Consider the following 56,220-nt stretch of genomic DNA (forward strand, 5'->3'; position numbering starts at 1 on the left):
CCCCGATCGGCCGCTTCCCGCCGAACCCGCTCGGTCTCTACGACATGCACGGGAACCTCTGGGAGTGGGTGCGCGACTGCTGGGACGACAAGGCCTACGCCGGCCGTGGGTCCCATCCCCTGGCAGCGCCCGTAAAGGACAGCGGTACTTGTGCGTGGCGGGTGCTGCGCGGCGGCTCTTTCGGCGACGTGCCTCAGCACCTGCGCTCTGCGGTCCGGGACTGGAGCGTGCCCCAGCGCCGGGACCAGGGCAACGGGTTCCGTTGTGTACGTGGTTCCGGCCGCCAGCCGGCCCCTTGATCGTTGGACTGTTGAACAATTGACTGACAACGCGACAGCATCCCCGGCGTGCAAACAGGGCTTACCGTGAAAGTCGCGCAGCGACGCTGTGGGAGCGGCTTCAGCCGCGACGAGGCGTCGCGGGTTACCCGAGCGCCGCGGGTCACCGCCTCTGCGTCTCTGCGCCTCTGCGTGAGACCTCTTAAAGAATCTCACGCAGAGGCGCAGAGACGCAGAGAAGAAGCGCGTCAGTCGGGTTACCGTGAAAGCCGCTCCCGCCGGGGGCTTTCATGTTTCGGGGTAACGGCCATCAAGGCTCGTCCGTCGCCCCGGAACATAACAGTCCCTTGTGGGAGCGGCCTCCGGCCGCGCTGCGGCGCCGCGGCGAACCCCGATGCCGCGTTCCTTGCGCGACCCGTCGCGGCTGAAGCCGCTCCCACAGCGTCGCTGCGCGACTTTCGGACTCGTAGCCTGGATGGAGCGCAGCGGAATCCAGGTTCCCGCGGCAACCCGCTGATTGCTTGTGTATCTGCGAGGCCGGCCCCGGATTGCGCTGCGCTCCATCCGGGCTACGGGGGCTTGCAGCGACTACTTGCCCGTTCTCGCCCGGTGGAAACGAGAGGCCCGGCGTTTGACTCAAGCCAAGAGGAGGATTTGTTTCACGCAAAGACGCAAAGACGCAAAGTTTTTCAATGCGATATCTCTGTCGTATGGTCCACCTGCCGGGTGACGGGATCAGCGCCTGCGACGTTGTATTCTCCTTTGCGTTCTTGGCCTCTTTGCGTGATCAATTGCCGACTCGTGGCTCAATGGCAGTGGACTGGCGGCTGGGAAGGCAATAAGACAAGGGAGCAACGGATCAAGGGAGCGGCTGGCGGCCGGAACCACGCACACAACGGAACCCGATGAGCTTGTGCCGGACCTCGGGCGCGATCCCGACCCGGTCCGCGGAGCGCGGGGATCGGGGCACTTTGTCGAAATGGCCGCCGCGCAGCCCCCGCGACTGCCCCCCCGCGGGCCCCCGGGGATCCTCCGTTGCCGACGGGTCATAGGGGCTCGCGTACCAGTCCCAACACCACTCCCAGCAGTTGCCAGACATGTCGTGGAGACCCCAGGGGTTGGCAAGCTTCTGAGCGACCCGATGCACGGAGCCGGTCAACCAGTCCGTCCCGAACCAGGCGTAGTGCCCGGCGTCCTTCCCATCCGCGCCCCAGAACCAGGGGGTACCGGTACCGGCCCGGCAGGCATATTCCCATTCGGCCTCGGTGGGCAGGCGATAGCCGTCTGCCGCCCAGTCACAGTCCCAGCCCGCGGCGGTCTGCCGGTAGCAGGGCTTGAGCCCACTGCGCTCGGACAGAGCGTTGCAGCAGCGCAGGGCGTCGTCCCAGGAGACGTAGTTGGCTGGCAGTGCATCGTCGTCCTTGTCGCGCCGCCACCAGGACGGCGCGTCCTTGACCAGCGACCGGTAAAGCCCACGGGTGATCGGGGTCCGGGCCATGGCGAAGGGGCTGACGCGCACCTCCCGCGACGGACACTCGTCGTCGTAAGCCTGCGGATCGCGCGCCTCGTCCGACCCCATCCGGAAGCTGCCGCCAGGCAGTTGCACCATCTCGATCAGCGGGTCATGCACCGGACAGGGCGCCGACACCACGGGCGGCAGCACCGGCGGGCGTGGCGGCGGGGGCGCCAGGTCCGCCCCCGCGCGTTCGCCCGGCCACACCAGCCTCACCCGGTGCCGGTCGGCGACGGGGAGCAGCAGCAGGAGCAGCGCCGTGGCCGCCGGGCTGCGCAGGGCGAACCAGCCGAGCGCGGCGGCGGGGACCAGCCCGAGCGTGACCAGCAGGGGCCAGGGCAGGCGGTCCAGGCGTGCGAGCACGGCCCCGGGCCAAGGCACCGGCCGCGCGCCGCGGCGCGGGAAGGCGCGCCCCGCCAGGCGGCGGGCGGCGGCGCGGATGGACTGGCGGCGGGCGATGGTCGGCATGGCCCCATTCTAGGCGAGATCGCGCCGACGGCGGGCGCTCGGTCCCGGCGCGACCGGGCGCGATGCCTGAGCAGAGGCACTGGGAGCGCCGCACCCCAGTGCGGCGCGGCCTATCCGCAGAACGCAAGGCCGCGGTCGCTCGCGAGGCCGCGCCGCACTGGGGTGCGGCGCTCCCAGCCGCTGCCGGGGCTATAAAGTCAAAAAGAGAGGTTCTCTCACAAAGACACAAAGATCACAAAGATTTTCAGAGCGATCTGTCGGCCGCGGAGGTCACCCGCGCGGCGCTCGGCGCAACGCCATCAATGATCTGTCTTTCTTCGTGTCTTTGTGTCTTTGTGAGAGCAATTCCCGGACTTGGGTTGAACACCGCGCCCGCGAGGCCGGCAGGGCGTTACGCTGCGGTCACACCGCCGCGAGGGCCCGGGACGCGACCAAAACCAAGCCCCGCGAGGCCCTGCCCGATCGACCGCGACAACGCCTTGGTGGAGCGCCTGTTCACGGGCGACCCGCCCCCATGAGGCTGCTGCTCGACACCCACGTCGCCCTCTGGGCCTTGGTCGACGACCCACGCCTGTCGCAGCGGGCGCGGGCCCTGATCGATGATCCTAAAATCCACAGATGAACACAGATGAACACAGATTTTCTTCGCATTGTCATGCGCTTATCGCAATCGTCACAATCATCGGCAAGGTGAGTGCCCAGCCAAGCGTAAGTCAATGAATCATCTGTGTTAATCTGTGTTCATCTGTGGATGACTGCTCTTTCTGGGACGATCCCGCCAACCAGGTCATGGTCAGCGCGGCGACCGTCTGGGAGACCGCCATCAAACACGCCCTGGGCCGTAACGACATGCCGATTTCCGGCGCGGTGACTGCCGTCTGAGCGTCCGTCTCGCGTGGACGATTTGGCCGCGGGCACACCATGAAAATCCGGAGATAGACTCCAGATTTTCACGGTAAGCTGCTGCCCCATGAGCCCCCGTGATGCCCGTGTCGCCGGCTGCGGCGACCCTGCCGGCGCTGGTCCTGGGCACGACCGCCGGGGCGACCGGCGTGGCGTCGGCGCTCCTGATCCCCGGGACCCTGGCGCACCCGCCGATCGATTGGCAGCGGCGTCTGCCGCTGGGATTGCTGGTCGGCGCCGCCGTCGGCTCGGGCGGCTACTCTAAGAGCCATGTCATCGCCGGTATGGGCATCAGCCTCCTGCCCCTGCCGCTTGCTCGATACCGTAGCGCTGACCGAGGTCCAATGGCGCCTGATCGGGCGACTGGCCGATCACTATGGCGTGCCCATCACTGAGCGCAGCCGCACACTCGCCATCGCGGCCCTCGCCGGGGCCCTGCCGATGCTCGCCACCGGGCTTGGACTGAGCTTGCTGAAGGTCGTGCCCGTCTTCGGCTCGCTGCCGACCCCTTGACCCGGATTCGTGCCGTACTGGACGATCCGGAGAAAATATGTTCTTGAAACCATATTTATCCGATATCATACTGATAAGATGAATTGGGGCGTTTTGCTCGATCCGGCGTTTGAACCGGAATTCCTGGGTCTGCCGCAGTCCGTGCAGGACGAGTTGCTGGCCAACGCGAAGCTCCTGGAAATCTTCGGACCGCATCTCGGCCGCCCCCGCGTGGATACCTTGAAGGGATCGCGGCACGCGAACATGAAGGAGTTGCGTTTTGATGCAGACGACGGCGTCTGGCGCGTGGCTTTCGCCTTCGATCCCGAGCGTCAAGCGATCCTGCTGGTTGCCGGCGATAAGAGCGGTGTCGGCGAACGACGCTTCTACCGAGGGCTCATCGCGAAGGCCGACGAACGGTTCAGCGCGCATCTGGCCAGCCTGCAAGGGCAATAGCAAGAGCAAACCATGAAGAACCTACAAGACCTGATGAATGCGCTCCCGCCGGAGCGTCGCGCGAAGGTCGAAGAACGTGCCACGGCGCTGATTGCGGAAGAAATGACACTGCGGGACCTGCGCAAAGCGCGCGACCTGACTCAAGAGCGTGTGGCGGAATTGTTAGGCATGGGACAGGACAGCATCTCGCGTCTTGAAAACCGGGCCGATATGCTCCTATCGACTCTGCGCAGCTATGTGGACGCGATGGGCGGCTCCCTGGAGCTGCTGGTGCGTTTTCCGGACCGCCCAACCGTATCGCTATCCGAATTGTTCGGCACGGGTAGAACGGCAGCGGGCGGGGAGTCCCCGGCGCCCGCGAAGCGTAAGCGCCGACCGGTGCGGCCGCAGTAGGCGGCTCAGGGATCGCACGGGCGGGAACCGACTGAGCATGCTCCCTTATTCCCAACGGCGGGGCGCGAAGCCCGTGTCGGGAGAGTTCCGAGAACGACCTGTCCTGCGTGCCTCAAGGGCGGGGCTTCCCAAACACCCACCGGTTTCCTTGCCGGATCATCGTCACCGTCGTCGTCTCGGTGCTGGAGCTGTCGGCGGTCTTCTCGGTCACGCGACGGACGAACCGCACCTGGTCAGGCTTGACCTGCGCGGTGTATTCCTTGGGATCGCCGCCGTCGGCGACAAAACCCATAAACATCTCGAAAAAGCCGGGTTTCTCCCTTTCCAAGGCCTCCATTTCCTTGAGATCGGCCGGTGCGATCAACGCCTTGAATTGGGTCAACTGCCGTTTCTTGGCGACCTCGACCAGTTGCACGAAGGTGGCGCGCGCCTCCTGCTCCGCGCTCGTAACCGGCGGGGCGGGCGACGCACAGGCGACGGCGATCAGGCTGAGGAGAGACACGATGAGGAGGCGAAGATGGTTCATGGGTTACCTTGGAGGTGTGGAGATAAATCACAGAAGGTCCTGTTCACGAAGCTCCGCAACTGTTGCACCCGATGCCGGGGGGCCAGCCTCCACCCAGGCCCGCAGCGCCTCCCAATCGAAGGCCGCGGCGGCCGGTGGCTCCGGAACCAACCGCGCCAAGGGCCGCCCGCGACGGGTGATGACGACCTCTTCGCCCACCTCGACGTCGGCGAGCAAAGACGAGAGACGGGACTCGGCAGCGGCGACGGTTGCGGTCTTCATTGCAATATTATCGTTTTATAACAGCGGCTTGAACGTTTTTAGACAGGGCAGGCCATCATGTTAAGAGATCGGCAAAATACCGTCGATCCACCATGACGGCGGCGCCGAAGATGGCGGAACCGCCTGCGGCGTTCCGCCCTACCGCCGCGCCTCCAACGCCTCCCACCGGACATAGGCCGCGGCCAGATCAGCCTCGATCGCGGTCAGCCGCTCGCGCACCGCGGCCAGGGCGGCGCCGTCGCCCTGGTAGATGGCCGGGTCGGCGAGGCGGGCACTCAGTGCCGCCTGCTCGGTCTCCAGCGACTCGATCCGGGCGGGCAGTTCGGTCAGTTCCTTGTTCTCCTTGAAGGTCAGCTTGACCACCGCGCGCTTGGGCTCGGCCGCGGCCGCGGCCGGTCCGGGGGCGGGCGCCAGGGTCTTGGGTGCCGCCGCGGGCGCCTGGGCGCGCTGGCGCAACCAGTCCTCGTAGCCGCCGACATAGTCCTGGACCACGCCGTTGCCCTCGAATACCAGTGAACTGGTGACGACGTTGTCCAGCAGGGCGCGGTCGTGGCTGACCAGGAGTACGGTCCCGGCGAAGGAGACCAGCAGGTCTTCCAGCAGTTCCAGGGTCTCGGTGTCCAGGTCGTTGGTCGGCTCGTCGAGCACCAGCAGGTTGGCCGGGCGGGTGAAGAGCTTGGCGAGCAGGAGCCGGTTGCGCTCGCCCCCTGAGAGGGCCTTGACGGGCTGGCGGGCGCGCTCGGGGCTGAACAGGAAGTCGCGCAGATAGGACAGGACGTGGCGGCTCTGGCCGTCCACCATCACCTGGTCGCTGCCGCCGGCGACGTTATCCTGGACGCTGCGCTCCGGGTCGAGCTGGGCGCGCATCTGGTCGAAATAGGCGACCTGGAGGTTGGTGCCGCGGCGGATGGTCCCGGACTGGGGCTCCAGGTCCCCGAGCAGGAGCCGCAGCAGGGTGCTCTTGCCGACCCCATTGGGTCCGATGATGCCGACCTTGTCCCCACGCAGGATCAGGGTGCTGAGATCGCGGATCACGGGCGCACCGCCCCAGCCATAGGTGACGCCATCGGCCTCGGCCACCAGCTTGCCGGAGCGCTCGGCCTCGCTCAGGCGCAGGCGTGCGGTTCCCTGTTGCTCGCGCCGCTCCATGCGCTCGCTGCGCATGGCCTCCAGGGCGCGCACCCGACCCTCGTTCCGGGTACGCCGCGCCTTGACGCCCTGCCTGATCCAGACCTCCTCGTCCGCCAGCCGACGGTCGAAGAGGGCATTGGCCTGGGACTCGGCATGGCGCCGCTCCTCCTTGCGGCGCAGATAGTTGGCATAGTCGCCCGGCCAGTCGGTGAGGCGCCCGCGGTCCAGTTCCAGGATGCGGGTGGCGACGCGTTGCAGGAAGCGCCGGTCATGGGTGACGAACAGGAGCCCCCCCTGAAAATCCTTGAGAAAGCCCTCCAGCCAGTCGATGGAGTCGATGTCCAGGTGGTTGGTCGGCTCGTCGAGCAGCAGCAGGTCCGGCCCCCGCACCAGGGCCTGGGCCAACAGCACCCGCCGCTTGAGCCCGCCCGACAGGGCATTGAAGGGAGTCTCGGCGTCCAGCCCCAGGCGCGAGATGACGCGCTCGGTGCGCTGCTCGATCTCCCAGCCGCCGCGGTCGTCCAACTGCTGCTGGATGTGCGCCAACTGCGTCAGTTCGTCGGCCGTCGTCGTCACCGTCATGTGGTGCGAGAGGTGGAAGTAGTCCCGCACCAGGGTCCCCAGGTCGCCCAGCCCCTCGGCCACCACGTCGAAGACACTGGCGTCGCCATGCACCGGGACCTCCTGGGCCAGGCGCGCCACGGTCATACCCTGGCCGAAACGCACCTCACCCCCGTCCGGGTGGACCTCCCCGGTGATGATCTTGAGCAGGGTGGACTTGCCGGTCCCGTTACGCCCGATCAAGCAGACCCGCTCGCCGCGATCGATGGCGCAGGAGATGTCCTCCAGCAGGGGCGGCAGGCCGTAGGACAGGGCAACGGATTCAAGGCTCAGGATGGTCATGGGGGTTCCAGGCAAAAAACGGGGCAGCGGCAGATGTGGGGGACGCAGCCAAGCAGGGTATCGAGCAGGCTGGAAAATGCAAGGCGTTAGGACAGCCCTGAAGCACTGATGGCGGGACTGCATCACCGGTCCGTTGGGATACAGGCCGTCGAGTAACAGGGTGAACTTCTGGGCGCCGTCGATGGCAATGGGATAGGCCTGGTTGAGCAGATAGCGTCGAAAGGTCTTGGTGCGGATCAGGCACCGCGACCAAAGTCGATATGGACCTGTTCGAGGTGGGCCACGTCGCTGTCGCGCAGCAGCCGAAACAGCGTGTCGGCGTGCGGTTAGGTTGGCCGCGAACTGCGGGCGGGTCGCTTACGTCGCGTCCGTTCCTGCTGTTTTTTGTGACACCGTTGCTCCTCGATGGCAGCAGGTGACGGGCGGCGGAAGGGTTTGCTCATGGCCCCAGGCGTCAGTGCCGCCCGCGCGGGGCCTGATCGGTTTCCGCTAGGGCCTCTGCGGCAGCTGCCAGACTTCCGTCGGTGCTTCACTTTGCCGCCGATATGTAGGGTGCAAGCTTGCAAGTACGCCGCCGACTGGAGCCAGTGATGCAAGGCCTGGTGTCAGCCGCAGGTAGTCGTTCGGCACACGCGCGACGAGTCTTCCGTGTTGATGGATGTAGGTGATCACTTCTTCGCCCCAAGGTTGGGAGGCCGGGCGCCGCAGGGTGCGGTAGGCCTCCGCATCCAGAATGACATACCCGACCCCGGTGTTGGCAAAGTAGTCCCCGACCGCCGGGCTGCGGCCCATTCGGTGCAGCATGCGCAGATCGTCGAGGGCAACCAGGCGGTTGGCACCAACCACCAGGATTTGGTTCTCGATCGTTGCGAAGACGACTGCGCCGGCTGGTATGCCGGCCTGCAAACTTGCCCGATAGTCCTGGAAATTGCCACGATAGGCGACGGTGATGAATACCACGAGGCGCAGCCCAAACAAGAGCAAGGTTGCCAGGGCGGCGCCCCACCAGAGCTTTGTTGAGAGGGTTCGCTGGTTCGGGCAGCCGGTACCGACGGCGGTGAGTCCGATTGCCAGTGCGCCAGCTGCCCAAGGACTGATGTACACGAGATAGTGCTCGTTGGGATGGCCGATCACAGCGAGCAGGAGTAGCGTCAGTGCAGCGCCGATGAGCAGTGTGGCCACCCCGAACCTGGTGCGCCGCATGCTCAGCCCGACGATAAACCAGGGCAGACAGATAGCGGTCAGCAGGGTCCCTTCGTAGATCGGACCGGCGACCCAGCTTCCGCGCAAGGTCAGTTGCAGCCAGTTGCTCAGATAAGCACCGAAGCCACCCGTGGACGCGGCCTGCGGTCCGACCGCATTGCGGTAATCACCGGTCAATGCCCAGCGTAATGCATCGAGGTCGATCAGGCTCAGATATAGGATCGCCATCGCCAGCGCACCGGCCGTTGCCGACAGGGCCGCGGGCAACAACTGCGCACGCGGGAGCCGTTGTGCCCAGGCGCCTACCAGAACCGCGACCACTGGTACCAAGGCACCTGGGAGATGAAAGAACACGGCGAGGCTGCCGGTCGCAGCGACCAGAAAGAACCGCACCTGCGCGGATATACCCGGCCGCCAGGCGACCGCCAGGTACACGGCTACGGAGAAGACGAAGATGATCGGCATTTCAAAGCGGCCGATATGTGCGGCGTAAAACACCAGGACCTGGGCCGGATACAGATACAGGAAGGCTACTGCGGCCCACTCATCCGACAGTGCGAGGATGACTCGGTACCAAAAGAATAGGGAGCCCAGGAAGGCGGCAAGGGACAGCAAGCGCACCGAGGTCAGGTTGTACCCCAGCAGCCTGAAGATATTGACCTGGAGCACGTCCGCCGCCGGGGAAATAGAACCGACCTGGGCGTACGAGAGGGGAAACGAGGGGCACGAGAACTGGCCGGTCTCTAGCAGGCTCAGGCTACGTTCCGCGAGCCAGGGTTCATCGCAATGAACCCCCGGCACAGTGGTAAGGGTGAGACCGTACACAAGGGCCACGGCGACAAGGACAGCCGCCGCGACAGCGGATATAAGTCGGCGCTGGCGGCGCGGCGATTGGCAGGCAACGTTCATTAACGGAGAGGAAATTCAACCATCCTAGACCGGATATGGCCCCATCTTAGCCGCCCGGAAGGTGCCGGGCAAGACGGTTGATGGCCCAGGCAGGCGATCTGAGGGTGGCCTGGCGGAACCCGCAAGAGTGGCCGTCGGGCCGGCAGGGGTGAAGCGCCTTACCAAGCGACCCGCTGGTCGAACTCGAACTCTGGCAGGTTGACCGGGCGGGTGCAGAGCTTGGCGAGCAAGAGCCGGTTGCGCTCGCCCCCGGACAGGGCCTTGACGGGCTGGCGAGCGCGCTCCGGGCTGAACAGGAAGTCGCGCAGACGACAGGACGTGGCGGCTCTGGCCGTCCACCAGCACCTGGTCGCTGCCGCCGACGACGTTGTCCTGGACGCTGCGCTCCGGGTCGAGCTGGGCGCGCATCTGGTCGAAATCGGCGAACCGAAGATTGCTGCCGCGGCGGATGGTCCCGGACTGGGGCTCCAGGTCCCCGAGCAGGAACCGCACAGGGTGCTCTTGCCGACCCCATTGGGTCCGATGGCGCAGAGGGCATTGAAGGGCGTCTCGGCGTCCAGCCCCAAGCGGGAGATGACACGCTCGGTGCGCTGCTCGATCTCCCAACCACCGCGGTCGTCCAACTGCCGCTGGATGTGCGCCAACTGCGCCAGTTCGTCGGCCGTCGTCGTCACCGTCATGTGGTGCGAGAGGTAGAAGTAGTCCCGTACCAGGGTCCCCAGGTCGCCCAGCCCCTCGGCCACCACGTCGAAGACACTGGTGTCGCCATGCAGCGGGACCTCTTGGGCCAGGCGCGCCACGGTCATACCCTGGCCGAAACGCACCTCACCCCCGTCCGGGTGGACCTCCCCGGTGATGATCTTAAGCAGGGTGGACTTGCCGGTCCCGTTACGCCCGACCAAGCAGACCCGCTCACCGCGGTCGATGGCGCAGGAGATGTCCTCCAGCAGAGGCGGCGAGCATTGGGTGGAGCCGGCATCGGAGAGATGAATCGCGGCACGATCGTTCCCATCACCGCCGTGTCTCGTCCTCCAAGGCCCGCCCCACCGCCTCGATCACCTGTTCCTGCTCGCCCTCCAACCCCAGCCATAGGGGCAAGCGCACCAGCCGCTCAGCCAACTCGCTGGTTACCGCCAAGGTTCCAGCCGCGCGCCCCACCTGCCGCCCCAGGGGTGCGCTATGCAGCGGAACATAGTGAAAGACGCAGGAAATCTCCGCCTGCTTCATCGTCGCAATAAAGGCCGTACGATCATCGAGATCGCGCAACAGCAGGTAGTAAAGATGTCCATTGTGCCCGCAGCCGTCCGGAACGCTTGGCCGGCGCACCCGCCCGGCGCGCTCCAGCGGTTCAAAAGCCGCATGATAGCGCTCCCACAGCGCAAGCCGCCGGGCGGTGATGACACCCGCCTCCTCCATCTGCGCCCAGAGAAAGGCCGCGATGATTTCCCCCGGCAGATAGGACGAGCCGATGTCGACCCACGTGTACTTGTCCACCTGACCGCGAAAAAACTGACTGCGATTCGTGCCCTTCTCGCGGATGATCTCGGCGCGGTCGGCGAGCGCTGGGTCACTGATCAAGAGCGCCCCGCCCTCGCCGGAGATAATGTTCTTGGTCTCATGAAAGCTCAGGGTTCCAAGATGCCCGATACTGCCGAGCGGCCGGCCCCGATAGGATGACATGATCCCCTGCGCCGCGTCCTCGATCACCAGTAGCCCATAACGCTCGGCGAGCGCCATGATGACGTCCATCTCACAGGCCACGCCCGCATAGTGGACCGGCACGATGGCTCGGGTGCGCGGGGTGATGGCCGCCTCGATCCTGGTTTCGTCCAGGTTGAGCGTATCGGGACGAATGTCCACAAACACCGGTACGCCGCCACGCAGGACGAAGGCATTGGCAGTGGAAACGAAGGTGAAGGACGGCATGATCACCTCGTCGCCCGGCTGGATGTCGGCGAGGATGGCGGACATCTCCAGCGCCGCCGTACAGGAGTGCGTCAACAGTGCCTTACGGCACCCGGTTCGATTCTCCAGCCACCCCTGACACTGCTTGGTGAAGCTGCCATCGCCGGCCATCTGGCCCTTGGCATGGGCCTGCGCGATATACCAAAGCTCTTTGCCGCCAAGGTAAGGTTTGTTATATGGAATTTGCACAGATGCAGTTCTTTCACGTTTTGACGTCTATGAGGGGCTTGAACACCCAGAATTTCTGTGCCAGGAAGAGCATCACGGCAAGCGTCAGAATCATCGCCCCCTGAACGAGTTGATGAGGCAGCCCCATGTGATCGACCAAGAGCAGCAAGCCGAAAAGGTTGAGAAAATAACCGAAGCCATAAGCTGCAATGTATCGGACAAACGCGATACTAAGATGGCCCTGGTGCCGGAAGGTCCAGCGCTTATTGAAGACGAAAGTTTGAGCGACTCCGATCGCGTATAGCAGCGTCATCGCAACTTTCGGGCCTATCCCAACCCCGGTCATGCCGAGATAAAGCAAATAACCGACGGCATTCGACAACACACCAACGATACCATACCGAAAAAATTGCCCAATCGTCTGGTACATATCACTTCCATCCCCTGAGCCCCAAATACGCCAAGGGCGATCGAGAACAACGTTGTAGAGCACATTCAGCAATCACGACCGGATGCTTTAGAGGGGGGAGTAACGTCGGGTAAAAGACAAAACGCATTCCATGCCCGCATCGAGTGAAAAAACAAGACAGGTCCTATCAAGCACTGTGGTTCGAGATTGAGATGCAGCATCTGAAAAACGTCGGAAAGAAAAAAGAACCGCACTGAGCAAGATGTCTGCCCCCATTGCTCCGATTACCATTCGACGAAGCAACCTCCCCATGAATAGCCGACGCCAAAGCCTACCAACATGACTCGCATCCCCCTGCGGAGTTGTCCCGATCGCTCTGCTTCCTTTAGCGCAATGGGAATGGTGCAGGACACGGTGTTCCCGAAGCGCTGATAAGCAAGGACGAATTTCTCTTGCGGGATTTGGCACTTCTTACGCAAGTGTTCGAGCATGAAGCGGTTAGCTTGGTGAAAAACAAAAAGATCCACCGTGTCGATACTCTCGCCAGCCTTGTCCAACAGCGCTTTCACCGCCTTGGGTACACTACTCAGTGTAAATCCAAAAATCTCAGACCCATTCATATAAAGATTATCCAGAGCACGCAGATTACCCTGATCATCTTCCGAGACCACAGTCGTCTGGGCCGAGGATCGCTGTCGGGCCCCCCCGGCAGGAACCATTAGATTCCTGGCCCCCGCACCGTCAGTACCATAGATGAACGGGCCAATCATTTCGGTGTCGTCCGGCACTGTCGTTATCAGCGTGGCCGTCGCGGCATCGCCGAAGAGGGTACGCACACTACGATCCCCGGGGTGTATAAACTTGCTATAGGTCTCAGCCGTGATCAGAAGCACCGTCGCCGCCTGGGCGGTTTCGATCAGCCCTTTGGCCAAGCCGAGTCCATAAACATAACCGGAGCAGCCGAGATTGAAATCCAGGGCACCGACTGCTGTTCGCAGACCAAGGCGATTCTGGATGATGCAAGCCGATGTCGGCAAAAAATAGTCGGGACTTTGAGTACAGAACAACAGATAGTCGATATCGGCCGCAGAAGCAATACCCGTAGCAAAAAGCTCTTCGGCCGCTTGGATTCCCAAGTCCGACGCACATTCTCCTTCAGCGGCAATATAGCGCTGATCGATACCAGTCTTTTCGGCAATCTTGTCAACTGTCCAGTCGGCATAATCCCGCACTAGATCTGCATTAGTGAGCTTGATCTGCGGCAGCACATAGCTGACCCCACCAATTTTTGCTTTCACGGCATAATATTCCCTAAACTCCAGCCACTAATTAATCGAGTAACCCCCGTCCACGACCAAATTCGATCCGGTAATCCATCGGCCGGTCTCAGCGAGTAGAAAGACCACTGCGTGCGCGACATCCATTGTAGTGCCTAATCCCAATAGGTGACTAGCCCGAACAGCCTGCATCTGCTCTGGCGTTCTCTTTCTATCCATCTGAATTTTCATCTCCGTCTCGACAAGACCAGGGGTTACGCAGTTCACTCGAATTCCATCTCGAACCAGCTCAACCGCAAGACTCCGCGTCAAACCATACAGCGCGGCTTTGCTAGTAGCGTAAGCAATCATCCCGGGCATCGCCTTAATTGCCGCCACTGAAGAAATGAATACGATCGACGACGCTGGAGACCCCACATTCCGCTGTCTAAATCCCTTGGACAACGCATACGCAGCATCCAGGTTGATGCTCATCAAGCGGCGATAATCGGCGAACTTCATAGTCTTGATTGGCAGGGTGATTTCAATGCCAGCGCAATGAACCATGCCCGATAGCACCTTTCCCGATAGAGTCACTTGTTTCATCCATGCGGGAGTCGCGTCTGAATCACTTAGATCAAATCGATGCACTTCGTGTCCACTGCCATCCAGGCTCTCTAGGGTCTGGCGTAGCCGCTGTTCATCGCGGGCCACTAGTACGACTTCCCCCCCTAACCGACTGATCATTTCTGCGCACGCACGACCAATACCAGAGGATGCCCCGGTGACCATGATGCGTTTCCCTTCGAGACTCAGTGGATTGTACATCACTTCCTCACTTCTCGTTATGGCCTCAGTGGTTCCGGAACGAGCACCAATGCCGGCACGGTCATAGGGCCGCAACGCAGGCTCGCACCACCCCACGAAAAACCGACCCCGAATCCGGCCAGTACCAGGCTGAGTTCCTCGCGACGCAAACGTTCGCCCAAATGCGTGACCATCGCCAGCGGGATCGACGCCGAGCTGGTGTTGCCGTAGTTCTCCAGACCCAGCAGGCACTTCTCAGGCGCTAACTTCATTCGCTTGATCAGGTGATCAAGCATGAACTTGTTGGCCTGATGAAAGACAAACTGGTCCACGCCTTCGGCGGCTAGTCCGGCTCTCTCGAGCACTTTCTTGACTAACGCAGGCACAACCCGGAGAGTGAAGGAAAAAATTTCCGCGCCGTTCATGTAAAGGTCGGTCGCGGCGCGCCTATTGCCTCCCTCGAACTCACGGCGGATGAACATCTCTGGGGAACTCCTCATACGGAATCCGCCTGCGGGAATGTTCAGGTGCGGCTCACCGCTCCCGTCGGTACCAAGCACAAAATGGCTCGGCGCGGTAGCGTCATGTCGCTCGACAATGGTTGCCGTACCGCCATCAGCGAAGAGCAGCGCCACCGAGCGGTCCTCGGGAGAGCAGATCCTCAAGCTCGTATCACCCGCCAAAACCAGAGCGCGCCGGATCGCACCACAGGAAATCATACCTGAAGCCAACCACAGTCCGTATAGATAACCGGAACATCCCAGACTGACATCGAAGGCGGCGCACTGCTGGGAAAGACCGAGGCGCTGCTGTAAGCAACAGCTCGTGGCTGGCAGTCGGTAATCGGGCGTTTGTGAGATGAAGATGACCGCATCGATCGACTCGCGGGCACATCCGCTTTCAGCAAGCAATCGTTCTGCCGCCGCCTGGCAAAGGTCTGCGGTGGTGAGCGTCATACCGACATGCCGCTGCCTGACTCCGGTACTCGCGCTGATCTTCTCGACTTCAGTAGCGTCGAAGACCATGGCATCGTCGGCAAGGGTACGCACCAGCTCCGGGACCGCAGCCGCCACTCCGCGGATACGGACGCCCTGGAATGTCGCTTCACTCATGCGACTCTCCCATGCTCAATTGAGCTTATCTGCCACCAGCGCCAGCACCTCACCAATAGTCTTGGCTTGAGCCAGGCGCTGCGGACTGACCGCGACATCAAGATGCTCATCGGCCAAGGCGATAAAGGACACGACGGCCAACGAGTCCCAGGGAAGATCGGCCAACGATTCATCCCCTTTCAGTTGCCCGGCGTCCAATTCGAGCATCTCTTCCATCGCGGTAAGAAATTCTTGCCTATTCATTGTCTGGCTCTCTATGGTTGATAGCCCATGACCTTCGCAAGTCTGGGTAAAACATGGTGGTAGTGGTCCGCCCGCTCGAGATAATAACGGCGGTTAGACTGATCCACAATGATCTGCGTCGGCTTATAGCCAAGCAAGGTATTGTAGCGAATGGCCCTACGGTTGCCATCAAGGATGTGGGCTCTGATTCGCTGCAGGCCCAACACTTCAAAACCGAAGTCCGCGAGACAGAGCGAGGCCCGAAAAGGAGTCAACGAATTGCAGAATTCCTCCGCCCCCATGAAAATGCCGCCCTCGGCTTCTTGTTTCTGCCTGTCGATATCCTTGAGGTTGATGACCCCGACATCTTTCCCGGCGTCGCAAATCAGAAAATACAAGTCACCTCGCTTGCACAGTCCTTGAAACCAGCGCTGCTGCATTTGCGGGGTGATCTCATCCCGATAGGCCATATACTTCACCACGTCGGGACCGTTCCGCCATAAGCGAACCTTTTCCAGATCATCCGGCCCGATCTGACGCAGGATTATGCCGTAACGCTGGAGACTGATCATTTATCTGCCTATGGAACCTTGCATCAGATTGAGATGCTCACGAACCACATATAGCGGCCGCTGCTTGGCTTCATCATAAATGCGGCCAATATAGAGACCAAGGAATCCGATGTTGATAAACATAAGGCCAGCCAAAAAATAGATTGAGACGATCACACTAGTCCACCCCATTACCGGGACCGAATAAATCAAGTAGCGCAGCATGGCGTAGCAGCCGAATAACAGAGAACAGAACGCCATGACGAAGCCAAATTTTATCGACAGACGCAGAGGACGATTCGACTGCGCAACGATGGAGTTGATCGCCAGATGTAGTAGCTTATTAAACGTGTAACTTGATTTACCGCTGAAACGGGGAGCGTGCTCGACATCGATAGCGGCGGATGGAAAACCCAACCACCGTATAAAAAGAGGAAACGCGCGCACCGACTCGCGCATGCGCCGAAAATTATCGATCACGTCGCGGCTGTAGATCCCGAAATTAGCGGTGGCCGGATCGCTCTGCTGCTCGGTGAGATAGTCGAACACAGCGTAGAAAGCCCGCGAAGACATGCGCTTGAAAAAAGAATCCTGGCGCAGCGCTCGACGCGCATAGACTACGTCATACCCTTCTTGCGCCTTGTCATAGAGCCGCGGGATTTCCTCGGGTTGGTCCTGCAGGTCGCAGTCCATGACTACCACCCAGTCCCCCCTACAGTAATCGAGGCCGGCAGTAATCCCATAGTGCTGGCCGAAGTTGCGACTAAATTGCAGGCCTTTGACGCGAGGGTCAAGCTGCGCCAGGTCGCGCATGATCGCCCATGAACGATCACCACCGCAATCTTCGACGAAAATCACTTCAAAATCCGCCGACATGGTCTCGAGTGAAGCCCTTATTCGTCGATAAAGCTCTCGCAGGCAATCTTCCGCCTTGTAAACGGGAATAACAACTGAAATTAATGTCATCGCGACTTTCGTCTCCACCCGTTTCGCGAGATGCTAGACATGGCAGTATGGTTTACGAAAAACCGCGAGGATCGATGTGCCCCAAGGGAAGCGGACCTGGTGGCCGAGCGGTGTTTCGGCTGCGAAGATAGCGGTAAGTACCACGTTGATTGGCCGCGCCGGGACGCGATGGGCACGAAGCGCAATCTCGCGCTTCTCTGTCTCGGTCATCTTGGCGACCCCCGGCCGACGCCGGGCAAGCCAGTACAGCGGACTGAGCAGAAACATGAAGTAGCGGGCATCGCAGAGTTGGAGGCCAGCCGACTTGGCTAGACGCGCGAAATCCTGGCGGGTATACCGACGAAGATGTTGGGCAATCTCATCATTGTAGCTCCAGAACTGGGGCAGAGCCGGGGTCGTGACGAACAGCAGGCCACCCGGCTTGAGGGCCTGACGCGCCTCGCGCAATGCGCGCAGGTCGTCCGGCAGGTGCTCGATCACGTCCAAGAGAAAGACGACATCCCAGTGCTCGGACCAGCCAAGGTTCGTGAGATCGACTTGGAAGCGCCGCGTGCCCGCGGGCAGAACATTGGCCGCCATCCCGAGCGCGACCCGGGAGGAATCGGCCAACGCCAGGGATTGAAACAGGCCCTGTCGGTGGTCTGACAGATAGCGCACCCATCCCCCCACCCCCCCGCCAAGGTCGACGGCAGCCCACGGGGCCTCGCCAGCGGCGTGGTACCGATCAAGCGCACCCAGCAAGAAACGATGGCGACCACGATACCAGAAATGCCGCTCCTGCATCGCCCACAGGGTGTCGAAGCCACGCTCCGGGTACTCCTCATCCCGGTGTTCGACCGAAGTTGGCGGCTGATGGATACCATCCGGGCCGAGAATGTAGTCGGCGTTCGCCATCCTAAGGGTGCCTCCAACTCAAGCCGGACTTACGGGTGATCAGACAGGCAGTGGTCGCCTTCACACTGCTTCAACCCTCGGTGGGGAACGCGCGCAAGCCGGTCACGTGACAGGAATTCTACATCGCCAAGGGGGCGTTGGCGAGCCTGGATTGGCCTGAAAACCACTGTTGGCGAGGATAATACCTAGGCCCGCGTGGCGCCCGCGGTTAGAATCACCCGAGCACAGCCCCGGCGTAACGTCAGAGCCTCCACGTCAAGCCCCCTATAAGGGGAGTAAAGAATCAGCACCTTACGGTGGCGTGGCGGGCTAGGATCGAGGGGGCTCAACAATCACGCCCCGGCAACGCGGAGAAAACGACATGACCCAACCCACCTATCGCGTCGAACCCGGCAACTGGGACCAGGGCGGTGCCGCCTTCGTCGACGGCGGGGTCAACTTCTGCGTCTTCAGCCGCTATGCGCAGCAGGCGGAGATCCTGCTGTTCGACCGCGAAGAGGCGCCCGCGCCCTTCCAGATCATCCGCCTCGACCCGCGGGTGAACCGCACCTTTTTTTTCTGGCACTGCCTGGTCTTGGACCTGCCGAGCGGCACCTGGTACAACTGGCGGGTCGACGGCCGCTGCGATACGCGCGAGAGCGGCGCCCGGATCGATGGGGACAAGGCCCTGCTGGACCCCTGGGCGACGACCGTGAGCGACCGCCTCTGGGACCGGGCGCGCGCCGCCCGGCCCGGGGACAATGTGGCGACCGCCATGCGCGCCCAGGTGCTGCGCGACGATTACGACTGGGAGGGCGACCAACCCCTCCACGTCCCGCTCAGCGAGTCGGTGATCTATGAGATGCACCTGGGTGATTTCACCCGCCACCCCTCCGCCGGGGCCGCCCACCCCGGCACCTTCCGGGCCCTGATCGACAAGATCCCCTATCTGAGCGACCTGGGCATCACCCATGTGGAACTTCTGCCGATCATGGCCTTCGACCGCCAGGATGTCCCGCCCGCGACCGCCGCCCTGGGGCACCAGAACTACTGGGGCTACAGCACCCACAGCTTTTTCGCCCCCCACCCCCATTTCGCCGCCGACGCGACGCGGGCGCGCGACGAGTTCCGCGACATGGTCAAGGCGCTGCACCGCGCCGGGATCGGGGTGATCCTGGACGTCGTCTTCAACCACACCGCGGAGGGCGGCGGGACTGGTCCGACCATCAGTTTCAAGGGCTTGGGAAACGAGGTCTTCTATCACCTGAATTTCACCGACCGCCGCCTCTACCGCGACTACACCGGCTGCGGCAACACGGTGAACTGCAACCACCCGATCGTCACCCGCTTCCTGGTGGATGCGCTGCTTTACTGGGTGCAGCAAATGCATGTGGACGGCTTCCGCTTCGACCTGGCCAGCGCCCTGGCCCGCGGGGAGGACGGCAACCCCCTCTATCATGCCCCGTTCTTGTGGGCCACCGAGTTGTCTCCGTTGTTGAACCGCTCCCACATCATCGCCGAGGCCTGGGACGCCGGCGGGCTCTATCAGGTGGGCGACTTCCCGGGCTTCCGCTGGGCCGAGTGGAACGGGCGCTACCGCGACCTGATGCGCGCCTTCGTGTGCGGTGACCCTGGTCTGATCCCGGAGGTCGCCACCCGCATCGCCGGTTCCAGCGACCTCTACCAGGCGCGCGGGCGGCGGCCGGCCAACTCGGTGAACTTCATCACCTGTCACGACGGCTTCTGCCTGTGGGACCTGGTGAGCTACGAGACCAAGCGCAACCTGGCCAACGGCGAGGGCAACCGCGACGGCAGCGACCAGAATATCAATTGGAACTGTGGGGTCGAGGGGCCGACCGACGATCCCGCCATCCTGGCCCTGCGCCGCCGTCAGGCGCGCAACTTCATCGGCATCCTGATGCTGAGCCAGGGGGTGCCCATGCTGCTGTCCGGGGATGAGATCCTGCGCAGCAAGGACGGCAACAACAACACCTACTGCCAGGACAATGAACTGTCCTGGTTCGACTGGAGCCAGGTGGAGGCGCAACGGCCCATGCTCGAGTATGTGCGCGGCCTGATCGCCCTGCGCCGCCGCCATCCGAGCCTGACCCGCGACCGCTTCCTCACCGGGGCGCCGGAGCCCGGGCAGGACCTGCCGGACATCGCCTGGCACGGGCTGCAGCTCGACAAACCACGCTGGTCGGTCCCCGACAACCGCGCCCTCGCCTTCACCCTGGCCGGGGTCAGCGCCGCGGAACCGCCGCTGCACGTCATGTTCAATATGTGGGAGGATGCACTCGAGTTCGCGGTGCCGCCCCTGCCGGGCCGGCGCTGGACCCTGGCCGTGGACACCATGGCGGAGCCGGGCGTCTTCCCGCCGGACACCCCGGCCCCCATGACGGCCGGGCAGATCCGCGTCGGCGCCCACGCCCTGGTGGTGCTGGAGGCCCACCCGGTCTGAGGGCCCCGCACGCCGCGCCCTCGCCTGTCGTCCTAAAGTCCACAGATGAACACAGATTTCTCGGCAATTGTCATGCGCTTGTCGCTACTGTCACAATCACCCACAAGGCGAGCCTCCGGCCAAGCGTAAGCCAATAAATAATCTGTGTTCATCTGTGTTCATCTGTGGATAACTTCTTTCTGGGTTCACCCGCGTCAATCAGTGCGCGAATAACGCGAAGCAGAGGGTCTCACCATGCAACTCGGAATGATCGGCCTCGGCCGGATGGGCGCCAACATGGTCCTGCGCCTGCTGCGCGCCGGGCACCAGTGTGTCGTCTATGACCGGGATGCCGCAGCGGTGGCCGCGCTGGTCGAGGCGGGCGCGATCGGCGCCGCGGACCCAGCCGACCTCTGCGCCCGGCTGACCCCGCCGCGCAACGCGTGGATCATGGTCCCGGCCGCGGTGGTCGAGCGGGTCATCGACGACCTGCTGCCCCATCTGGGCGCCGGGGACACCCTCATCGACGGGGGCAACTCGAACTATCGCGACGACCTTGCGCACGCCGCCCGCCTCGCACCGCTGGGCATCCATTTCATCGACTGCGGGACCAGCGGCGGCGTCTGGGGCCTGGAGCGGGGCTATTGCCTGATGATCGGCGGCGAGGCGCAGGCGGTCGAGCGCCTGGACCCGATCCTTAGGTCGCTGGCCCCCGGCCTCGGCGACATCGAGCGCACCGCCGGACGGACCGACCCGCCCAGCCGTGCGGAACAGGGCTATCTGCACTGCGGGCCGAGCGGTGCCGGACACTTCGTCAAGATGGTCCACAACGGGATCGAATACGCCCTGATGGGCGCCTATGCGGAGGGCTTCAACCTCCTGAGGCACGCCGGGGCCGGGCGCGCGGACCGGCCGGCGGACGCTGAGACGGCGCCGCTGCGCAACCCCGAACACTACCAGTACCAATTCGACCTGGCCGCGGTGGCCGAGGTCTGGCGGCGCGGCAGCGTGGTCGCCTCCTGGCTCCTGGATCTGACCGCCACCGCGCTTCAGGCCGACCCGGAACTTGCACAATTCGGCGGGCGGGTGTCAGACTCCGGTGAGGGCCGCTGGACCAGCCTCGCCGCGATCGAGACCGGGACCCCGGCGCCGCTCTTGACCGCCGCATTGTTCGAGCGCTTCAGTTCCCGCGGCGAGGCGGATTTCGCCAATCAGGTCCTGTCGGCCATGCGTTACCAATTCGGGGGACATCGCGAGCGAATCAAGGACTGAAAGCGACAGCCGCCAAACCGGCCCCGCGGGCCGCCGCGGCGACACCCCGTCGGACGCGTAGATGACACCGTGCTCAGCCTGATATAACTCGTTCTTGATCTCCGCTTCAATCCCGGTTAGACACCAGCTTCACCGCAGCTTGAGGTTATCAATGCGTGACCCGCTCATTGCTCTTGGGACGGCCATCCGACTCATCTTTATCCTGCTCGCGGCGCCCCCCGTTATTGCGGACGACCCCCGTATGAACGCCGCCGAGGCCGCGACCTTGCCGACCTGGTGTCTGGTGTTTAACCAGACCGGTCGTCTGCTCCCTCAGGATACCAAGAACCCTGAGCTCGCGGCCAAGCTCGCCGCCTTTCAGCGATCAGGGTGCAGCGGACACCACCACTACTGCTGGGCCTTGGCCTGGGCTAACCGCGGCTATTTCCGACAGGAATCAGACAGGACGCCCGCTGACTTCTATTACGGCAGGGGTATCGCCAATCTTGAATATGTACTGGGAAATTCCCAGAGTACATGTTCATTGATTCCTGAGATGCACACCAAGGCCGGTGAATGGGAAACGCTACGTGGTCACCCGAAGGAGGCAGAGGAACGTTTCCGAAAAGCCATCGGCATCAAGCCGACCCATATCCAGGCCTACATCGGCCTCTGCGATCTCTTTGAATCGCTGGGAAACAACGATTCAGCGATCGCCACCCTGCAGATCGGCATCAAGGCCAATCCGACTTCCAGCGCCCTAAAGAAAAAACTCGCCCGGCTGCAGGCACGCATCAGCGGCAAAACGGCAGCACCTTGACCGGTGAATACAATGACACCGGCGGTGGGGCGGTGACGGCCTCTCACCGAGCGGTTGTCGGCGCAGCCCGGCTTCAACGTTCGCGTGGCCCAGTTAACCTATCCCGGGGCCTACGCCTATGAACAAGATTATCCGAGACAATGCGGCCTTGGGTGTTGCCCGCCATTCTCCTGCCGGTGATTGCGGATGCCGTCCTCGGCCGCATTCCGGCTGCGGCGTCCGGGCAGTGGAAACTCCGACTCGACCGGCCGGCCTACGCGGGATTTACGGAGATTGCCGCAGCGCCGTTCTCGTGGCGCGTGCCATTAAATTGTGCGCCATTCATCTACTTTCACTTCTGATCCTATCCCGCTATGTGCTGTCTGCCTCGTGGGTACCGTCAGCGGTTGGCGCGCCGGGCTGCGGCGCGGTGGACCAGTCCGCATCCTCATCCGGCATTGCGACCGTCGCCGTCCCCGCACGAGGCGGTAAGCCGCCATCTTGATTCGACTCGCCCGTCCGGCAGCGGTGCCTTCAGTTGCGCCTGGGTCGCGATTCTATCGGCCATGCTCATGGGCTGCGCCGTGCAGTCGGCAAGAGAGAGACCCCCGCACGCAGACGCGGTTGAGCAGTGGAGTCCCGCCGACCTCGCCATCGCGGGTGCGGGCGGCTTGCTGACACCGGAGGAGCGCGACGTGGTCACGCATATCAACCTGGCCCGGTCAAACCCTGCCGCTTATGCAAGACTGTTCCTTAGGCCGCGCCGGATCCTCTTTCATGGGAAGATTTATCTCGACCCACTCGACCCACGCGGCCGGGGCTTGCGTACACATGAAGGGTCAGCCGCAGTCGATGAGGCAGCCCAAGAGTTGGACGAAACGGCCCCCATGGGTCCCCTGCTGGTTTCCGCCGCATTGACCCGGGCTGCACGCATGCAAGCCGCGGAGCAGGCAGCGACCGGCGAGACGGGCCACGGCGGCCGCGATGGCTCGACCCCGTCGGCACGGATCGCCGACCAGGGGCATTGGGAATGGATCGTCGGAGAAGTCGCCGCCTATGGTCCAGTCAGTGGACGCGAGATCGTCAGTCGGCTCCTGATCGACGACGGGGTTACATCTCGAGGGCATCGCCGCAATATTCTCGACCCCCGATTCGGTGCCGTCGGGGTTTCCATTGCGAGCCACCCGCGGTTTGGTCGCACGGTGATCATCGACTTCGCCGACGCGATAGCGGAAGCGGAGCCCTGACCCTGCTGCGCCGATCACCCCGGACCTGCGATCTGTCCCACTGCCACACACGAACCACTCAGAGGCTTAAATATCCCCCGATGTACCATCTCGTTGTTTGCGACCTCGACGGCACCCTGCTCACCCCCGCGCATCGACTGGGCAACTACACGCGCTCGGTGTTGGCGCAGTTGCGCACGCAGGGCATCGACGTGATGCTCGCCTCCGGGCGACACTTCCAGGACATCCGCACCTTTGCGGACCAACTCGGCGGTCACGGCTGCCTGATCTCGTCGAATGGCGCCGCGGTACATGATTGCCGGTACCGGCTGATCGACTGCACCCCGCTGGACCCCGAGTGTGTCCGCGCCCTGATCAACGATCCGGCGTTCGCGGACGTCCACACCAATGTCTATCGTACGGACGACTGGCTGGTAGCCCGTCCCGAGCCCTATCTGCTGAGCTTCCACCAGGACTCAGGGTTTTGCTACCGGGTGGTCGATCTGCGGACCATCGACGGAAGCAACGTGCTGAAGGTGTTCTTCTACGGCGAACCGGCGCGCCTGCGCGCTATCGAGCAACAGGTCCGCGAGCGTTTCGGCGAGATTATAACCACCACCTTCTCACTGCCCGTGACCCTTGAGATCATGGCGCACGGCGTGTCCAAGGGGGCGGCACTGGCACGGGTGGCGCAGCGGCTCGGGATCGCACTCGGCGCGGTACTCGCCTTTGGTGACGGCATGAACGACCTGGAGATGCTCGCGCTGGCCGGTACCGGAATCATCATGGAGAACGCGGACCCGCGCCTGGCGGCGGCCCTGCCCGCCTTGCGGGTGATCGGCGGCAATGCCGACGAGTCGGTGGCCCGCTACCTGGAGCATCTGTACCTGACCACGTGAATCTTAACGAGGCTTCGCCTCAGACCGACAAGTCACCGGCCACACGCCGCAGCGACCGCGGCGCTGGCCAGCTGCAACCGGATCGATACCTACCGCGAGTCAACGCACCGGTAACCCTCCAGTCGCTGCCCATAAGGGCACGTGGGTCGGGTATCGACACACCGATTGCCCTCCAGCCGCTGACCATCAGGGCATCTGACCTGATTCCGGTCGGTGCCATCGCTCGCTTCGGCTCTTTGGCTGGCGATCGGAATAGTCCTGTTTAGTCGCCTGCGCGAGCGGCGGCACGACGACGGCCAGGGCGGCCGACAACCGCAGATACTTCATGGTGCGGGTCATGAGCAAGCCCCTGAATCAAAAATCGACAGGGGACTGACCAGTCGCGGACCGGAAGCACGCCGCGGGCCCGGGACGCCGCCGCCAGCCGCGGCCAAGGGAGTAGCGTCGCGCCTGGCGGCGCACCGGCTCAGACGGGCGGCCCGCCGGGCGATTTCGGGGCAAGTACCTCCGTTTGGCAAAGCACTTCATCTGCGCCGGGCTCTCCAGGTGAACCGGGCTCTTGGGCCAGGACCCGCAGGCGACGACGGTCCAGCTTGCCGGAGTTCAGGAGCGGCAACGCGGCCTGGGGCCGAAAGGCCCGCGGGCGCTGCGAGCCCGCCAGATTGGCCCGACACCAGGCATCCAGGGCCACGGGCGTCGCCTCCCCGGTGTAGAGCGCCACCAGCCGCTGGCCCCACACCGGGTCCGCGACCCCGACCACCGCCACCTCCCCGACCCCCGGTGCCCCGGCAAGGAGCGACTCCACCCACCCCGGGTTCACCTTGACCCCGCCGGTGACCAGCACTTCATCGGCGCGCCCCAGGATGCACAAAGCGCCGTCCTCCCCCCGGCGGCCAAGGTCTGAGGTCGTGAACCAGCCATCGACGAGACCCAGACCGGGCCGCCGCCCCGGATTGGCATAGCCGGCCATGACCACTGATCCCCGGACCCGCAGGGGGGTCGGTCCGTCGGGGCCCGCGGGGCAGTCGACCTCCAACCCGGCCAGGGGCCGACCCACCAGGCCCGCGGCGGGCGGCACGCGCAGGCGCCCGGAGGTGGCCACTTGTGACGCGGTCTCGGTCATTCCATAGGTCAGATGCAGCGGCCAGCCGGCCGCAATGGCCTGCCCCGCGAGTTGGGTGCTGAGCGACTGGCCGCCGACCAGTAGCACCCGCAGGGCGGGCGGTGGCGGCCGTCCCAGGGCGAGCAGACGCGCCAGCATGGGCGGGACCAGGGAGAGGTGGGTGACGGCCCGGCGCTCCAGGTCCAGGGCCACCAATTCCGGGTCGAAGCCCTCGTGGAGCAGGTGCGTGGCCCCAGCCAGGGCGCAGCGGTAGGTGATGGACAGCCCACCGATATAGCGCAGCGCCAGGCAGCAGAGCCAGCAATCGCCGGCGCTCAGGCCCAGGTGCCGATTGCTCAGGGCGGCGGCGGCCAGCAGATTGTGCTGGGTCAACATGGCCGCCCGCGGGATGCCGGTGCTGCCGCTGGTCTCCACCACCAGGGCCAGGGGGGAGGGCCAGACCGGCGCCGGGGCTGGTGCAGGCGGCAGCGCGCCCCCCTGCCCACGAACCCGGTCCAGAGGGGTGAGACGGCCGTCGGCCTGCCCGTCCCAACGCCAACCCCACTCGGCACCGGTCAGCGCCAACAGCGGTCCTGAGCCGGGGTCGTCCACCGCGAGGCGCATGGGCAACAGGGCCGCGCCGACCTGGGCCAGGGCGTGCTGCATCAGGACCAGTCCCACCGTCGGCCGCTCCGGCACCGCGACCAGTTGGCCGGGCGCCAACCCTTGAGAACGCAGTTCACCCGCCAGCGCGACGACGCGCGCGGCGAGGCGATCGTAGGTCCAGCATAGGTCTGCCGACCCGTCGTCAGGCCCCGCCGACTGGATCAGGGCGAGACCGGGGCCAGCCGTCCACGGGGCCAGGGCAAAGCCGGGCGCACCCGGGGTTGGGACCGGGCTGTCGCCGTGCCCCGCACCGGCGGGGGTCGACCGACCAGCAAGCGAATCCTGGTTCTTCATCATCGAATTTATCATCGACCTCGTCATCCTCGTCAGCGACTCGCTTCTGATCGCACCCGCGGCAGCGCGGCGGGTGTCTTCCGGGGTTGACGTTGCGTTAGACTGCGACCCGTTACACCGGGCGCGCTGCCGCCGACCAGTGCCCCAAGGATCTACGCCGGCCAGCCCGGCCGCGGTCCCGCGGGCGCGGCGGCCCGCGGCCGGTGTCAGGCTTCCGCCAGTCAGGTCATCAGATGCTCGCACCCCTTGCCCTCTTGGATCAATTGCAGGCCCGGCTCGACGAGACCATCGGCCTGCTCCCGACCGCCACCGCCGGCGGCTTCGCCTCCCTGATTCTCGAACTGCCCCGGACCCTCACCCTGGCGCCGGAACTGGGACACCCGGGCTTCAGCTTCACCCACGGCCAACAGGGTGAACTGCGCGCGGGCTGCGGCATGGCGGCACAGTGGACCGCCCAGGGACCCGGGCGGCTGGAGACGCTGCGCGCGCGGGCCCAGACCCTGATCCGACACTGGCACCAGTACGACCCGGACGAGACCGGTTTCGCCGGCTTCGCGCTGCTGGGCTTCGCGGCCTCGCCGTCGCCGGCCCGGTCCGCGCGCCCGCCCCAGGCCGGGGCCGAACTCCCCAACGCCCTACTCTGGCTGCCGGAACTCGGTCTGTGCACGCGCGCCGGCCAGTCGGCGCTGGTGTTGACGACGCCGCTGCCGGTCGCCCCGGGTATCTTGAGGGAACGCTGGCGGGGCTGGCTGGCGCAGTTGGTGACGGCACTCGCCGCCCCGCTGCCCGAGCCGCTGACCCCCAGCCCGCTGACCGCGCTGGGCAGCCTGCCGGGCCTCGCCGACTGGCAGGCGCTGGTGCAGGAGGCGCTGGCGGAGATCCGCCGTGGTTCCTTGGAGAAGGTGGTCCTGTGCCGCCGACTCGGGCTCAAGGGACGCCGGTCCTTTGACCCGCGGCGTCTCCTCGCCGCCCTGGCCTATCTGTTTCCGGCCTGCCAGGTCATCAGCATCCGCCGGCACGGCACCCGCTTCGTGGCCGCCACCCCGGAGCGCCTGGTGCGCGTCGTCGGCCGGCAGGTAGAGGTGGACGCCATCGCCGGCACCGCCGCCCGCTCCGCGAGCGCCGCCGCGGATGCCGCCCTGACGGCGGCCCTGCGCGCCTCGGACAAGGAGCGGCGCGAGCACGCCATGGTGGTGGAGGCGGTGCGCGCCGTGTTGGACGACTGCTGTGACGAGGTCAGGGTCCCCGCGGCCCCAGGCGTTATGCAACTGCACAATGCCCAGCACCTGTGGAGCCCCCTGAGCGGCCGCCTGCGCGAGGATACCGACCTGTTCACCCTCGCCACCCGCCTGCACCCGACCCCGGCCACCAACGGCAAGCCCCAGGCCGCGGCCCGGGACTGGCTGGACCGGGTCGAGCCCCTGGAGCGTGGCTGGTACACCGGCGCCGCGGGTATCCTGGAGCCGGACCCGAGCGGCCGGCTGAACGCCGACCTCTGGGTGCTGCTGCGCTATGCCGAGGTGAGCGGTGATGAGGCCCGGCTCTATGCCGGGGCGGGCATCGTGCGCGGCTCCGACCCCCTGGCCGAATGGCGCGAGACCGGACACAAGCTCGCCGCCGTCGCCACCGCCCTGCAGTTCGCATGAGCGCGGCCAGCCCCCCGTCGGCCGCGGACGGCGACCCGGCCTGGGTCGGCGTGCGCTGGTGCCTGGCGCTGCTCGACGGACTGCTGGCCAGCGGGGTGCGCCACCTGGTCCTGTCGCCGGGGTCGCGTTCCACCCCGGTGCTCCTGGCGGCCCAGCAATGCCCGGCCCTCACCCTGACCCCGATCCTGGACGAGCGCAGCGCCGCCTTCTATGCCCTGGGCCTGGCCCGTGCCGGCGCCCGCCCGGTGGCGCTGCTGGCCACCTCCGGCAGCGCCCCGGCCCACTGGTACCCGGCGGTGATGGAGGCCAGCGAGGCCGGGGTGCCGCTCGTCCTGCTCTCCGCCGACCGCCCCCCGGAGTTGCGCGGTTGGGGCGCCAACCAGACCACCGACCAGACCCGGCTCTTCGGCGCCCAGGTGCGCGAGTTCCATGACCCCGGGGCACCGGTGGACACCGCCGCCGCCCGCCGCGCCCTGCACGCGCTGGGGCGGCGCGCCGCCGCGGTGAGCCAGGGCCGCCGACCGGGGCCGGTACACATCAACCTGCCGCTGCGCGAGCCCCTGGTACCGCGGACCGACTGCACCCTGCCGGACCCCGACCCGCGGCCGGGCGACGACGGGGCCGGAGACGGCGTGACGGTGTCCCTCACCCTGCCGCCGGGGCTCAAGGCACGGCTGCGGGGACGCGGCCTGATCTATTGCGGACCCGATTCCCCGCGGCCCGGCTTCCCCGCGGCCGTGTTGCGGCTTGGCGCCGCGCTCGGCGTCCCGGTCCTGGCCGACCCCCTGTCCGGGCTGCGCTTCGGCGCCGCGCCCGGCCTCGACCTTTCAGGCGCCGCCTCGCCGCGCATCACCCGCTACAAATCGATCGTGCGCAACGCCGCGGCCGCGGCGGCCTTGAGGCCCGACTGGGTGCTGCGCTACGGCCGGGCGCCGGTGTCCAAGACCGTGCTCGAATGGCTGCCCGGCCTCCCGACCATCCTGGTGGACCCGGCCGAGCGCTGGTCCGATCCGGCCCACGACCTGGCGCGGGAGGGGTCTGTGCACCTCGCCCTCGACCCCAGCGCCCTGTGCAATGCCCTGGCCGCGGACCCGCCCGCCCCCGCGGACCCCGCCTGGCTCGGGCACTGGACCCAGGCCGAGGAGCGGCTCGCCGCCCTGACCACGGACTATCTGGCGACGGCCCCCTGGTGCGAGGCCCACCTGATTCGCGACCTGGTGGCCGCCCTGCCGGCGGGGGAGGGCCTGCTGTGCGCCAACTCGCTGCCGATCCGCCAGTTCGAGACCTGGTCCGGCACGCGGGAGGCGCCGCTCAAGGTCTTCGGCAACCGGGGGGTCAGCGGCATCGACGGGCAGCTCTCGACCCTGGCCGGGCTCAACGCCGCAGGGGTGCCGACCACCGGCCTGCTCGGCGATCTGTCGTTTCTGCACGACCTCTCCGGTCTGCTGCTCGCCGCCCGGCTCGACCGACCCTGCATCGTGCTCAATAATGGCGGCGGCCGGATCTTCGACTATCTGCCCCAGCACGGCCTGCCGGACTTCGAGCGCCTGTGGCGTACCCCGCGCCCGGTCGCCATCGACGCTCTGGCCGACGCCGGCGGGCTGCGCCACCGGCGGGTCGCCGCGTCCACCGGCTGGCGCGAGGCCTTGGCCGAGGGTCTCACCGGCGCTCCGGGACTCATCATCGAGGTCATGATCGACGCCGACCAGAGCCGGGAGGTCCATCTGGCCTTTCGGCGGCGCGTCGCCGCGGCTACCCTGATCGGTTAGTACCGTTTGGTCTTCAGCTTCGCGAATGACGCAAGCCCCGAAGGGGCGAGACATACCAGCCCAGGGCAACGCCCTGGGTTTGCGGTTCAGTGGGATCCAGCCCTGAAGGGGCGTGACATCAGGAATCGACCGCGAAACAAGATCGTTATGTCACGCCCTTTCAGGGCTGACAGGTTCAATTCCAGGATCCCAGGGCGTTGCCCTGGGCTAGTATGTATGACCCCGTTGGGGTCATCGCCGGGACCGATGCGTCACGGGCACTGCCGCGGTGCCAATCCCCACGACACCGTACCGCGCGCCTTAACCACCATGCGGACTTGACGTTTTTCGCTCAAAAGTCTGGAGTCAACACGAATGCAGCAGCCCGCCGATCAGCCCACCGCAGACTGGGAGACCCCGCCGGGAGCGACCTACGCCGACATCCTCTACCAGCACTGCGCGGGCGTGGCCAAGATCACCATCAACCGCCCGGAGGTCCGTAACGCCTTCCGCCCGCAGACGGTGCAGGAACTGATCGACGCCTTCCACCGCGCCCACCTGGACCGCGGGGTGGGCGTCATCATCCTCACCGGTGCCGGTGACCTGGCCTTCTGCTCCGGCGGCGACCAGCGCATCCGCGGCGACGAGGGCTACCGTGACGAGGCCGGGGTCGAACACCTGAACGTGCTCGAACTGCAACGCCAGATCCGCACCCTGCCCAAGCCGGTGGTGGCCATGGTGGCGGGCTACGCCATCGGCGGCGGACATGTGCTGCACCTGATCTGCGACCTGACCATCGCCGCGGACAATGCCCGCTTCGGCCAGACCGGGCCGCGGGTGGGGAGCTTCGACGGCGGCTTCGGTGCCGGCCTCATGGCCCGCACCGTGGGCCTCAAGAAGGCCAAGGAGATCTGGTTCCTGTGCCGCCAGTACGATGCCGCCGAGGCCTTGGACATGGGCCTGGTGAACACCGTGGTCCCGCTGGCCGAACTGGAGTCCGTCACGCTGGACTGGTGCCGGACCATGCTGGAGTTGTCGCCGACGGCGCTGCGGATGCTCAAATCCGCCTTCAACGCCGACACCGACGGGCTCGCCGGCATCCAGGAACTGGCCGGGAACGCCACCGCCCTCTTCTATATGACGGCCGAGGGGCAGGAGGGGCGCGATGCCTTCCTGGAGCGCCGGGCGCCGGACTTCGGCAAGTTTCCGCGGCGGCCTTGATCAACAGCCATGGGTGCCGACGCGGGCCAATCAACCTAAAATCCACAGATGGACACAGATGGACACAGATTTTCTTCCGATAGTCATGCGCTTATCGCTATTGTTACAGTGACCGGCAAGGTGAGTCCCCCGTCAAGCGTAAGCTAATGAATCATCTGTGATAATCTGTGTTCATCTGTGGATAATTCCTCTTTATAGGATAAACAGGATTTTTTGTTGCCTTCGGGTGACCTTCGACAGCCGCTCTCGCACACTGGTTGAACATGCAACAACACCCAGACAGCTACACCGCAACGCTCGCCTTGGAACCGACCGAGCCGGTCGGCAAGGCGGCTGGCGGCACGGCCTCGACCCTCGGCCGCTGGATCGCGGCGGCGCGCCCCAAGACCCTGCTGCTGGCGGCCACGCCGGTGGTGGGCGGCATCGCCCTGGGGGTCGCGGACACCGGCCGTCTGGCGCCGCTGGTCGCGCTGACCACCCTGGCCGCCGCGCTGGCCATCCAGATCGGCACCAACCTGCACAATGACGCGGCGGACTTCGAGCGCGGCACCGACACCCCGGAGCGCGTCGGCCCGCCCCGCGCCACCGCGCAGGGGTGGTTCAGCGCCCGCCAGGTCCGCACTGCCGCGCACCTGACCTTCGGCCTCGCCTTCCTGCTCGGCCTGTTCCTGGTGGCGCGGGGCGGCTGGCCCATCTTCACGATCGGGGTCGCCTCGCTGGTCAGCGGCTATGCCTATACCAGCGGCCCGCGCCCGATCGCCTATGGCCCCTTCGGCGAGGTCTATGTGCTCGCCTTCTTCGGCCTCGCCTCGGTGGCCGGCAGCTACTACCTCCAGACCCTGACCCTGAACTGGCCGGCCCTGCTGCTGGGGCTCGCCCTGGGCCTGCCGGCCGCGGCGGTGCTGCTGCTGAATAACTATCGCGACCTGGAGACCGACCGGGCGGCCGGTCGGCGCACCCTCTGCCAGGTGGTGGGACGCCCACAGGCCCGGGTCCTCTATGCCCTGCTGCTGCTCCTGCCGCCGGTCCTGGTGCTGGGCGCCGGGCTCCCCGGGGCGACCTGGCTCGGGCTCGGCGCCCTGCCCCTGGCCCTGGTGCTGATCGCCCGCCTCTATCGCGGCGCCCGCGGCGCGGCGCTCAACACCATGCTCGGTCAGACCGGTCTGTACCAGGCCCTGCTCACCCTGCTCCTGATCGGCGGCTTCGCCCTGGGTGGCCGCACCTGAGCGGCGCAGCGCCCGCCCGATGACCCAAGAAAAAGCAGTTTAGCCGCAAATGAACGCAAATTGACGCAAATAATCAGAGACTTGGCCTTTGCTGCATGTCACCGTCCGGGGGCTGCCCGCGACGATGCTAACCAGCAGATTTATTTGCGCTTATTTGCGTTCATTTGCGGCCAAATACTCTTTCTGTGATGACGGCCTCACCGCGGGTGGAACTGGGGCTGGTCCCCTACCGGCTCGCGCTGACCCGCCCCTGGGCCAGCGCCCGCGGCGGCTTTCCGGCGCGGTGCGGCTGGCTGGTGATCGCAGAGTCCCAGGGGCTGCGCGGCTATGGCGACTGCGCCCCCCTGCCCGCCGCCGGCACCGAAAGCCCGGAGATGGCCGAACGCCGGCTCGGCGCCTTGGCCGCCGGGGCGCTCGACCTGGACGAGACCCTCGCCGCCTTGGCCCGGGCCCCCCGCAGCCCCACCCCGGCCGCCGATTTCGCCCTGGAGTGCGCCCTCTGCGACCTCGCGAGCCGCCTCGCCGACACCAGCCTGCGCCGCCGCCTCACCGCGTCCGCGCGCGACCGGGTCCCGGTCAATGCCGCCCTGGGGCCGCTCAGCGAGACGCATCCGGGCGACCTCGCCCGCGCCGCCCGAGCAGGCTTTCGGGTGGTCAAGCTCAAGGTCGGCATGACGACGCCGCAACTGGAACTGCAACGCCTGCGCGACCTCGCCGCCACCCTGCCCCCGGGGCTGCGCCTGCGTCTGGACGCCAACGGCGCCTGGGACCCGGCCGCGGCCAGACAGGTCATCAGCGCCCTCGCCGACCTGCCCGTAGAGTCACTGGAGGAGCCCCTGCAGGAACCCGACTGGCCGACCCTGGCCGCACTCCAGTCCATCGCCCCCTTCTCCCTGGCCCTGGACGAATCCGTCGCGGCGCACGCCGACACCCTCGACCCGGCCCGGCTGCCGGTGCGCCGGATCATCCTCAAGCCCGCGGCCATCGGCGGCCTGCACCGCACCCTCTCAATCGCCCGGCGGCTCCAGACCGCCGGGATCGAGGTCGTCATCACCAGCCTGGTGGAGTCCGCCGCGGGTCTCTGGCCGACCGCCCAACTCGCCGCCGCCATCGGCAGCCCCATCCCCCAGGGCCTGGCCACGGCCGACTGGCTGCGCGACGACCTCGGCGCCCCGCCCCGGATCCAGGACGGATACCTGCACCTACCCGACTCGGCCGGGTCCGGTTTCGCGCTATCCGACGAACGGTAGCTGTCGATAACCGCCGGTCCTGGACCCGCGGGGGGCCGCGCTCGGGCCGACTTGGGGGGCCTTTGAGACCCGCGCCCCAGTTCACGCGATTATTGACAAAAGCGCGCCACCGCACCGACAAGTATAAATTTTCTCGCCGACCGCCCGGGGCCCTGGGCGACCCCAGCAACGGCGACGCCCACCCGCTTCGACCGCCCCAGCGGCACATCAGTGAACCCTTACCGACCCATCCGCGTTCATAAGAAAAAGCTGCGTTAGGGTTTACCCCATTAGGGTTTCCCCCTAAACTCCCCGCCATCAGTAAACGACCGGCCAGCGGTACCCCCTGCCCAGACCTGGGCTTCAAGGATCGGCACCGCCGCCCGGCACGCAACCGACGGTTGATATCTATGAACAAGACCCTGGTCTCCAGCGCCCTGATCGCAGCCCTGCTCCTGATCGGCACCGAAGCCACGGCCGCCGGCCCCGCCGGCAAGGCCCAGGCGGGCATGGCCTCCTACTACCACGACCGCTTCAACGGCCGGCGCACCGCCAGCGGCGCCCGCTACAACAAGGGGGAACTCAGCGCCGCCCACAAGACCCTGCCGCTCGGCAGCCGGGTGCGGGTGACCGACTCCCGCAGCGGTCGCAGTGTGGTAGTACGCATCAACGACCGCGGACCCTACGCCAGGGGTCGCGTCATCGACCTCTCGCGCGCCGCCGCCAGCGAAATCGGCCTGGTGAGCAAGGGCGTCAGCCGGGTCACACTCGAAGTCCTGAAGGTTTCCAGCGAGGTCGGGACCTGATCGCACGCTCATCCCAGGCCCGGTTTGCGTCATCCGGCACATGGGCCACCGCCCAGGCCCCGAAATTGAACGCCGTACCGACAAAGGTCTGCGCACTGGCCGGGTAAAGGTAAGCGGTCACGGCATCGTGAAAGTTGGTCTGACTGGCGAATTGCTGCCAGTCGCGATAACCAGGCGCGCGATGGTCGAACATGGCCTGAACGACGATCCGCCGCAAGGTCGGGTGCATCAGCCCGTAAAATGAATTCCAGCGATCCTGCGACCGCAGCCACTGCCATTCCCAGGCCACCGCGAGCGCCTCCTCGTGCCAACGGTCGAAAGACCCGCCGAGCAAGCGTCGGCAGAAATCGCAAACGTAATGGAGGGCGACGTATTCACCACCAGGCGCATCGGGCGCTCGCTCATATCGCGACAGCCGCTCCGCCTTCAGCCTGACCGAGTTCCCGCGCGAGGCTGTCGTCATCAAGGATAAAGACATCGATACCTTCGCGCGCAAGCGCGCGAATGAAATCGCGTCTGTTCATCCCCGCCAACTCGGCCGCCCGTTCCTGTGACATCAGGCCACGCCCGTACCAGTGGATGGCCGCTGCCAGTTTCATCTCGCGGCCGAATTCGGTCGGCGAACGCCGCAGGGCGGATAACGCGGAATCGGGGATTGCGAGGGTCAATGCGGTCATGTGTGTTCTCGACGCGGTTGTCGGTGGGCGAATGCTACCAGAGTCGCTGTACGCCGAAGTGATCGAATAGGGTCTGGTTGCTGACCAGTATGAGTCCTTCGATCTGGGCTTGGGCGATCAGCATCCGGTCGAACGGGATGCTTAGCTAACATAGATTGGCTAAGTGTAGCAGTCAGACTGGGCCGCGTAACGATAGCCACCGGGCCGCGGTACAGCCGGGCCGGTTTGGGGGTCGGCCCGACGGCCGACCGAACCGACTCAATGATCCCCGAGCGCGCGCGGCGGGGCGCGCCTGCCCAGGGCGCTCGCAGGGTCACAAGAGCCAGGCCCAGCGGGACGGCCAGTCGCCCCAGGTTGATCCGGGCCGCGATGGGACTGCCCGTGCGCCCATTGGCGCGCAACAGTACGCGCAGCGGCTCGAGCAGTTCACGCGTGAGGTTCTAAAGCCCCAACTGGACCCGGATCGCACCCTCGACCGCGCGCAGGTCAGCGGCACAGAGGCTCCCGATCTGCTCCAGGAGTCTTGACTTGTCCGCCGTGGTGAGTTGGTCGGCCATGGCCTTGCTGAGGGTCCCCGCAATGCTGACCCTGGCCTCGCTCGGATAGAGCCGGTCGGTGTTACTGGTAAAGGGCACGACCTGCACCCGGTTCAGGAAGCGATTCGCCAGATCATTGCTGACGATCACCGCCGGGCGGCGCTTTTTGATCTCGCCGCCCACGGCCGGGTCGAAGTTCACCCACCAGACTTCACCCCGCCGCACGGTTCAGGTCTCCGATCAGCGCATTGCTCCAGTCCAGCGCCGCGGCCTCGCGTTCGGTGTCTGCCGCCATGGCGCGATAGGCAGCTTCTTCCTCCGACTCCGGCACGAGTTGCCGGACACGCTCCACCACCACGTCCTGGAACGCGGCCGGGACTATGAACCAGGTCGGATTCCCCCGGCTCTGTGGATTACCCAGCGGGCGACCTTCGTCGCCGTTCCAGCGCAGCCCGACACTGGGTTGGCCGTCGCATTCGAGCCGCGCAACCGCCGCGTTTCCCGGGCCGGCGTCGTAGATGACACGCACGTTGGAGACCCTGTTCTTAGGTCCTTGAACGGCTTCAGGACTGATGTAAGTCATGATCGATGCCTCTATCAGTTGGGACGAGGCTGAGCTTAGGTGTCTGATATAGCTACGTCAACACGTAAAATATCATGTAAGATCTTATGTATGATCTTACGTAAGAAGCTGGAACCCGGTTCAGCACATTTTCAGCCGCAGGATCAAGAAGTCCGAGAAATTCAGACTGCATCCGCAGAATCTTGCCGGCTGGCAGGTCCAAGAACCAAATCCAGGTTTCCGCCGTTCCGGAAAATTGGTATTGTTGTCGCTTCACTTTCGACTCACCGAGCAGACTGCCTACATGCGTATCAGCACTGGATTTTTTGCCCTCACCGCCATGACGGCGGCCCTCTACGGCGCCGAAATGGCCGCGGCTGCCGACGCCGCCGCGCCGCAAGGGGCCCCGGCCGCGGCCGCGGCGGCGGCCCCCGCCGCCCAGCCCACGGCAGTCGTCGTGACGGTCAACGGCGTGGCCATTACCCGGACCGAATTGGACCGTGCCACCCAGGCGTTTCTGGCCCAGAACCGGATGTCGGCGCCGACCGATCCCGCTCAGAAGAAAAAGATGGAAGAGGCCGCCCAGGAACAGATGGTCACGGAGGAGGTGCTGTATCAGGCGGCCAAGAAGGAGGAGGTTCCCGACCTCGACAAGCAGGTCGCGGCCAAGTTCGACGAGGTGAAGGCGCAGTTCCCCAACCCGGAGGACCTTGCCAAGGCGCTCACGAAAAACGGGATCACGGAGCAGGAGTTGAAGGACCTGCTGCAGCGCGATGTCGTAATCGGCGCGTACATCGCGAAGCAATCCGCCGCGGAGCCTGCCGTCACCACCGAGCAGGCGAAGGCCTTTTATGACGAGAATCTCGACAAGTTCAAGAAGCCGGAATCCGTCCGTGCCAGCCATATCCTCATCAAGTTCGCACCCAAGGCCACGGACGAGGAAAAGCAGGCGGCCAAGAAAAAGGCCGATGACCTCCTGGCAAAGTTAAAGGGCGGCGCCGACTTTGCCGAGGTGGCCAAGCAGGAGTCCGCCGATTCCAGCGCCAAGCAGGGTGGCGACCTGGGTGAGTTCAGTCGCGGCCAGATGGTCAAGCCATTCGAGGATGCGGCCTTTGGACTCAAGCCGGGCGACCTGAGCGAGGTGGTGGAGAGCCAGTTCGGCTATCACATCATCAAGTCGACGGGTAAGACCGAGGCGCAGACCGTTCCCTTCGCCGAGGTCCAGGCCAAGATCGTGCAGTATTTGACTGAGACGCAAGGCCAGAAGCGGATGGCAGCCAAGATTGCGGAATTGAAGAAGGCGGCCACGATCGTGCCTGCCGCGCAGGAGAAGTGATCGACCAACCGGTCGCCGTTCGCTGAAGCGATCAAGACGCCCCCGCACTGGCGCGCCGTGCGGGGGTGTTTTTTTGGGGATCAGTCAGCCCGACGGCCGTGAACCAGGAAAAAGCAGTTTGGCCGCAAATGAACGCAAATTCACGCAAATAATCAGAGACTTGGCCTTCACTGCATGTGCACCGTTCGGATGACGCCCACGACGATGCTAACCAGTAGATTTATTTGCGCTTATTTGCGTTCATTTGCGGCCAAATCCTCTTTCTGTTGGGCGCAAATCACTCCGGCCCGCCGGGGGTGCAGGGATAGAGCCGCGCCAGGATAGCCGGGACTACGCGATCGATGGCAGCCGTCTGATCCGGCGCGCGGCGCAGTTCGGCGATGACCTTGCGGACCGTGGTGGGCGTCGATTCATCGACGGGCAGGCACCAGCGGTAGACGGAGCCGTCGACCTGCCCGGGCTTGCACCCGCAGGGCGCGGTGTACCACTCGCACATGGCCGCATCGACACCCCGGTCGCCGTTGGCCGCACCGCGCGCGCAGGCGGCGAGCACCTGGGCGACGGTTGGCGTGGCCGCGAAGGGGCCGTCGGCACCGGTCGCCAGCAGGAGGCCCAAACCCAACCCAGCCGCGGCCCGTTCAATCGCGTTCATCGTCAGTCACTTTGCGCCGCGCAAAAAAAAGGGCCGCTCGATGAGCGACCCTGATCGATTTGGAGCGGGAAACGAGACTCGAACTCGCGACCCCAACCTTGGCAAGGTTGTGCTCTACCAACTGAGCTATTCCCGCTTTAGAAGCCAACTATTGTACGAGTTTGGCTGAAGCTGTCAAGTCCGAAGTGCCCACCGCCACGGCGAAGTGTCCTTTTCGCTTGTAGTTTAGTGCAGCCACGATCATTTTTCGCAGGATCGGGATTGCAGCCCGCGCGGTCCAGGCGGGTTTCACCGGCGCCCCCCGGCATCCTGGCGCCGCGCTCGGAAGAAGGCGCGCAGGGTTTCGCCGCAGGCGTCCGCGAGCACGCCGCCCGAGCAGCGCGTGCGGTGATTGAAGCGGCCGTCCGCGGGCAACAGGTCGAAGACACTGCCGCAGGCCCCGGCCTTGGGGTCCGGGGCGCCGTAGACGACCCGCTCCACCCGGGCGTGGATGATGGCCCCGGCGCACATGACGCAGGGCTCCAGGGTCACATAGAGGGTGGAGCCGGGGAGCCGGTAGTTGCCGCTGCGCCGGGCAGCGTCGCGCAGGGCCTGGACCTCGGCGTGGGCGGTGGGGTCGGCGGCGCCGATGGGGCAGTTCCAGCCCTCGCCGATGGGAGCGCCGGCGAGGACCAGCACGGCGCCGACCGGGACCTCGCCCTGCCCCGCGGCCCGCCCGGCGAGCGCCAGGGCCTCTTGCATCCAGTGGATGTCCTCGCCCGATGGTATCGACGACGCGGCCTCGAGCATGATCCCGGCCATCCCGCTAGCACTGCAATATAAGGCTGAAAAAGCGCACCGGGGCGATGTGCCACCCCCCGGGAGCATGGTCGAGGCCGGCGCCACGCTCAGCGCGGCGCGGCGTAACCGGCCTAGTCTAACGCCTTCGCCTTGAACCGTGTCGCGGTCCCGCCGACACGGGTGCGATCAGAACTGATGTCTTAACGCACCTGTCGTAGGGTACCCATCGCGTACCCTACAGCTACCGGACGTTCTCACGGACCGGGCGTCGTTGTCGTTGTCGTTGTCGGATTATTCGATTACGACAACGACAACGACAACGACAACGTACCCGGGATCTCGGTCACCACATCAGTTCTGATCGCACCCCACCGACACCAACACCGTTTTTATGCTAAAAATGCCGGGGAAAGCGCGGCCTGCATGAGCATATAGGGTATCCCGACGATGGCGGACTGGCAGCACGAGCGACAGGCACTCCTGGCCTACTACGACCGACTGCGCGGCCGGGCACTGGCATTGGAAGAGGAACTGGGCGCCGCGCTCAACAGTCTCGACCTGGTCGCCGCGCTGGTGCGGGCGCGTCGGGCACTGGAGGTCATCGTCATCGAGGTGTGCGAGCACGACCTCGGGCGGGCGCGCGGCACCGAGCCGCTGGTCGGGCTGCTGCCCAGGCTCAAAGAAGCGGTGCCCGCGTCGGCCCTGGCCGCCATGGTCTACCTCAACCAACTGGGCAACCTGGGCGCCCACCCCAAGCCCGTCACGGAGTTGGAGGTCGGACAGGCCTTCGTCGCACTGGCCGCGGTGCTCCACTGGTACGTGGTCGAGTACCGGCAGGGCTTCGGCGACCCGCCCGCCGGCACTCCAACCGGCACCGCGCCCGGCGCGCCCCCGGCGCCCCTGGCCCCCAACCCCTACCTGGGCCTGGACACCTTCGAGGAAAAGGACGCGGGGCGCTTCTTCGGCCGCGAGGCCCTGCTGGAGCGGGAACTCCTGCCCGCGTTCCTCACGCTGGCCGCGGGTCCGGCACGCCTGCTCGCGCTGGTCGGCCCCTCGGGCTCGGGCAAGTCCTCGGTGGCCCGCGCCGGCCTGCTGCCCCTGATCACGTCGCGCCTGCCGTGTCGGCTGCTCACCCTCACCCCCACCCATCGTCCGCTCGACGCCCTCGCGCAGGCCCTGGCCCGCCACGCCCTGCCCGAGGACCCGGCCCCGGCCGGCAAGGCGGCGGAGTTCCGCGCCCTGCTGGGCGCCGACGCCCTGGGCCTGACGCGCATCGCCGCCCTGCTGTGGGCGCACGCACAGACCCCGCTGGTGCTCCTGCTCGACCAGGCCGAAGAGGTCTTCAGCCTGTGCCAGGACCCGGCCGAGCAGGGGCTGTTCCTCGACAACCTGCTGGCCGCGGTCACGGACCCGGCGCCCCGGCTCGCGCTGCTGCTCACCCTGCGCAGCGACTTCCTGGGCGAGACCCAGCGCTTCCCCGCCTTCAACGCGCTCGTCACCCGCCAGGGCCACCTGGTGCCGGCCCTGGACGAGCCCGGGCTGCGCCTGGCCATCGCCGAGCCGGCACGCCTGGCCGGCCGGCCGCTGGACCAGGCCGTCGTCGACCTGCTCCTCGCGCAGAGCCTCGGCCGCGAGGGCGCCCTGCCGCTGCTGCAATACGCCCTGAGCGAGGTGTGGCGCGGGCTCGCGGCCGGGCGCCCGCCGGAGGAGACGCTGCGTGCCTGCAACGGGGTCGGCGGGGCCCTGGCCGGGCGCGCCCAGCAGGTCTATGACGGGCTGACCCCGGACGCGCAACGCACCGCCCGGCGCTGCCTGCTGCGGCTGGTCCAACTCGGCGAGGGCGGACCCGACACCCGCCGCCGGGTGGCGATCGACGACCTGCTCGTCGAGGGCGAGTCGCGCCCCGCGCTGCTCGCCATCCTGCGCCGCTTCGCCGCGCCCGACGCCCGCTTCCTCGCCTTCGGGCGCGATGCGCAGGGGCGCGACCAGGTCGAGATCACCCACGACGCACTGATCGCCCACTGGGGCGACCTGCGCGACTGGCTCGCCGCCGACCGTGACGACCTGCGCCTGCTCGCCCGGCTGGACGCCGCAGCCAGGCACTGGGAGCAACAGGGCGCGGCCGCGGGCCTCCTGTGGCGCCGGCCGGACCTGGACCTGCTGCGCCGCTATGCCGGGCGCGAGGGGGCGGCGCTGAGCCCCCTGCAGGGCCGCTTCTACCGGGCCGCGCGCCGACTGGCGGGGCGGGAACGGCTGCTGCGCGGCGGGGCCCTGGCCAGCCTGCTGCTGCTGACCCTCGCCTCACTCGGCGCCGCCTGGTGGGCGCGCCAGGCCGAGGCCCTGGCCGAGCGGCAGAAGCTGATCGCGCTGGACGCCATCACCCAGCGCACCTATGAGACGGTGGACAAGCTCGCGAAGGTCGCCGGGACCAGCCAGGTCCTGGGCGAACTCATCCGGAACAACGTCGCGCTGCTCGACCGGCTCCTGGCGTTGGACCCGGCCGATGCCAACACCCAGCACCATCAAGCCGCAAACCTCCAGCGCGCGGCCGACGCCTGGATGCAGCTTGGCGACACCGGGCGGGCCAAGGAGACCATGCAGCGGTTGCTGGATGTCACGCGGGGGCGTGCCGCCGCGGACCCGGGCAACAGTGTGTGGCAGCGCGGCCTGTCCATCAGCCACGAGAAGCTCGGCGACCTCGCCCTCGCCCTGGGCGACACCGCCGCCGCCCGCGAGGCATTCCGGCAGGCACTCGCCATCCGCGAGCGCCTGGCCGCCGCCGACCCGGGCAACAGTGAGTGGCAGCGCGACCTGTCCGTCAGCCACGAGAAGCTCGGCAACCTCGCCCTCGCCTTGGGCGACACCGCCGCCGCCCGCGAGGCATTCCGGCAGGCACTCGCCATCCGCGAGCGCCTGGCCGCCGCCGACCCGGGCAACAGTGAGTGGCAGCGCGACCTGTCCATCAGCCACGACAAGCTCGGCGACCTCGCCCTCGCCCTGGGCGACACCGCCGCCGCCCGCGAGGCCTACCGGCAGGCACTCGCCATCCGCGAGCGCCTTGCCGCCGCCGACCCGGGTAACAGCCAGTGGCAGCGCGACCTGTCCGTCAGCCACGAGAAGCTCGGCGACCTCGCCCTCGCCCTGGGCGACACCGCCGCCGCCCGCGAGGCCTACCGGCAGTCACTCGCCATCCGCGAGCGCCTGGCCGCCGCCGACCCGGGCAACAGCGAATGGCAGCGCGACCTGTCCATCAGCCACAACAAGCTCGGCGACCTCGCCCTCGCCCTGGGCGACACCGCCGCCGCCCGCGAGGCCCACCAGCAGGCCCACGCGATCACCGAACGCCTGGCCGCCGCCGACCCGGGCAACAGCCAGTGGCAGCGCGACCTGTCCGCCAGCCACAGCAGGCTCGGCAACCTCGCCCTCGCCCTGGGCGACACCGCCGCCGCCCGCGAGCACTACCGGCAGGCCCTCGCCATCGGCGAGCGCCTGGCCGCCGCCGACCCGGGCAACAGCCAGTGGCAGCGCGACCTGTCCGTCAGCCACAACAAGCTCGGCGACCTCGCCCTCACCCTGGGCGACACCGCCGCCGCCCGCGAGGCCTACCGGCAGGCACTCGCCATCCGCGAGCGCCTGGCCGTTGCCGACCCGGGCAACGGCGAGTGGCAGCGCGACCTGTTCGCCAGCTACCTCAGAATCAGCCGCGTCCGACTCGCCGCCGACGAGACCGCGGAGGCGCTGGAGGCCACGGACAAGGGCCTCGCCATCGCCCGACGCCTGGCGGGCGCCGATCCGTCGAACCCGCGGCGAGCGGCCGAGACCGCCGCCGCGCTCGGGCTGCGCGGCCAGGTCCACGACGCCCAAGGGCACCTGGACCTCGCGACGGACGATTACCGCGAGGCCGCCAAGCTAAACCCGGACGACGCCGATGCGCAGGGCGCCCTGGGCTGGTCCCTGATCCGGCTCGGCCGCTTCGCCGAGGCCCGGGCGCCCACCGAGCAGGCCCATCGCCTGGCCCCGACCGATGTGAATTGGACCATCAACCTCGGACACACCTATCTGCTGGCGGGCGACCCGGTCGGCGCTCAGCCTTATTACGACGCGTCCATCGCACAGATCCCGGACGCCGCAGCCTTGACGCAGGGCCCGGTCGCCGATTTCGAGCTGTTCATCGCCAAGGGTTGGCAGGTCAAGGCGTGCCGCGCCGCGCTGGCGCGGATGCGCGAGGGCTTTGCGCGGCGCGCCTCGGCCAAGCCGGCGGGGGGCGCCGCGCCCTGACTGGGCCGCGATCACGACAGATTGACCCGCACCCAAGCGCCGCTGCACTGCCGTTGAGTCAAGCCGAACGCGCGGACCCTGCTCCCTCCGCCTGGAGTCCAAGGCTTCAGCCTTGGCGCGCTCCAATGCCTCCAGGCGCTTGCTGCGGCGCTTGACTTAGGTGAACTCCGGATAACTTTGTACCCACACCACAGACCGGAGGTCGAGGCTTCAGCCGGACGCGGCGCCGCCCGCTAAAGCGTCGACCTCCGGTCGAGGATCATTCCCACTCGATCGTACCCGGCGGCTTGCCGGTGATGTCATAGACCACGCGCGAGACACCGGGGACCTCATTGACGATGCGCCGGCAGACGAGATCCAGGAACTCATAGGGCAGGTGCGCCCAGCGCGCGGTCATGAAGTCGATGGTCTCCACCGCGCGCAGGGCGATGACATGGGCGTATTGGCGGTTGTCCCCGACCACGCCGACTGAGCGCACCGGCAGGAACACGGCGAAGGCCTGGGAGACCTTGTCATAGAGGTCGGCCCGATACAGTTCCTCGATATAGATGTGGTCGGCGCGGCGCAGGGTCTCGGCGTAGTCGCGGCGGACCTCGCCCAGGATGCGTACCCCCAGGCCCGGTCCGGGGAAGGGGTGGCGGTAGACCATCTCCACCGGGAGGCCCAATTCGACGCCGATGCGCCGTACCTCGTCCTTGAAGAGTTCGCGCAGCGGCTCGACCAGCTTGAGGTTCATGTGGTCCGGCAGGCCGCCGACATTGTGGTGCGACTTGATGACCTTTGCCTTCCCGGGCCCGGCTCCCATTCGGGCGCCCGCGGACTCGATCACGTCCGGGTAGATGGTGCCCTGGGCCAGCCAGCGGACCTCGGTGATGCGGGTCGCCTCGTCGTCGAAGACCTCGATGAAGGTGTTGCCGATGACCTTGCGCTTGTGCTCCGGGTCCGTCACGCCCTTGAGTGCATCGAGGAACCGATCGGCGGCGTCCACCCGAATGACCTTGACCCCCAGGTGGCGGGCGAAGGTGGCCATCACCTGGTCGCCCTCCCCCAGCCGCAACAGCCCGTTGTCGACGAAGACACAGGTGAGCTGGTCGCCGATGGCGCGGTGCAGCAGGGCGGCGACCACGCTGGAGTCGACCCCGCCCGAGAGCCCGAGCAGCACCTGATCGCCACCGACCTGGGCGCGCACGGCCGCGAGACTGTCGGCGATGATGTTGTCCGGGGTCCAGAGCCGGGCGCAGCCGCAGATCCGGTGGACGAAGCGCTCCAGGATGCGCCCGCCCTGGCGGGTATGGGTCACCTCCGGATGGAATTGGAGCCCGTAGAAGCCGCGGGCCTCGTCCGCAATGCCCGCCAGCGGGGCATTCGGGGTCTCGGCGATGACGCTGAAGCCGGCCGGCAGGGACTCCACCCGGTCGCCATGGCTCATCCAGACATCCAACAGACCGTAGCCCTCGGGGCTCAGGTGGTCCTCGATGGCATCCAGCAGGCGGGAGTGACCGCGGGCGCGCACCTGGGCATAGCCATACTCGCGGTGATCGGCCGGGGCGACCTGACCGCCGAGTTGGGCCGTCATGGTCTGCAGCCCGTAGCAGATGCCGAGCACCGGTACATCCAACTCAAAGACCAGCGGATCGGCCCGCGGTGTCTCGGCCTCATGGACCGATTCCGGGCCGCCGGAAAGGATCACGCCCTTGGGGGCGAAGGCGCGGATGGCCGCGGGCGCCAGGTCCCAGGGATGAAGCTCGCAATAGACCCCCGCCTCACGTACCCGCCGGGCAATGAGCTGGCTGTATTGGGAACCGAAGTCCAGGATCAGGATGCGGTCGGCGTGGATGTTGGACATGGTTTACTTGATGTTCCGGCAGAGGAAGCGGGGGGTGACACGGTCATGTTGAAGACTTGAGCGGTAAGGAACGGTTCACTAATAAGTGCCGGATTTATGTCACGCCCTTACAGGGCTGGACATTCTCTCCGGCGCAACCCAGGGCGTTGCCCTGGGCTGGTATGTCACGCCCCTTCGGGGCTGATGCCGTTAAGGCTGGCTCCCACGCTCCTGCGTGGGAGCAAGGGCGGGCGCTCCGCGTCCATTGATAAGACGGGACGCGGAGCGCCCGCCCGGCATTCCCACGCAGGAGCGTGGGAACGAGACGCCCGCGCCGGACCGCCTCGCGCATAACTAAACGGCATTGCCTTCGGGGCTCACTCACACCGGCGCCAGCGGACCGGCAGTCGGTAGCCGGTAGCCGGTAGCCGGTAGCCGGTAGCCGGTAGCCACAGCATGGCTCGAATCGCCAAAACCCATATTGATTTCTTGCGCCGGATTGCGCCTCAAGCGCAATCCGGCGCAAGAAATCAATTATCAATCCGATAATTGGGGGCTTCTTTGGTAATCTGCACATCATGCACATGGGACTCGCGCATCCCCGCGCTGCTCACCCGCACGAACTGCGGCTTGGTGCGCATCTCCTCGATGGTGGCGCAGCCGGTATAACCCATGCCTGACCCCAGGCCGCCGACCAACTGGTGGATGACATTGAGCACACTGCCCTTGTAGGGCACCCGCCCCTCGATGCCCTCGGGGACCAGCTTGTCCTTCTCCGAGTCCTCCTGGAAATAGCGGTCGCTCGACCCCTCCTTGGCGCCCATGGCCCCCAGGGAGCCCATGCCGCGGTAGGACTTGTAGGAGCGGCCCTGATAGATCTCCACCTCGCCCGGGGCCTCGTCGGTGCCGGCGAAGAGGCCGCCGATCATCACGCTGTGGGCGCCGGCCGCGATCACCTTGGCGACATCGCCGGAATAGCGCAGGCCACCGTCGGCGATCACCGGGATACCGGTGCCCTCCAGGGCCTCGGTGACATTGGCGACGGCGGTGATCTGGGGTACTCCCACCCCAGCGACGATGCGGGTGGTACAGATCGAGTTATGCACGATCGCATTATCGGCGATGAAACTATGAGTCGGACAATCGACCTCGATGTCGTAGACGGGCAGCGCCAGATGCAGCGGCTGCCGATCGAGCAGTTGCAGGACCTGATAGTCCTCGATCAGCCGCTTATCATGGGAGACATTCAGGCGGGCGCGGTAAGAGTCACGGCAGTTCGCGTCGCAGGTACCTGTCAGCCCACCGGCGGGTGCCGCTTCGACATGGCAATTCGGCAGGCTGCCCTTGAGGCGCAGACAGAGCAGGCTGAAGAGTTCGACCAGCGAGCGCGAGGTGTTACCGAAACAGGTCCGCCCGTCCGCACCGATAGAGCCGTGGCTGTCCAGCAGCCCATCGAACAGTCCTTGCAGATAGTCCGGATTGGCGCACAGCAGATCGGGCGGCAACCGTTTCTCATGGGCCTTGCCCAGCCGCGCCAGCAAACGCGCCCACTGGAGCGAATAGAAATGGACGGTGATGATCGCAGGTCCAGGCGTCTGCACCGGTGCGACCCCAGTCACCTCCTGGACACACTGGATCAGCTTGGTCGCGATGGCCTGTTCATGCTCGCCGAAATACCAGGAGACCCGACCCGTTTCGGAATCTCCGGACGCGGCGATGACGGCATGGCCATCGCCGAGAAAGGTTCCAAAGAGATAGCCGAGCGCATAGGAATCACGGATGGCAGTGTGATAGCGGGCCAACTGCAGGTCCTTGCGAATGGCGAACCCGGTCAGGTCGATGGCGATACGCTCGGGCAGCTCGAACGCGACCTGGCGCGGAAACAGGCAGGTGCCGCGTTCGACTTCGCCGATGGCGCTCCAGCCGATGTTCGAGGCACCCTGTCGCGTGGGCCTGTCCAACACGTTGGCGTAGCCTTTCGATGTCACCGTCGCCGCGCTGGTCGTGGCGAGATCGCCCATGAGATAGCGATGGTCAGGGGTGGCCAGCGTGCCCCAGAGTGAGGCGGTGTGGCGAATTTGCATGACCTCGCGCATCCCCGTGCACCAGGCCTTCACGACGGTCACCGGTTGCCCATCCCGATTGATCACCCGATCACCGGGGCGGACATCCTCGATGTTCCGGTAGCTGGCATCAGCCATCAGAATGCGTGTACCGGCCGCGAAACAGCCAGGCCCAATCCCGACCTTCACCGCATCCGCCCCGGCCTCGGCGAGCGCCCGGGCGGCGTCCGCGGTCGCGATGTTGCCGCCGACGACCTGGACTGCCGGAAAGTTCTTCTTGACCCAGGCGACCCGGTCCAGGACGCCTTGGGCATGGCCGTGGGCGGTATCGACCACGATCACGTCCACCCCGGCCTCCACGAGGGCGGCGACCCGCTCGTCCGTGCCCCGGCCGACGCTGACCGCCGCCCCGCAGCGCAGGCGCTCGTGGTGGTCGCGCGACGCCTTGGGGAAGTCCTTGGCCTTCTGGATGTCCTTCACGGTGATGAGGCCGCGCAGCTCGAAGCGGTCGTTGACCACCAGCACCTTCTCGATGCGGTGCTGGTGCAGGAGCCGTACCACCTCCTCCCGGCTCGCCCCCTCCTTGACCGTCACCAGGCGCTCCTTGGGGGTCATGATGGCGGAGACCGGCTCGTCCATGCGGGTCTCGAAGCGCAGGTCGCGGCCGGTGACGATACCGACCAGCTTGCCGTGCTCGGTGACCGGGACGCCGGAGATGTTGTGCGCCCGGGTCTGGCGCAGCACCTCGCCCACAGTCACGTCCGGCGACACGGTGATGGGGTCGCGGATGATGCCGCTTTCGTACTTCTTGACCGACAGCACCTCGCGCGCCTGACGCTCCAGGCTCATGTTCTTGTGGATGATGCCGATGCCGCCCTCCAGCGCCATGGCGATCGCCAGGCGCGACTCGGTCACCGTGTCCATGGCGGCCGAGACCAGCGGGATCCGCAGCACGATGTCGCGGGTCAGCTTGGTCTGGAAGCTGACCTCGTGGGGCAACACCCGGGAATGGGCGGGGACGAGCAGGACATCGTCGAAGGTCAGTGCTTCCTGGATCAGGCGCATGGCTCAGGCACTCCGAAGGGGCGGCTACCCCGGGAAAATAACCTGCTAGTATATATTTTCCGACTGGTTGAGTAAACTTCCCCGCGCGGCCGGGTGCGATCGGAACTGATGTGTTAACGCACATGTCGTAGGGTACGCATCGCCTACCCGCCAAGCTGCCACGACGGCGGCGCCGGGTACACGATTAGCACCCTACAGCGACCGGACGTTCTCACCGACCGGGCATCGTTGTCGTTGTCGTTGTCGTTGTCGTTGTCGTAATCGTGGTCGGATTATTCGATTGCGACAACGGCAACGTAACCGGAATCCCGGTCACCACGTCACCATCTTCGCGGATCATCTCATGCACGTCACGCTAGTCCATGTCCACGTCAAACCCGACCACCGCGACGCCTTCATCGAAGCCAGCCGCGCCAATCACGAGGCCTCGGTGAAGGAGCCGGGCAACCGGCGCTTCGACGTACTCCAGAACCCGGCCGACCCAGGCCACTTCGTCCTCTATGAGGCCTATGGCAGCGCCGCGGACGCCGCCGCGCACAAAGAGACCGCGCACTATGCCGTGTGGCGCGATACCGTCGCACCCATGATGGCGCAGCCGCGCCAGGGTGTGCCCATGACCGGACTTTTTCCCGCAGGCTGACATGATCACACCCTTTTCCATCGCCCGCCTGCCGCGCATCGAGTTCGGCCCCGGCCGCATCGCCCAAATGCCCGGTATCGCCGCCCGCTACGGCAAGCGGCTGCTGATCGTGACCGGCGGCCTCTCCTTCACCGCCACGGCCCAGTGGGACGCGCTGCAACGGGCACTCGACCAGGGCCAGTTCCACTATGACCTCGTCCGCATCGCGGGCGAGCCCTCGCCCGACGAGGTCGACGCCATTGTGCGCGACCAGCGGACGCGCGCATTCGATTTGGTCATCGGCATCGGCGGCGGCAGCGTGCTGGACGCCGCCAAGGCCATCGCGGGCCTGCTCAAACCCGGCAATACCGTGATGGACCACCTGGAGGGCGTGGGCCCGGAACTGCCCTATCGCGGCCCCGCCACACCCTTCATCGCCGTCCCCACCACGGCGGGCACGGGCTCGGAGGCGACCAAGAACGCCGTACTCACCCGCCAGGGTCCCGACGGATTCAAGAAATCATTCCGCGACGACACCTTGGTGGCCGACTACGCCATCGTCGATCCGGACCTGCTGGCCGGCTGCCCGCCCGACCTGATCGCCGCCAACGGCATGGACGCCTTCACCCAGTTGCTGGAGGCCTATGTCTCCGCCCGCGCCAATCCGGTCACGGACGCGCTGGCCCTGGCCGGACTCGCGGCCGTGCGGGACGGCCTGTTCGCCTGGTATCGGGGGGGCGAGGACGCCGCCGCCGGGCGTGCCCGGATGGCCTTGGCCGCGCTGCTCTCCGGCATCTGTCTCGCCCAGGCCGGGCTTGGTTCGGTGCACGGACTGGCCCAGCCGCTGGGCTCCCTCTTTCCCATCCCCCACGGCGTTGTGTGCGGCACCCTGGTGGCAGCGGCGACGCGGGTCAATTGCGAGGCGATGCAGGCACGGGCACCGGGCCATCCGGCGCTCGTCAAATACGCCCTCGTCGGGCGCCTGCTCGGGGCCGACCCGAGCGCCGACGAGGCTGCCGCCCGTCACTATTTGTTGAGCACCTTGGAGGAATGGACCCGACGCCTGAACCTGCCGGGCCTCTCGGCGTTAGGCGTGGCAGAGGCGGATTTCGCCCGCATCGTCGCGAACTCACGCGGCTCCAGCATGAAGACCAACCCCATTGAGTTGCAGGACGTCGAGATCGAGCAGATTCTGCGGTTGCGGTCCTGACCGAGGTTTCATCGCGCACCCTGCTGCTACCTGTGGCACAGCGGGCGGCTGCGCGGGCGCCTGGGGCTGATCGGTGCGCGGGCGGGGCTGCGCATCGCGCCGGTGCCGCTGCCGGATCGGTCGCAATCAGGGACTCAAGTACCCGCACGGTCATCAGCTACCCGACGCGGAGCGTTGCGCACCGAGGCCGCGGTGATCGGCTCGCTCTGCATCGTATGGCGTGACCATCAACGAGCGCGGCCGCACGCTCGCCATCGCGGCCCTCACCGGGGCATTGCCGGTGCTCGCCACCGGGCTTGGACTGAGCTTGCTGAAGGTCGTGCCCGTCTTCGGCTCGCTGACCGGGGCCGGCACCCTGACCACCCTCGCCGCGGCCATCACCCATGCGGTGGGCGCCGTCATGATCGACCATTTCGAGTCGGGCGGGACCTTGCAGGACTTGGATCGCGCGCTCCTGCGCCGGGAACTGTGCCGGGGCTGGCGCCTCCTCGTGGAGCTCGACCGGTGTGCCTTTGTGAGGTCCGGTTGCGGCCCCCGGTCAGGTCTTGGAGTTTCGGCTTTTTGAGCGGTTGCGCGGCCTGGCCGCGCAGGATCGTCAACTGCGATCGCGGTCTTGCCAAGCGTGCCGGGGCGCTCGTTCTCTGAACGTAGTCGGCGGACTCGGTCGTCGTGGTGTAGGAGGTCAGAAAATTGCCGGTCGACGAGGCCGGCCAAGTGAAGAAGGTGCACACGTCTTCGCGCCCGAGGAAATGGCAGAGCTCGGCGGCCGTGTAGGCGGCGGTGGCGAAGGTCTCGTTGAAGCCCTGGACATAGAGCATGACCTCCTTGCTCGGCGAGCGCTCCAGTCGGTGCTCGACGGTCCGCGTGAGCGCCGCCTTGGCCTCATCGTGGGCCGCAAGCTCGCCGCGATCGCGCTCGATCCGTCCGCTCGGCAGCCGCTGCAACTGGTAGGGCTCGTTCGGGAACTGTCCCAACTGCTTGACCTCCCCGAGATCCAGAGCGATCTCCCGCTTGCGCTTGCCGAGCTGGCTCTGCGCGCGCAAGGTCGCCCAGTCGATAGCCGGCGTCAGTCGTACCTGCACGGACATCCTTGTCCGCGTCGGGTCGCGCCGGTCAGTGGGCGCCCGCGTCGCGCATCTGCTCCATGACCTTATCCAGGCTGAAGCTTGCCGCCTTCATGCGCGGCGGGTACTCCTTGAAGGTCGATAGGAAATCGGCGACGTAGGCCTGCGCCGGGACCAGCATGAAGGCGCGGTCGATCTGCCAATCATGGTAGGTGTTGGAGGTGATGGTGGCCTGCTCATAGGGGTCGCGGCGCAGGTTGAAGATCAGCGGCACGCGCAGCGGGCTGAACTCCTCCATCCAGACGCGGAAGGTGCCAGGGGTCTTCTGCTCCATGAAGAAGATCTTCCAGTCCTGAAAGCGCAGGGCGGTCAGGTCGCCATCATCGGAGAAGTAGAAGACCTCCTTGCGGGGGCTCGGGGTCTGCTCCGGGTCCTTCAGGTGCGCGGTCACGTCATAGCCGTCCAGATGGACCTTGTAGTCGCGGTTCAGCGCCGTCGAGTGGTAGCCGTCGAGCAGGTCCTCCTTGATGTCCGGCTTGCCGGCGGCCGCCGCCAAGGTGGGCATCCAGTCCATGTGATGGACGATCCCGTTGCTGACGGAGCCGGGCTTGATCGCGCCGGGCCAACGGACCATCGCCGGGACGCGCCAGCCGCCCTCCCAGTTGGTGTTCTTCTCCCCGCGGAAGGGGTTCACGCCCGCGTCGGGCCAGGTGTTCTTGTGCGGACCGTTGTCGGTCGAGTAGAAGACGATGGTGTTGTCGGCGATCTTGAGCTCGTCGAGCAGCGCAAGGAACTTACCGATGTGCCGGTCGTGCTCGACCATGCCGTCGGCATATTCGTCCTGTCCGGAGATCCCGCGGTTCTCTGGCTTCACGTGGGTGCGGAAGTGCATCCGGGTGCCGTTCCACCACACGAACCAGGGCTTGCCGGCGGTCTGTTGCGCGCGGATGAAGGCGATGGCGCGGTCGGAGGTGTCGTCGTCCACCGTCTCCATGCGCTTCTTGGTGAGCGGACCCGTGTCCTCGATCTTCTGGGTGCCGTCCGGCATGGCCCAGGAGTGGATGACGCCGCGCGGACCGAACTTCTTGCGGAATTCCGGGTTCTTCGGGTAGTCCTCGTTCTCCGGCTCCTCTTCCGCGTTCAGGTGGTAAAGGTTGCCGTAGAACTCGTCGAAGCCATGGTTGGTGGGCAGGTGCTCGTCGCGGTCGCCGAAGTGGTTCTTGCCGAACTGGCCGGTGGCGTAGCCTTGATCCTTGAGCACCACGGCGATGGTGGGATCGAGGACGTTGCTGCCCTCCTTGGCACCGGGCAGCCCGACCTTCGACAGACCCAAGCGAAACACGCTCTGACCGAGCATGAAGGAGGCGCGGCCGGCGGTGCAGGACTGCTCGGCGTAATAGTCCGTGAAGAGCATGCCCTCCTTGGCGATCCGGTCGATGTTGGGGGTCTTGTAGCCGACCAGCCCCATGGAGTAGGCGCTGACATTGGATTGGCCGATGTCGTCGCCCCAGACGACCAGGATGTTGGGTTTGTCCGCCGCGCCCGCGGGGACCGCAATCCCCAGTGCGGCGGCATAGACCAATAAGGCCAAGGCGCGCCGCCGCGCTGCGGGAGGCCGCTCGGGTCCGGCCCCCCAAAGGCCCGGTCTTTCGTCTAAGTGTCTCATATCGCTTAAGTCCTCTGTTGCCGTGATCGCTGTTCGCACCAGCCCGCTACCCTCGCCCCAGGCCTTGCCCCCAGGCCGGACCTGCCATGCGGAAACCGCCTGGCCGGGGCATAGGGCTCAAGGCCTCTGTCGACCGCTCGCCCCCAAGTCTCGTCGCGGCGCGATCCGCATTGCCAGGTAGGGCGAGAGTCCCGCAAGCTTGACCCCGGCCGCCTGGAGCCCGCGCAGGAAGCCGAGAGCCGACTCGTCCGCCTGCCTGAGGCCAGCCAGGTCCAGGGTCAATGCGCCCGAGGCACCCGCGCAGGCCCGCTCGAGATCCCTGAGCCCGTCCGCGTCCAGCCATCCGTCGACCTGCAGCAAGGTCCCGCCCGGCCCTTCAACTTGGGTGATTCGAAAGGTCATGGCGAGGTCAATGCAGCAACGGGGCCAACTCCCGCCGACCGGCTCTGAGAACCGTAACAGTCAGCTTTTTATAGGTAATGCCTGGCGCGCGGGGCGCCGAGCGGACGGGTTGCCGACCTTGGATCGCGAAATATCGTCATCGCGATTACGAAATCTCGTAAATCACGACATATCGCTATTCGCTTGGCGCGTACGCGGCTAACCTATGGGTCGACGGATCGTCTTGGCGGTCCGCGGCGAGCCGCTTCGATTGCGTCCGCCCCGAGCGTGCGTCGCCCAGTCCATCGCCCCCGATGATCGAAGGAGGTCCACTTGAGCAATCCCGGTGCGTGCGATCCAGACGGCGCGACGTCGCTGGCAGCAGCGGGCGGCGACTCTCGCTTCGAGGATCTGCTGACCGACCTGGCGGCCTCCTTCATCAACGTGGAATCCGAGGCGCTCGACGGGCATATCCAGTCGGCCCTGCGTCGGATCGTGCTGTTTCTGGGGATCGACCGGGCAACGATCGGCCGCTTCGACGACGAGTCCCGCCAATGGTTGCGGACTCACTCCTGGGCACTGCCGGGGATCGCCGCGGTCCCCTCGCCGATCACGGAGGCACAGCTCCCCTATCTGGTGGGACGGCTGCGTTCCGGGCTCGTCACCCTGTGCAGCCATCTCGCCGATCTTCCGCCCGAGGCAGCCCAGGACACGGCCATGCTGCGCGCGCTGGATCAAAAGTCGCTGGCGCTCTTCCCGCTGATCGCCGAGGGCCAAACCCTGGGCGGCTTGTCGTTCGGCACCATCAGTGCCGAGCATCCCTGGCCCGAGGACGTGGTGCGGCGACTGCGCCTGATCTCCGGGATCTTCGCCAACGCCCTCATGCGCCGGCACAAGGACCTGGCACTCAGGCGCGCCCTCGCCGAGAACGTGGCACTGCGCGAGCGGGTGGAAGCGGAGAACGCGGTGTGGCGCGAGGAGGTCCTGCACTCGCTCGACTTCGACGAGTTGGTCGGGACCAGCCCGGCCCTGACGCGGGTGCTGCGCCAAGTGGAGCAAGTCGCCCCCACGGACAGCACCGTACTGATCCTGGGCGAGACCGGAACCGGCAAGGACCTGATCGCCACCGCCATCCACCGGCGCAGTCGCCGAGCCGAGCGGCCGCTGGTGCGGGTGAACTGCGCCGCACTCCCTGCCACCCTGATCGAGAGCGAGCTATTCGGTCACGAGAAGGGGGCCTTCACCGGGGCCATCGCCAGAAAGCTCGGCCGCTTTGAGGTCGCCGACGGCGGCACCCTGGTCCTGGACGAGATCGGCGAGCTGCCCCTGGAGCTCCAGGCCAAGCTCCTGCGCGTGCTCCAGAGCGGTGACTTCGAGCGGCTGGGCTCGCCCATCGCCCGCCGCTCGGACGCGCGGGTGATCGCCGCCACCAACCGTGACCTGGCCACCATGGCCCGGGCCGGCACCTTTCGCGCGGATCTCTATTACCGGCTCGGGGTCTTCCCCATCGAGCTGCCGCCGCTGCGCGAGCGCAAAGAGGACATCGGACTCCTGACGGCCTATTTCGTCGAGAAGCTGCGCCCGAAGCTGGGCCGGCAGATCACGCGCATCCCGGAGCGCGCGCTCGCCGAGCTGATGGCCTACGACTGGCCGGGCAACGTTCGCGAGCTCGAGAACATCGTCGAGCGCTCGCTGATCCTCTCGCCCGGGTCGAGCCTGGAGGTCGACGGACTCCCGCGCATGACGGGCGACAGGGCGATGCCGTTCGCCGATTCGGGTCTTGGAGACAACCGGACCTTGGCAGAGGTGGAACGCGACCACATCCGGGCCGTTTGCCAGACATGCGGCTGGCGGATCAACGGCAGGGGCAATGCCGCGGAACGCTTGGGGATCAATCCCAACACCCTGCGCTCGCGGATGCAGAAGCTCGGTATCGCGCGTCCGACCGGGCAGAACGCCGGAGAGACAATGCCCGCACCGGGGACGCGCAGGGTATCGCGGCCATAAGCGGAACGGACCCGATGATGGACATTGCGGTCCCGGCCTGCGTCTGGCTGCTGATGCTGGCAGTGGGACTGGATCTCGAGTCCGCGGACTTGCGCCGGGTGCTGCGCTACCCGAAGACGGTGGCGCTCGCGACCCTGGGCCAGCTCTTGGCGCTCCCCGTCTGCGCCGCCGTCCTGATCTGGACCCTGGACCCGGGGCCGATCACGGTCGCCGGCATCGTGCTGCTGGCCGCCAGTCCAGGCGGTGCACTCTCCAACATCTACAGCTATTTGAGTCGCGCCAATCTGGCCCTGTCCGTCACCCTCACGGCCGTGTCCACGCTGCTGGCACTGGTCGCCATGCCGGTACTGACCGCGGCCGGATTCGCGCTCTTTCTCCACGGGCAAGCGTCGATCCCGCTACCGGTAGGCCGGATGGTCGCCCAGCTCGTGCTGATGCTCCTGCTGCCCCTGACCTTGGGCATGGCACTGCGGCGCTGGCGCCCTGACGCGGTGCGGCAGGCGGACCGCTGGCTGCGCCGGCTGAGCCTGCTGGCCGTCGGCATCATCCTTGGGGCGATCCTGTACGCCCGCCGGAGCGAGCTCGCCGACGGACTGCCGGAGACCGCCGCCGCGGCACTGGGCTTCATCCTGCTCGCCATGGGCGCGGGCTGGAGCCTGGGATGGCTCGCGGGACTCGACGGGCGCGATCGCTTCACCCTGCTCCTGGAATTCGCGGTGCGCAACGTGGGGCTGGTCGCCCTGATCGGGGTCTCGGTCCTGGGTCGACCGGAGCTCGTGCTATTCGCCGCCGTGTTCCTGCTGCTGGAGCTGCCGATTGCCCTAGGCCTCTGTTGGATCTATGCCCGGCGCCTGAGCCGGGAATCTAACGTACCTCTTCTGCCGGGCGAGAATGGACCAGTTGCTTGAGCAAGAGCGTCCATAGGCCCAAGAAGAGCGAAGCCGTCACCAGGTGCCATATAAGCAAACGCTTAACACGAGATACTCAGGAGTGTTCGGCATGGGCGAGCGCTGGGCCAGTGACAGTGGAGAGCAGCGGGGCTGCATTCTTAAGGATTCGTCGGAGCCCGAACGCAGGCACCGGCAGAGGTTGCGTCGCGCGGGGCGCGTCGTCTGCACGATCACGCCCGGGAAGCGGGCAGCGACGATCGGCTGCCCGACGTACGCACCGACCCAAGACTT

General features: G+C 66.1%; 51 protein-coding genes, 1 tRNA gene and 4 pseudogenes (1 of these 56 cut by a window edge). 24 read left to right on the top strand and 32 right to left on the bottom strand.

Translation table 11 applies throughout. The features are described 5' to 3' along the window. A protein-coding gene (locus THSYN_RS36850) for a formylglycine-generating enzyme family protein (RefSeq protein WP_157817877.1) crosses the window boundary here: on the top strand, nucleotides 1-299 show its end. It extends 3,646 nt beyond the left edge of the window; 299 of the gene's 3,945 nt are visible here — the last part of the coding sequence; its start codon lies beyond the left edge, outside the window; its stop codon occupies nucleotides 297-299. 838 nt (nucleotides 300-1,137) lie between these two features. Here THSYN_RS36850 and THSYN_RS23045 read toward each other — a convergent pair. Continuing rightward, nucleotides 1,138-2,259, bottom strand: a complete 1,122-nt coding sequence (locus THSYN_RS23045) for a formylglycine-generating enzyme family protein (protein ID WP_100921199.1) — start codon at nucleotides 2,257-2,259, stop codon at nucleotides 1,138-1,140. Between the two features lie 514 nt (nucleotides 2,260-2,773). Here THSYN_RS23045 and THSYN_RS37585 point away from each other — a divergent pair. From THSYN_RS37585 to THSYN_RS23070, 6 genes are all read left to right on the top strand, one after another. Next, on the top strand, nucleotides 2,774-2,881 hold the full coding sequence (locus THSYN_RS37585; protein ID WP_472297470.1) for a twitching motility protein PilT: 108 nt from the start codon (nucleotides 2,774-2,776) through the stop codon (nucleotides 2,879-2,881). Nucleotides 2,882-3,006: 125 nt separating this feature from the next. Then, on the top strand, nucleotides 3,007-3,141 hold the full coding sequence (locus THSYN_RS36740) for a PIN domain-containing protein (RefSeq protein ID WP_257791200.1): 135 nt from the start codon (nucleotides 3,007-3,009) through the stop codon (nucleotides 3,139-3,141). Nucleotides 3,142-3,242: 101 nt separating this feature from the next. Next, nucleotides 3,243-3,557 (top strand): hypothetical protein, encoded by a 315-nt coding sequence (locus THSYN_RS34255; protein ID WP_157817878.1) that lies wholly within the window; start codon nucleotides 3,243-3,245, stop codon nucleotides 3,555-3,557. After that, nucleotides 3,544-3,675, top strand: coding sequence for a hypothetical protein (locus tag THSYN_RS36745; RefSeq protein WP_257791201.1), 132 nt, complete (start codon nucleotides 3,544-3,546; stop codon nucleotides 3,673-3,675). The genes THSYN_RS34255 and THSYN_RS36745 overlap by 14 nt, the downstream gene beginning before the upstream one ends. Nucleotides 3,676-3,753: 78 nt before the next feature. Next, entirely contained in the window at nucleotides 3,754-4,110 is a 357-nt protein-coding gene (locus THSYN_RS23065; RefSeq protein ID WP_100921201.1) for a type II toxin-antitoxin system RelE/ParE family toxin, read from the top strand. A gap of 12 nt (nucleotides 4,111-4,122) precedes the next feature. Continuing rightward, nucleotides 4,123-4,503, top strand: a complete 381-nt coding sequence (locus tag THSYN_RS23070) for a helix-turn-helix domain-containing protein (protein ID WP_100921202.1) — start codon at nucleotides 4,123-4,125, stop codon at nucleotides 4,501-4,503. A 112-nt stretch (nucleotides 4,504-4,615) separates the two neighbouring features. On the opposite strand, the gene THSYN_RS23075 is transcribed toward THSYN_RS23070, so the two are convergent. From THSYN_RS23075 to THSYN_RS23140, 15 genes and pseudogenes are all read right to left on the bottom strand, one after another. Further along, on the bottom strand, nucleotides 4,616-5,029 hold the full coding sequence (locus THSYN_RS23075; RefSeq protein ID WP_100921203.1) for a hypothetical protein: 414 nt from the start codon (nucleotides 5,027-5,029) through the stop codon (nucleotides 4,616-4,618). 27 nt (nucleotides 5,030-5,056) lie between these two features. Continuing rightward, entirely contained in the window at nucleotides 5,057-5,290 is a 234-nt protein-coding gene (locus tag THSYN_RS23080; protein ID WP_100921204.1) for a type II toxin-antitoxin system Phd/YefM family antitoxin, read from the bottom strand. A 138-nt stretch (nucleotides 5,291-5,428) separates the two neighbouring features. Beyond that, on the bottom strand, nucleotides 5,429-7,324 hold the full coding sequence (locus THSYN_RS23085; RefSeq protein ID WP_100921205.1) for an ATP-binding cassette domain-containing protein: 1,896 nt from the start codon (nucleotides 7,322-7,324) through the stop codon (nucleotides 5,429-5,431). A 489-nt stretch (nucleotides 7,325-7,813) separates the two neighbouring features. Further along, nucleotides 7,814-9,196 carry a hypothetical protein gene (locus THSYN_RS23090; RefSeq protein WP_100921206.1) on the bottom strand — a complete coding sequence of 461 codons (1,383 nt, stop codon included), beginning with the start codon at nucleotides 9,194-9,196 and terminating at the stop codon, nucleotides 7,814-7,816. A 398-nt stretch (nucleotides 9,197-9,594) separates the two neighbouring features. Further along, a complete protein-coding gene (locus tag THSYN_RS37425; protein WP_418219946.1) occupies nucleotides 9,595-10,080 on the bottom strand; it encodes an ATP-binding cassette domain-containing protein in 486 nt (161 codons plus the stop codon). Beyond that, nucleotides 10,057-10,428, bottom strand: a pseudogene (locus THSYN_RS37430) (ATP-binding cassette domain-containing protein); the annotation flags it as partial. The pseudogene THSYN_RS37430 and the gene THSYN_RS37425, both read right to left, overlap by 24 nt. A 19-nt stretch (nucleotides 10,429-10,447) precedes the next feature. After that, nucleotides 10,448-11,590, bottom strand: a complete 1,143-nt coding sequence (gene rffA, locus THSYN_RS23100; RefSeq protein ID WP_100921207.1) for a dTDP-4-amino-4,6-dideoxygalactose transaminase — start codon at nucleotides 11,588-11,590, stop codon at nucleotides 10,448-10,450. A gap of 13 nt (nucleotides 11,591-11,603) precedes the next feature. Then, complete coding sequence (locus THSYN_RS23105; RefSeq protein WP_100921208.1) at nucleotides 11,604-11,999, bottom strand: GtrA family protein; 396 nt, start codon at nucleotides 11,997-11,999, stop codon at nucleotides 11,604-11,606. A gap of 263 nt (nucleotides 12,000-12,262) precedes the next feature. Continuing rightward, nucleotides 12,263-13,276 carry a 3-oxoacyl-ACP synthase III family protein gene (locus THSYN_RS23110; protein WP_100921209.1) on the bottom strand — a complete coding sequence of 338 codons (1,014 nt, stop codon included), beginning with the start codon at nucleotides 13,274-13,276 and terminating at the stop codon, nucleotides 12,263-12,265. 27 nt (nucleotides 13,277-13,303) lie between these two features. Next, nucleotides 13,304-14,062 (bottom strand): SDR family NAD(P)-dependent oxidoreductase, encoded by a 759-nt coding sequence (locus THSYN_RS23115; protein ID WP_100921210.1) that lies wholly within the window; start codon nucleotides 14,060-14,062, stop codon nucleotides 13,304-13,306. 17 nt (nucleotides 14,063-14,079) lie between these two features. Continuing rightward, nucleotides 14,080-15,153, bottom strand: a complete 1,074-nt coding sequence (locus THSYN_RS23120) for a 3-oxoacyl-ACP synthase III family protein (protein ID WP_100921211.1) — start codon at nucleotides 15,151-15,153, stop codon at nucleotides 14,080-14,082. Nucleotides 15,154-15,168: 15 nt separating this feature from the next. Continuing rightward, nucleotides 15,169-15,396 carry an acyl carrier protein gene (locus THSYN_RS23125; RefSeq protein ID WP_100921212.1) on the bottom strand — a complete coding sequence of 76 codons (228 nt, stop codon included), beginning with the start codon at nucleotides 15,394-15,396 and terminating at the stop codon, nucleotides 15,169-15,171. Between the two features lie 11 nt (nucleotides 15,397-15,407). Beyond that, on the bottom strand, nucleotides 15,408-15,947 hold the full coding sequence (locus THSYN_RS23130) for a GNAT family N-acetyltransferase (RefSeq protein WP_100921213.1): 540 nt from the start codon (nucleotides 15,945-15,947) through the stop codon (nucleotides 15,408-15,410). After that, nucleotides 15,948-16,910: a glycosyltransferase family 2 protein gene (locus THSYN_RS23135; protein ID WP_216644615.1), complete on the bottom strand. Its 963-nt coding sequence runs from the start codon at nucleotides 16,908-16,910 to the stop codon at nucleotides 15,948-15,950. It lies immediately after the preceding gene. 15 nt (nucleotides 16,911-16,925) lie between these two features. Then, complete coding sequence (locus THSYN_RS23140; protein WP_100921215.1) at nucleotides 16,926-17,786, bottom strand: class I SAM-dependent methyltransferase; 861 nt, start codon at nucleotides 17,784-17,786, stop codon at nucleotides 16,926-16,928. Nucleotides 17,787-18,147: 361 nt separating this feature from the next. Between THSYN_RS23140 and glgX the strand changes: the two genes are divergently transcribed. The 5 genes from glgX (at nucleotide 18,148) to THSYN_RS23165 (ending at nucleotide 24,380) form a co-directional block, all read left to right on the top strand. Further along, nucleotides 18,148-20,226, top strand: a complete 2,079-nt coding sequence (gene glgX / locus THSYN_RS23145) for a glycogen debranching protein GlgX (RefSeq protein ID WP_100921216.1) — start codon at nucleotides 18,148-18,150, stop codon at nucleotides 20,224-20,226. Between the two features lie 234 nt (nucleotides 20,227-20,460). Continuing rightward, nucleotides 20,461-21,477: a phosphogluconate dehydrogenase (NAD(+)-dependent, decarboxylating) gene (gnd, locus tag THSYN_RS23150; protein WP_100921217.1), complete on the top strand. Its 1,017-nt coding sequence runs from the start codon at nucleotides 20,461-20,463 to the stop codon at nucleotides 21,475-21,477. A gap of 151 nt (nucleotides 21,478-21,628) precedes the next feature. Further along, on the top strand, nucleotides 21,629-22,276 hold the full coding sequence (locus THSYN_RS23155) for a tetratricopeptide repeat protein (RefSeq protein WP_100921218.1): 648 nt from the start codon (nucleotides 21,629-21,631) through the stop codon (nucleotides 22,274-22,276). 545 nt (nucleotides 22,277-22,821) lie between these two features. Next, entirely contained in the window at nucleotides 22,822-23,502 is a 681-nt protein-coding gene (locus tag THSYN_RS23160; protein WP_157817879.1) for a CAP domain-containing protein, read from the top strand. Nucleotides 23,503-23,582: 80 nt separating this feature from the next. Continuing rightward, nucleotides 23,583-24,380, top strand: coding sequence for a Cof-type HAD-IIB family hydrolase (locus THSYN_RS23165; protein ID WP_100921220.1), 798 nt, complete (start codon nucleotides 23,583-23,585; stop codon nucleotides 24,378-24,380). A gap of 186 nt (nucleotides 24,381-24,566) precedes the next feature. Here THSYN_RS23165 and THSYN_RS34260 read toward each other — a convergent pair whose 3' ends face one another. Both THSYN_RS34260 and THSYN_RS23170 read right to left on the bottom strand, forming a co-directional pair. Continuing rightward, a complete protein-coding gene (locus THSYN_RS34260) occupies nucleotides 24,567-24,719 on the bottom strand; it encodes a hypothetical protein (RefSeq protein WP_157817880.1) in 153 nt (50 codons plus the stop codon). 127 nt (nucleotides 24,720-24,846) lie between these two features. Next, nucleotides 24,847-26,445: a class I adenylate-forming enzyme family protein gene (locus tag THSYN_RS23170; protein ID WP_236848659.1), complete on the bottom strand. Its 1,599-nt coding sequence runs from the start codon at nucleotides 26,443-26,445 to the stop codon at nucleotides 24,847-24,849. Nucleotides 26,446-26,675: 230 nt separating this feature from the next. Here THSYN_RS23170 and THSYN_RS23175 point away from each other — a divergent pair, with 230 nt between their 5' ends. The 6 genes from THSYN_RS23175 (at nucleotide 26,676) to THSYN_RS23200 (ending at nucleotide 34,318) form a co-directional block, all read left to right on the top strand. Continuing rightward, nucleotides 26,676-28,088, top strand: a complete 1,413-nt coding sequence (locus THSYN_RS23175) for an isochorismate synthase (protein ID WP_100921221.1) — start codon at nucleotides 26,676-26,678, stop codon at nucleotides 28,086-28,088. Beyond that, entirely contained in the window at nucleotides 28,085-29,857 is a 1,773-nt protein-coding gene (gene menD / locus THSYN_RS23180) for a 2-succinyl-5-enolpyruvyl-6-hydroxy-3-cyclohexene-1-carboxylic-acid synthase (RefSeq protein WP_100921222.1), read from the top strand. The genes THSYN_RS23175 and menD overlap by 4 nt, the downstream gene beginning before the upstream one ends. 354 nt (nucleotides 29,858-30,211) lie before the next feature. Next, nucleotides 30,212-31,057, top strand: a complete 846-nt coding sequence (menB, locus tag THSYN_RS23185; protein ID WP_100921223.1) for a 1,4-dihydroxy-2-naphthoyl-CoA synthase — start codon at nucleotides 30,212-30,214, stop codon at nucleotides 31,055-31,057. Between the two features lie 263 nt (nucleotides 31,058-31,320). Then, on the top strand, nucleotides 31,321-32,283 hold the full coding sequence (gene menA / locus THSYN_RS23190; protein WP_100921224.1) for a 1,4-dihydroxy-2-naphthoate octaprenyltransferase: 963 nt from the start codon (nucleotides 31,321-31,323) through the stop codon (nucleotides 32,281-32,283). Between the two features lie 188 nt (nucleotides 32,284-32,471). Beyond that, nucleotides 32,472-33,533, top strand: a complete 1,062-nt coding sequence (gene menC, locus THSYN_RS23195) for an o-succinylbenzoate synthase (RefSeq protein WP_100921225.1) — start codon at nucleotides 32,472-32,474, stop codon at nucleotides 33,531-33,533. A gap of 389 nt (nucleotides 33,534-33,922) precedes the next feature. Then, nucleotides 33,923-34,318, top strand: coding sequence for a septal ring lytic transglycosylase RlpA family protein (locus tag THSYN_RS23200; RefSeq protein ID WP_100921226.1), 396 nt, complete (start codon nucleotides 33,923-33,925; stop codon nucleotides 34,316-34,318). Here THSYN_RS23200 and THSYN_RS23205 read toward each other — a convergent pair. The 4 genes from THSYN_RS23205 to THSYN_RS23220 all read right to left on the bottom strand — a co-directional run bounded on the left by THSYN_RS23205 (nucleotide 34,275) and on the right by THSYN_RS23220 (nucleotide 36,114). Beyond that, nucleotides 34,275-34,781 carry a hypothetical protein gene (locus THSYN_RS23205; protein ID WP_236848660.1) on the bottom strand — a complete coding sequence of 169 codons (507 nt, stop codon included), beginning with the start codon at nucleotides 34,779-34,781 and terminating at the stop codon, nucleotides 34,275-34,277. The two genes, THSYN_RS23200 and THSYN_RS23205, sit on opposite strands and share 44 nt — an antisense overlap. After that, nucleotides 34,720-34,995 (bottom strand): UPF0175 family protein, encoded by a 276-nt coding sequence (locus THSYN_RS23210; protein WP_100921227.1) that lies wholly within the window; start codon nucleotides 34,993-34,995, stop codon nucleotides 34,720-34,722. The genes THSYN_RS23205 and THSYN_RS23210 overlap by 62 nt, the downstream gene beginning before the upstream one ends. Before the next feature lie 440 nt (nucleotides 34,996-35,435). Then, on the bottom strand, nucleotides 35,436-35,756 hold the full coding sequence (locus THSYN_RS23215; RefSeq protein WP_100921228.1) for a type II toxin-antitoxin system PemK/MazF family toxin: 321 nt from the start codon (nucleotides 35,754-35,756) through the stop codon (nucleotides 35,436-35,438). Then, on the bottom strand, nucleotides 35,743-36,114 hold the full coding sequence (locus THSYN_RS23220; RefSeq protein ID WP_157817881.1) for a hypothetical protein: 372 nt from the start codon (nucleotides 36,112-36,114) through the stop codon (nucleotides 35,743-35,745). The genes THSYN_RS23215 and THSYN_RS23220 overlap by 14 nt, the downstream gene beginning before the upstream one ends. 283 nt (nucleotides 36,115-36,397) lie before the next feature. On the opposite strand from THSYN_RS23220, the gene THSYN_RS23225 reads away from it, so the two are divergent. After that, the gene (locus THSYN_RS23225) at nucleotides 36,398-37,429 is read left to right on the top strand and encodes a peptidylprolyl isomerase (protein ID WP_100922557.1); all 1,032 of its coding nucleotides are present in this window, start codon (nucleotides 36,398-36,400) and stop codon (nucleotides 37,427-37,429) included. 277 nt (nucleotides 37,430-37,706) lie between these two features. On the opposite strand, the gene THSYN_RS23230 is transcribed toward THSYN_RS23225, so the two are convergent. The 3 genes from THSYN_RS23230 to tadA form a co-directional block, all read right to left on the bottom strand. Further along, the gene (locus tag THSYN_RS23230) at nucleotides 37,707-38,081 is read right to left on the bottom strand and encodes a Rap1a/Tai family immunity protein (RefSeq protein ID WP_100921230.1); all 375 of its coding nucleotides are present in this window, start codon (nucleotides 38,079-38,081) and stop codon (nucleotides 37,707-37,709) included. A gap of 60 nt (nucleotides 38,082-38,141) precedes the next feature. Beyond that, nucleotides 38,142-38,217, bottom strand: a tRNA-Gly gene (locus tag THSYN_RS23235). 152 nt (nucleotides 38,218-38,369) lie between these two features. After that, nucleotides 38,370-38,870 carry a tRNA adenosine(34) deaminase TadA gene (tadA, locus tag THSYN_RS23240; protein WP_100922558.1) on the bottom strand — a complete coding sequence of 167 codons (501 nt, stop codon included), beginning with the start codon at nucleotides 38,868-38,870 and terminating at the stop codon, nucleotides 38,370-38,372. A gap of 438 nt (nucleotides 38,871-39,308) precedes the next feature. Here tadA and THSYN_RS36855 point away from each other — a divergent pair, with 438 nt between their 5' ends. Further along, the gene (locus THSYN_RS36855) at nucleotides 39,309-43,139 is read left to right on the top strand and encodes an nSTAND1 domain-containing NTPase (RefSeq protein WP_100921231.1); all 3,831 of its coding nucleotides are present in this window, start codon (nucleotides 39,309-39,311) and stop codon (nucleotides 43,137-43,139) included. Between the two features lie 259 nt (nucleotides 43,140-43,398). Here THSYN_RS36855 and guaA read toward each other — a convergent pair whose 3' ends face one another. The 4 genes and pseudogenes from guaA to guaB form a co-directional block, all read right to left on the bottom strand. Further along, nucleotides 43,399-44,985: a glutamine-hydrolyzing GMP synthase gene (gene guaA, locus THSYN_RS23250; RefSeq protein ID WP_100921232.1), complete on the bottom strand. Its 1,587-nt coding sequence runs from the start codon at nucleotides 44,983-44,985 to the stop codon at nucleotides 43,399-43,401. Between the two features lie 509 nt (nucleotides 44,986-45,494). Continuing rightward, nucleotides 45,495-46,061: pseudogene (locus THSYN_RS23255) on the bottom strand (IMP dehydrogenase); the annotation flags it as partial. A gap of 1,029 nt (nucleotides 46,062-47,090) precedes the next feature. Next, nucleotides 47,091-47,165, bottom strand: a pseudogene (locus THSYN_RS37590) (hypothetical protein); the annotation flags it as partial. Beyond that, a pseudogene (guaB, locus tag THSYN_RS23265) lies at nucleotides 47,166-48,092 on the bottom strand (IMP dehydrogenase); the annotation flags it as partial. Between the two features lie 343 nt (nucleotides 48,093-48,435). Here guaB and THSYN_RS23270 point away from each other — a divergent pair. Both THSYN_RS23270 and THSYN_RS23275 read left to right on the top strand, forming a co-directional pair. Beyond that, nucleotides 48,436-48,732: an antibiotic biosynthesis monooxygenase gene (locus THSYN_RS23270; RefSeq protein ID WP_100921233.1), complete on the top strand. Its 297-nt coding sequence runs from the start codon at nucleotides 48,436-48,438 to the stop codon at nucleotides 48,730-48,732. Nucleotide 48,733: 1 nt separating this feature from the next. Beyond that, complete coding sequence (locus tag THSYN_RS23275) at nucleotides 48,734-49,921, top strand: iron-containing alcohol dehydrogenase (protein ID WP_100921234.1); 1,188 nt, start codon at nucleotides 48,734-48,736, stop codon at nucleotides 49,919-49,921. 398 nt (nucleotides 49,922-50,319) lie between these two features. Here THSYN_RS23275 and THSYN_RS23285 read toward each other — a convergent pair whose 3' ends face one another. The 3 genes from THSYN_RS23285 to THSYN_RS23295 all read right to left on the bottom strand — a co-directional run bounded on the left by THSYN_RS23285 (nucleotide 50,320) and on the right by THSYN_RS23295 (nucleotide 53,053). Continuing rightward, entirely contained in the window at nucleotides 50,320-51,003 is a 684-nt protein-coding gene (locus THSYN_RS23285; protein WP_236848661.1) for an alpha/beta hydrolase, read from the bottom strand. 31 nt (nucleotides 51,004-51,034) lie between these two features. Then, entirely contained in the window at nucleotides 51,035-52,651 is a 1,617-nt protein-coding gene (locus tag THSYN_RS23290; protein WP_100921237.1) for an arylsulfatase, read from the bottom strand. A 117-nt stretch (nucleotides 52,652-52,768) separates the two neighbouring features. Then, nucleotides 52,769-53,053: an STAS domain-containing protein gene (locus tag THSYN_RS23295; protein WP_100921238.1), complete on the bottom strand. Its 285-nt coding sequence runs from the start codon at nucleotides 53,051-53,053 to the stop codon at nucleotides 52,769-52,771. Nucleotides 53,054-53,365: 312 nt separating this feature from the next. On the opposite strand from THSYN_RS23295, the gene THSYN_RS23300 reads away from it, so the two are divergent. Both THSYN_RS23300 and THSYN_RS23305 read left to right on the top strand, forming a co-directional pair. After that, nucleotides 53,366-55,039, top strand: coding sequence for a sigma 54-interacting transcriptional regulator (locus THSYN_RS23300; RefSeq protein ID WP_100921239.1), 1,674 nt, complete (start codon nucleotides 53,366-53,368; stop codon nucleotides 55,037-55,039). Nucleotides 55,040-55,053: 14 nt separating this feature from the next. Then, nucleotides 55,054-55,947, top strand: coding sequence for a bile acid:sodium symporter family protein (locus THSYN_RS23305; RefSeq protein WP_157817882.1), 894 nt, complete (start codon nucleotides 55,054-55,056; stop codon nucleotides 55,945-55,947). The last annotated feature ends 273 nt before the right edge of the window (nucleotides 55,948-56,220 follow it).

It is taken from the genome of Candidatus Thiodictyon syntrophicum, from assembly GCF_002813775.1.
Lineage (GTDB): Bacteria > Pseudomonadota > Gammaproteobacteria > Chromatiales > Chromatiaceae > Thiodictyon > Thiodictyon syntrophicum.

Excerpts from the sequence above, each read along its gene's own strand:
- THSYN_RS23045 (WP_100921199.1), bottom strand. The coding sequence starts at position 2,259 with ATGCCGACCATCGCCCGCCGCCAGTCCATCCGCGCCGCCGCCCGCCGC.
- THSYN_RS37585 (WP_472297470.1), top strand. The coding sequence starts at position 2,774 with ATGAGGCTGCTGCTCGACACCCACGTCGCCCTCTGGGCCTTGGTCGAC.
- THSYN_RS34255 (WP_157817878.1), top strand. The coding sequence starts at position 3,243 with ATGCCCGTGTCGCCGGCTGCGGCGACCCTGCCGGCGCTGGTCCTGGGC.
- THSYN_RS23065 (WP_100921201.1), top strand. The coding sequence starts at position 3,754 with ATGAATTGGGGCGTTTTGCTCGATCCGGCGTTTGAACCGGAATTCCTG.
- THSYN_RS23070 (WP_100921202.1), top strand. The coding sequence starts at position 4,123 with ATGAAGAACCTACAAGACCTGATGAATGCGCTCCCGCCGGAGCGTCGC.
- THSYN_RS23075 (WP_100921203.1), bottom strand. The coding sequence starts at position 5,029 with ATGAACCATCTTCGCCTCCTCATCGTGTCTCTCCTCAGCCTGATCGCC.
- THSYN_RS23080 (WP_100921204.1), bottom strand. The coding sequence starts at position 5,290 with ATGAAGACCGCAACCGTCGCCGCTGCCGAGTCCCGTCTCTCGTCTTTG.
- THSYN_RS23085 (WP_100921205.1), bottom strand. The coding sequence starts at position 7,324 with ATGACCATCCTGAGCCTTGAATCCGTTGCCCTGTCCTACGGCCTGCCG.
- THSYN_RS23105 (WP_100921208.1), bottom strand. The coding sequence starts at position 11,999 with ATGTACCAGACGATTGGGCAATTTTTTCGGTATGGTATCGTTGGTGTG.
- THSYN_RS23115 (WP_100921210.1), bottom strand. The coding sequence starts at position 14,062 with ATGTACAATCCACTGAGTCTCGAAGGGAAACGCATCATGGTCACCGGG.
- THSYN_RS23120 (WP_100921211.1), bottom strand. The coding sequence starts at position 15,153 with ATGAGTGAAGCGACATTCCAGGGCGTCCGTATCCGCGGAGTGGCGGCT.
- THSYN_RS23125 (WP_100921212.1), bottom strand. The coding sequence starts at position 15,396 with ATGAATAGGCAAGAATTTCTTACCGCGATGGAAGAGATGCTCGAATTG.
- THSYN_RS23130 (WP_100921213.1), bottom strand. The coding sequence starts at position 15,947 with ATGATCAGTCTCCAGCGTTACGGCATAATCCTGCGTCAGATCGGGCCG.
- THSYN_RS23140 (WP_100921215.1), bottom strand. The coding sequence starts at position 17,786 with ATGGCGAACGCCGACTACATTCTCGGCCCGGATGGTATCCATCAGCCG.
- glgX (WP_100921216.1), top strand. The coding sequence starts at position 18,148 with ATGACCCAACCCACCTATCGCGTCGAACCCGGCAACTGGGACCAGGGC.
- gnd (WP_100921217.1), top strand. The coding sequence starts at position 20,461 with ATGCAACTCGGAATGATCGGCCTCGGCCGGATGGGCGCCAACATGGTC.
- THSYN_RS23155 (WP_100921218.1), top strand. The coding sequence starts at position 21,629 with ATGCGTGACCCGCTCATTGCTCTTGGGACGGCCATCCGACTCATCTTT.
- THSYN_RS23160 (WP_157817879.1), top strand. The coding sequence starts at position 22,822 with ATGCTCATGGGCTGCGCCGTGCAGTCGGCAAGAGAGAGACCCCCGCAC.
- THSYN_RS23165 (WP_100921220.1), top strand. The coding sequence starts at position 23,583 with ATGTACCATCTCGTTGTTTGCGACCTCGACGGCACCCTGCTCACCCCC.
- THSYN_RS34260 (WP_157817880.1), bottom strand. The coding sequence starts at position 24,719 with ATGACCCGCACCATGAAGTATCTGCGGTTGTCGGCCGCCCTGGCCGTC.
- THSYN_RS23170 (WP_236848659.1), bottom strand. The coding sequence starts at position 26,445 with ATGATGAAGAACCAGGATTCGCTTGCTGGTCGGTCGACCCCCGCCGGT.
- THSYN_RS23175 (WP_100921221.1), top strand. The coding sequence starts at position 26,676 with ATGCTCGCACCCCTTGCCCTCTTGGATCAATTGCAGGCCCGGCTCGAC.
- menD (WP_100921222.1), top strand. The coding sequence starts at position 28,085 with ATGAGCGCGGCCAGCCCCCCGTCGGCCGCGGACGGCGACCCGGCCTGG.
- menB (WP_100921223.1), top strand. The coding sequence starts at position 30,212 with ATGCAGCAGCCCGCCGATCAGCCCACCGCAGACTGGGAGACCCCGCCG.
- menA (WP_100921224.1), top strand. The coding sequence starts at position 31,321 with ATGCAACAACACCCAGACAGCTACACCGCAACGCTCGCCTTGGAACCG.
- menC (WP_100921225.1), top strand. The coding sequence starts at position 32,472 with ATGACGGCCTCACCGCGGGTGGAACTGGGGCTGGTCCCCTACCGGCTC.
- THSYN_RS23200 (WP_100921226.1), top strand. The coding sequence starts at position 33,923 with ATGAACAAGACCCTGGTCTCCAGCGCCCTGATCGCAGCCCTGCTCCTG.
- THSYN_RS23205 (WP_236848660.1), bottom strand. The coding sequence starts at position 34,781 with ATGACGACAGCCTCGCGCGGGAACTCGGTCAGGCTGAAGGCGGAGCGG.
- THSYN_RS23210 (WP_100921227.1), bottom strand. The coding sequence starts at position 34,995 with ATGACCGCATTGACCCTCGCAATCCCCGATTCCGCGTTATCCGCCCTG.
- THSYN_RS23220 (WP_157817881.1), bottom strand. The coding sequence starts at position 36,114 with ATGACTTACATCAGTCCTGAAGCCGTTCAAGGACCTAAGAACAGGGTC.
- THSYN_RS23225 (WP_100922557.1), top strand. The coding sequence starts at position 36,398 with ATGCGTATCAGCACTGGATTTTTTGCCCTCACCGCCATGACGGCGGCC.
- THSYN_RS23230 (WP_100921230.1), bottom strand. The coding sequence starts at position 38,081 with ATGAACGCGATTGAACGGGCCGCGGCTGGGTTGGGTTTGGGCCTCCTG.
- tadA (WP_100922558.1), bottom strand. The coding sequence starts at position 38,870 with ATGCTCGAGGCCGCGTCGTCGATACCATCGGGCGAGGACATCCACTGG.
- THSYN_RS36855 (WP_100921231.1), top strand. The coding sequence starts at position 39,309 with ATGGCGGACTGGCAGCACGAGCGACAGGCACTCCTGGCCTACTACGAC.
- guaA (WP_100921232.1), bottom strand. The coding sequence starts at position 44,985 with ATGTCCAACATCCACGCCGACCGCATCCTGATCCTGGACTTCGGTTCC.
- THSYN_RS23270 (WP_100921233.1), top strand. The coding sequence starts at position 48,436 with ATGCACGTCACGCTAGTCCATGTCCACGTCAAACCCGACCACCGCGAC.
- THSYN_RS23275 (WP_100921234.1), top strand. The coding sequence starts at position 48,734 with ATGATCACACCCTTTTCCATCGCCCGCCTGCCGCGCATCGAGTTCGGC.
- THSYN_RS23290 (WP_100921237.1), bottom strand. The coding sequence starts at position 52,651 with ATGAGACACTTAGACGAAAGACCGGGCCTTTGGGGGGCCGGACCCGAG.
- THSYN_RS23295 (WP_100921238.1), bottom strand. The coding sequence starts at position 53,053 with ATGACCTTTCGAATCACCCAAGTTGAAGGGCCGGGCGGGACCTTGCTG.
- THSYN_RS23305 (WP_157817882.1), top strand. The coding sequence starts at position 55,054 with ATGATGGACATTGCGGTCCCGGCCTGCGTCTGGCTGCTGATGCTGGCA.